The 57311-nt window shown below is 55.2% G+C and carries 54 protein-coding genes and 1 other annotated feature (2 of these 55 running past the window's edge); of the genes, 38 read left to right on the top strand and 16 right to left on the bottom strand.

Annotated elements, in window-relative coordinates; translation table 11 throughout:
• The 3 genes from rbsA to kup all read right to left on the bottom strand — a co-directional run.
• On the bottom strand, window positions 1-1038 hold the 5' portion of the coding sequence (gene rbsA, locus ACOTXC_RS17015; RefSeq protein ID WP_022649867.1) for a ribose ABC transporter ATP-binding protein RbsA. The gene continues 468 nt to the left of window position 1, outside the view; 1038 of the gene's 1506 nt are visible here — the first part of the coding sequence; it begins with the start codon at window positions 1036-1038; its stop codon lies beyond the left edge, outside the window.
• A gap of 7 nt (window positions 1039-1045) precedes the next feature.
• A complete protein-coding gene (rbsD, locus tag ACOTXC_RS17010) occupies window positions 1046-1465 on the bottom strand; it encodes a D-ribose pyranase (RefSeq protein WP_003862392.1) in 420 nt (139 codons plus the stop codon).
• 663 nt (window positions 1466-2128) lie between these two features.
• Complete coding sequence (gene kup, locus ACOTXC_RS17005) at window positions 2129-3997, bottom strand: low affinity potassium transporter Kup (protein ID WP_006808744.1); 1869 nt, start codon at window positions 3995-3997, stop codon at window positions 2129-2131.
• Window positions 3998-4219: 222 nt separating this feature from the next.
• Here kup and ravA point away from each other — a divergent pair, with 222 nt between their 5' ends.
• The gene (gene ravA / locus ACOTXC_RS17000; protein WP_022649869.1) at window positions 4220-5716 is read left to right on the top strand and encodes an ATPase RavA; all 1497 of its coding nucleotides are present in this window, start codon (window positions 4220-4222) and stop codon (window positions 5714-5716) included.
• A complete protein-coding gene (gene viaA / locus ACOTXC_RS16995; protein WP_022649870.1) occupies window positions 5710-7161 on the top strand; it encodes an ATPase RavA stimulator ViaA in 1452 nt (483 codons plus the stop codon). Before ravA ends, viaA begins: the two co-directional genes overlap by 7 nt.
• Here viaA and asnA read toward each other — a convergent pair whose 3' ends face one another.
• Window positions 7162-8154 (bottom strand): aspartate--ammonia ligase, encoded by a 993-nt coding sequence (asnA, locus tag ACOTXC_RS16990; RefSeq protein WP_003862385.1) that lies wholly within the window; start codon window positions 8152-8154, stop codon window positions 7162-7164. It abuts the gene before it with no gap.
• 151 nt (window positions 8155-8305) lie between these two features.
• Between asnA and asnC the strand changes: the two genes are divergently transcribed.
• From asnC to phoU, 20 genes are all read left to right on the top strand, one after another.
• The gene (gene asnC / locus ACOTXC_RS16985) at window positions 8306-8764 is read left to right on the top strand and encodes a transcriptional regulator AsnC (RefSeq protein WP_023298941.1); all 459 of its coding nucleotides are present in this window, start codon (window positions 8306-8308) and stop codon (window positions 8762-8764) included.
• 90 nt (window positions 8765-8854) lie between these two features.
• Window positions 8855-9304, top strand: coding sequence for an FMN-binding protein MioC (gene mioC, locus ACOTXC_RS16980; protein WP_003862381.1), 450 nt, complete (start codon window positions 8855-8857; stop codon window positions 9302-9304).
• 374 nt (window positions 9305-9678) lie between these two features.
• Complete coding sequence (gene mnmG, locus ACOTXC_RS16975; protein ID WP_003862379.1) at window positions 9679-11568, top strand: tRNA uridine-5-carboxymethylaminomethyl(34) synthesis enzyme MnmG; 1890 nt, start codon at window positions 9679-9681, stop codon at window positions 11566-11568.
• A gap of 107 nt (window positions 11569-11675) precedes the next feature.
• Window positions 11676-12299, top strand: a complete 624-nt coding sequence (gene rsmG / locus ACOTXC_RS16970; protein WP_022649872.1) for a 16S rRNA (guanine(527)-N(7))-methyltransferase RsmG — start codon at window positions 11676-11678, stop codon at window positions 12297-12299.
• Window positions 12300-12915: 616 nt separating this feature from the next.
• Window positions 12916-13296 carry a F0F1 ATP synthase subunit I gene (gene atpI / locus ACOTXC_RS16965; protein ID WP_003862375.1) on the top strand — a complete coding sequence of 127 codons (381 nt, stop codon included), beginning with the start codon at window positions 12916-12918 and terminating at the stop codon, window positions 13294-13296.
• An 8-nt stretch (window positions 13297-13304) separates the two neighbouring features.
• The gene (gene atpB / locus ACOTXC_RS16960; RefSeq protein ID WP_022649873.1) at window positions 13305-14120 is read left to right on the top strand and encodes a F0F1 ATP synthase subunit A; all 816 of its coding nucleotides are present in this window, start codon (window positions 13305-13307) and stop codon (window positions 14118-14120) included.
• Between the two features lie 49 nt (window positions 14121-14169).
• Window positions 14170-14409, top strand: a complete 240-nt coding sequence (atpE, locus tag ACOTXC_RS16955; protein WP_000429386.1) for a F0F1 ATP synthase subunit C — start codon at window positions 14170-14172, stop codon at window positions 14407-14409.
• A 48-nt stretch (window positions 14410-14457) separates the two neighbouring features.
• Window positions 14458-14928 (top strand): F0F1 ATP synthase subunit B, encoded by a 471-nt coding sequence (gene atpF, locus ACOTXC_RS16950; protein ID WP_003862370.1) that lies wholly within the window; start codon window positions 14458-14460, stop codon window positions 14926-14928.
• A gap of 14 nt (window positions 14929-14942) precedes the next feature.
• Entirely contained in the window at window positions 14943-15476 is a 534-nt protein-coding gene (atpH, locus tag ACOTXC_RS16945) for a F0F1 ATP synthase subunit delta (protein ID WP_003862369.1), read from the top strand.
• Window positions 15477-15488: 12 nt separating this feature from the next.
• Complete coding sequence (gene atpA, locus ACOTXC_RS16940) at window positions 15489-17030, top strand: F0F1 ATP synthase subunit alpha (RefSeq protein WP_006808751.1); 1542 nt, start codon at window positions 15489-15491, stop codon at window positions 17028-17030.
• A 51-nt stretch (window positions 17031-17081) separates the two neighbouring features.
• Window positions 17082-17945, top strand: coding sequence for a F0F1 ATP synthase subunit gamma (gene atpG / locus ACOTXC_RS16935; protein ID WP_003862364.1), 864 nt, complete (start codon window positions 17082-17084; stop codon window positions 17943-17945).
• A gap of 31 nt (window positions 17946-17976) precedes the next feature.
• A complete protein-coding gene (atpD, locus tag ACOTXC_RS16930; RefSeq protein ID WP_003862362.1) occupies window positions 17977-19359 on the top strand; it encodes a F0F1 ATP synthase subunit beta in 1383 nt (460 codons plus the stop codon).
• 20 nt (window positions 19360-19379) lie between these two features.
• Window positions 19380-19799 carry a F0F1 ATP synthase subunit epsilon gene (locus ACOTXC_RS16925; RefSeq protein WP_006177560.1) on the top strand — a complete coding sequence of 140 codons (420 nt, stop codon included), beginning with the start codon at window positions 19380-19382 and terminating at the stop codon, window positions 19797-19799.
• Window positions 19800-19937: 138 nt separating this feature from the next.
• The gene (gene glmU / locus ACOTXC_RS16920; protein ID WP_022649874.1) at window positions 19938-21308 is read left to right on the top strand and encodes a bifunctional UDP-N-acetylglucosamine diphosphorylase/glucosamine-1-phosphate N-acetyltransferase GlmU; all 1371 of its coding nucleotides are present in this window, start codon (window positions 19938-19940) and stop codon (window positions 21306-21308) included.
• A 240-nt stretch (window positions 21309-21548) separates the two neighbouring features.
• On the top strand, window positions 21549-23378 hold the full coding sequence (gene glmS, locus ACOTXC_RS16915; RefSeq protein WP_032626716.1) for a glutamine--fructose-6-phosphate transaminase (isomerizing): 1830 nt from the start codon (window positions 21549-21551) through the stop codon (window positions 23376-23378).
• A gap of 278 nt (window positions 23379-23656) precedes the next feature.
• Window positions 23657-24697 (top strand): phosphate ABC transporter substrate-binding protein PstS, encoded by a 1041-nt coding sequence (gene pstS, locus ACOTXC_RS16910; protein WP_022649876.1) that lies wholly within the window; start codon window positions 23657-23659, stop codon window positions 24695-24697.
• Between the two features lie 127 nt (window positions 24698-24824).
• Entirely contained in the window at window positions 24825-25784 is a 960-nt protein-coding gene (pstC, locus tag ACOTXC_RS16905) for a phosphate ABC transporter permease PstC (protein ID WP_022649877.1), read from the top strand.
• Window positions 25784-26674, top strand: coding sequence for a phosphate ABC transporter permease PstA (gene pstA / locus ACOTXC_RS16900; RefSeq protein WP_022649878.1), 891 nt, complete (start codon window positions 25784-25786; stop codon window positions 26672-26674). The genes pstC and pstA overlap by 1 nt, the downstream gene beginning before the upstream one ends.
• A 47-nt stretch (window positions 26675-26721) precedes the next feature.
• A complete protein-coding gene (pstB, locus tag ACOTXC_RS16895) occupies window positions 26722-27495 on the top strand; it encodes a phosphate ABC transporter ATP-binding protein PstB (RefSeq protein WP_003861154.1) in 774 nt (257 codons plus the stop codon).
• A gap of 26 nt (window positions 27496-27521) precedes the next feature.
• Window positions 27522-28247 carry a phosphate signaling complex protein PhoU gene (gene phoU / locus ACOTXC_RS16890; RefSeq protein ID WP_003861153.1) on the top strand — a complete coding sequence of 242 codons (726 nt, stop codon included), beginning with the start codon at window positions 27522-27524 and terminating at the stop codon, window positions 28245-28247.
• Window positions 28248-28332: 85 nt separating this feature from the next.
• Here phoU and yieH read toward each other — a convergent pair whose 3' ends face one another.
• Window positions 28333-28998: a 6-phosphogluconate phosphatase gene (gene yieH, locus ACOTXC_RS16885; RefSeq protein WP_022649879.1), complete on the bottom strand. Its 666-nt coding sequence runs from the start codon at window positions 28996-28998 to the stop codon at window positions 28333-28335.
• A 165-nt stretch (window positions 28999-29163) separates the two neighbouring features.
• Between yieH and adeP the strand changes: the two genes are divergently transcribed.
• Complete coding sequence (gene adeP / locus ACOTXC_RS16880) at window positions 29164-30501, top strand: adenine permease AdeP (RefSeq protein ID WP_139152660.1); 1338 nt, start codon at window positions 29164-29166, stop codon at window positions 30499-30501.
• 91 nt (window positions 30502-30592) lie between these two features.
• Here adeP and ACOTXC_RS16875 read toward each other — a convergent pair whose 3' ends face one another.
• The 9 genes from ACOTXC_RS16875 to rpmH all read right to left on the bottom strand — a co-directional run bounded on the left by ACOTXC_RS16875 (window position 30593) and on the right by rpmH (window position 38112).
• Window positions 30593-31159: an NADPH-dependent FMN reductase gene (locus ACOTXC_RS16875; protein WP_022649881.1), complete on the bottom strand. Its 567-nt coding sequence runs from the start codon at window positions 31157-31159 to the stop codon at window positions 30593-30595.
• 36 nt (window positions 31160-31195) lie between these two features.
• Entirely contained in the window at window positions 31196-31942 is a 747-nt protein-coding gene (locus tag ACOTXC_RS16870) for a 4'-phosphopantetheinyl transferase family protein (protein ID WP_063150665.1), read from the bottom strand.
• 122 nt (window positions 31943-32064) lie between these two features.
• Window positions 32065-33036, bottom strand: a complete 972-nt coding sequence (yidZ, locus tag ACOTXC_RS16865; RefSeq protein WP_022649883.1) for an HTH-type transcriptional regulator YidZ — start codon at window positions 33034-33036, stop codon at window positions 32065-32067.
• Window positions 33005-34180, bottom strand: a complete 1176-nt coding sequence (locus tag ACOTXC_RS16860) for an MFS transporter (protein ID WP_032677160.1) — start codon at window positions 34178-34180, stop codon at window positions 33005-33007. The genes yidZ and ACOTXC_RS16860 overlap by 32 nt, the downstream gene beginning before the upstream one ends.
• A gap of 111 nt (window positions 34181-34291) precedes the next feature.
• Complete coding sequence (gene mnmE / locus ACOTXC_RS16855) at window positions 34292-35656, bottom strand: tRNA uridine-5-carboxymethylaminomethyl(34) synthesis GTPase MnmE (RefSeq protein ID WP_421767851.1); 1365 nt, start codon at window positions 35654-35656, stop codon at window positions 34292-34294.
• 72 nt (window positions 35657-35728) lie between these two features.
• Window positions 35729-37372 (bottom strand): membrane protein insertase YidC, encoded by a 1644-nt coding sequence (gene yidC, locus ACOTXC_RS16850; protein ID WP_023298949.1) that lies wholly within the window; start codon window positions 37370-37372, stop codon window positions 35729-35731.
• 2 nt (window positions 37373-37374) lie between these two features.
• Complete coding sequence (gene yidD, locus ACOTXC_RS16845; RefSeq protein ID WP_001307474.1) at window positions 37375-37632, bottom strand: membrane protein insertion efficiency factor YidD; 258 nt, start codon at window positions 37630-37632, stop codon at window positions 37375-37377.
• Window positions 37596-37955 (bottom strand): ribonuclease P protein component, encoded by a 360-nt coding sequence (gene rnpA, locus ACOTXC_RS16840; RefSeq protein WP_006808764.1) that lies wholly within the window; start codon window positions 37953-37955, stop codon window positions 37596-37598. The genes yidD and rnpA overlap by 37 nt, the downstream gene beginning before the upstream one ends.
• A 16-nt stretch (window positions 37956-37971) precedes the next feature.
• The gene (rpmH, locus tag ACOTXC_RS16835; protein WP_000831330.1) at window positions 37972-38112 is read right to left on the bottom strand and encodes a 50S ribosomal protein L34; all 141 of its coding nucleotides are present in this window, start codon (window positions 38110-38112) and stop codon (window positions 37972-37974) included.
• 638 nt (window positions 38113-38750) lie between these two features.
• On the opposite strand from rpmH, the gene dnaA reads away from it, so the two are divergent.
• Genes dnaA through gyrB form a run of 4 tightly spaced genes read left to right on the top strand, consistent with a single transcriptional unit; the run spans window position 38751 to window position 44763 of the window.
• Window positions 38751-40145: a chromosomal replication initiator protein DnaA gene (gene dnaA, locus ACOTXC_RS16830; RefSeq protein WP_003861124.1), complete on the top strand. Its 1395-nt coding sequence runs from the start codon at window positions 38751-38753 to the stop codon at window positions 40143-40145.
• A gap of 4 nt (window positions 40146-40149) precedes the next feature.
• Window positions 40150-41250, top strand: coding sequence for a DNA polymerase III subunit beta (gene dnaN, locus ACOTXC_RS16825; RefSeq protein ID WP_003861122.1), 1101 nt, complete (start codon window positions 40150-40152; stop codon window positions 41248-41250).
• Complete coding sequence (recF, locus tag ACOTXC_RS16820) at window positions 41250-42323, top strand: DNA replication/repair protein RecF (RefSeq protein ID WP_022646527.1); 1074 nt, start codon at window positions 41250-41252, stop codon at window positions 42321-42323. The genes dnaN and recF overlap by 1 nt, the downstream gene beginning before the upstream one ends.
• Before the next feature lie 28 nt (window positions 42324-42351).
• The gene (gene gyrB, locus ACOTXC_RS16815; RefSeq protein WP_063137909.1) at window positions 42352-44763 is read left to right on the top strand and encodes a DNA topoisomerase (ATP-hydrolyzing) subunit B; all 2412 of its coding nucleotides are present in this window, start codon (window positions 42352-42354) and stop codon (window positions 44761-44763) included.
• A gap of 34 nt (window positions 44764-44797) precedes the next feature.
• Here gyrB and ACOTXC_RS16810 read toward each other — a convergent pair whose 3' ends face one another.
• On the bottom strand, window positions 44798-45733 hold the full coding sequence (locus ACOTXC_RS16810; RefSeq protein ID WP_126490085.1) for a LysR family transcriptional regulator: 936 nt from the start codon (window positions 45731-45733) through the stop codon (window positions 44798-44800).
• Between the two features lie 110 nt (window positions 45734-45843).
• On the opposite strand from ACOTXC_RS16810, the gene ACOTXC_RS16805 reads away from it, so the two are divergent.
• The 8 genes from ACOTXC_RS16805 to ACOTXC_RS16770 all read left to right on the top strand — a co-directional run bounded on the left by ACOTXC_RS16805 (window position 45844) and on the right by ACOTXC_RS16770 (window position 54068).
• A complete protein-coding gene (locus tag ACOTXC_RS16805; RefSeq protein ID WP_023298953.1) occupies window positions 45844-46869 on the top strand; it encodes a zinc-dependent alcohol dehydrogenase family protein in 1026 nt (341 codons plus the stop codon).
• A gap of 113 nt (window positions 46870-46982) precedes the next feature.
• Window positions 46983-47795 (top strand): sugar-phosphatase, encoded by an 813-nt coding sequence (yidA, locus tag ACOTXC_RS16800; RefSeq protein ID WP_023305134.1) that lies wholly within the window; start codon window positions 46983-46985, stop codon window positions 47793-47795.
• A 226-nt stretch (window positions 47796-48021) separates the two neighbouring features.
• The gene (gene dgoR, locus ACOTXC_RS16795) at window positions 48022-48711 is read left to right on the top strand and encodes a D-galactonate utilization transcriptional regulator DgoR (RefSeq protein WP_003861109.1); all 690 of its coding nucleotides are present in this window, start codon (window positions 48022-48024) and stop codon (window positions 48709-48711) included.
• Window positions 48708-49586: a 2-dehydro-3-deoxygalactonokinase gene (locus ACOTXC_RS16790; RefSeq protein WP_250116054.1), complete on the top strand. Its 879-nt coding sequence runs from the start codon at window positions 48708-48710 to the stop codon at window positions 49584-49586. The genes dgoR and ACOTXC_RS16790 overlap by 4 nt, the downstream gene beginning before the upstream one ends.
• The gene (locus tag ACOTXC_RS16785) at window positions 49570-50187 is read left to right on the top strand and encodes a 2-dehydro-3-deoxy-6-phosphogalactonate aldolase (protein WP_063152590.1); all 618 of its coding nucleotides are present in this window, start codon (window positions 49570-49572) and stop codon (window positions 50185-50187) included. Before ACOTXC_RS16790 ends, ACOTXC_RS16785 begins: the two co-directional genes overlap by 17 nt.
• Window positions 50184-51332, top strand: coding sequence for a galactonate dehydratase (gene dgoD, locus ACOTXC_RS16780; protein WP_003861103.1), 1149 nt, complete (start codon window positions 50184-50186; stop codon window positions 51330-51332). The genes ACOTXC_RS16785 and dgoD overlap by 4 nt, the downstream gene beginning before the upstream one ends.
• A 117-nt stretch (window positions 51333-51449) precedes the next feature.
• Entirely contained in the window at window positions 51450-52787 is a 1338-nt protein-coding gene (locus ACOTXC_RS16775) for an MFS transporter (protein ID WP_161496779.1), read from the top strand.
• Window positions 52788-52838: 51 nt separating this feature from the next.
• A complete protein-coding gene (locus ACOTXC_RS16770) occupies window positions 52839-54068 on the top strand; it encodes a DUF3748 domain-containing protein (protein WP_074172191.1) in 1230 nt (409 codons plus the stop codon).
• On the opposite strand, the gene ACOTXC_RS16765 is transcribed toward ACOTXC_RS16770, so the two are convergent.
• Window positions 54065-54397, bottom strand: coding sequence for a YceK/YidQ family lipoprotein (locus ACOTXC_RS16765; RefSeq protein WP_032622035.1), 333 nt, complete (start codon window positions 54395-54397; stop codon window positions 54065-54067). The two genes, ACOTXC_RS16770 and ACOTXC_RS16765, sit on opposite strands and share 4 nt — an antisense overlap.
• A gap of 247 nt (window positions 54398-54644) precedes the next feature.
• Window positions 54645-54719: a sequence feature (ROSE (Repression Of Heat Shock gene Expression) occurs in the 5'-region of heat shock genes and acts as an RNA thermometer to modulate expression.), on the top strand.
• Here ACOTXC_RS16765 and ibpA point away from each other — a divergent pair.
• The 3 genes from ibpA to ACOTXC_RS16750 all read left to right on the top strand — a co-directional run.
• Entirely contained in the window at window positions 54713-55123 is a 411-nt protein-coding gene (gene ibpA, locus ACOTXC_RS16760; RefSeq protein WP_003861094.1) for a small heat shock chaperone IbpA, read from the top strand. It overlaps the preceding feature by 7 nt.
• Window positions 55124-55259: 136 nt before the next feature.
• The gene (gene ibpB / locus ACOTXC_RS16755) at window positions 55260-55688 is read left to right on the top strand and encodes a small heat shock chaperone IbpB (RefSeq protein ID WP_022646539.1); all 429 of its coding nucleotides are present in this window, start codon (window positions 55260-55262) and stop codon (window positions 55686-55688) included.
• A gap of 172 nt (window positions 55689-55860) precedes the next feature.
• A protein-coding gene (locus ACOTXC_RS16750) for a putative transporter (protein WP_022646540.1) crosses the window boundary here: on the top strand, window positions 55861-57311 show its 5' portion. 211 nt of this gene lie beyond the right edge of the window; only the first 1451 of its 1662 coding nucleotides appear in the window; the start codon lies at window positions 55861-55863; its stop codon lies off the right edge, out of view.

Genomic DNA, 57311 nt, shown 5'->3' with positions numbered 1-57311 from the left:
CGACATGCCCAACACTAAGCCGTCACGCTTACGGTCTTCGGAGATATAGACAATGCCGTTCGCCAGGCCATCCTGCGGCGAGCGGGTGACCACCTCATGGCCGTCAAGGGTAACGTAGCCGCTGGTGCGCGGCAGTGCGCCATAGAGCACTTTCATCAGTTCGGTACGTCCCGCGCCCATCAGGCCCGCGACGCCAAGGATCTCGCCCTTGCGCAGGGTAAAGGAGACGTCATCCACACCCGGCCCGCAGAGGTTATCCACCTTCAGGCGGATCTCTCCTGGCGCTTTGTCCAGACGCGGATACTGGTCTTCGAGCTTACGTCCCACCATCATTTCAATCAGCGAATCTTCGGTCAGCGTGGCCACTTCACGCTCGGCAATGAACTGCCCGTCGCGGAAGACGGTGACGTCGTCGCAGATCTCGAAAATTTCTTTCATGCGGTGAGAGATATAGACAATGCCGCGCCCCTGGGATTTCAACTCACGGATCACGCGGAACAGGGATTCGGTTTCGGTATCGGTCAGGGCGTCGGTCGGTTCATCCATAATGATGACCTTCGACTCGAAGCTCAGCACCTTCGCGATCTCCACCATCTGCTGATCGCCGATGGAAAGGTCGCCCACCAGTCGGTCGCTCTTAAAGCGCAGATTCAGCTTCGCCAGCAGTTTGTCCGCTTCGGCATACATGGTTTTCCAGTCGATTTTGCCAAACCGGTTCACGAACTCACGGCCGAGGAAGATGTTCTCCGCAATGGTGAGCTGCGGGATCAGGTTCAGCTCCTGGTGGATGATGCCAATGCCCGCTTCCTGAGAGGATTTCGGGCCGTTGAAGGTGGTCTCTTTACCCAGCCACAGCAGCGAACCGGCATCGCGTTGATAGATCCCGGTCAGCACTTTCATCATGGTGGATTTGCCCGCGCCGTTTTCGCCCACCAGCGCCATTACGCGCCCGGAATAGACGTTCAGCGCCGCGCCAGAGAGGGCTTTAACGCCCGGGAACGACTTATCGATCCCTTTGAGTTGCAGTAATGCGTCCATGATGGCCTCAGAAGGTGACGCCAGCACAGAGAATGATATTCGCATACGGGGAACACTCCCCGCTGCGAATCACCGCCTGACTGTCTGCGGTTTGTTGTTTGAACTGCTCGTGCGTTGTGTAACGAATTTCTATGGTGTTTCCCTGGTGCTGTTGCAGTTGCTCAATGTGGCTGAGCAACGTTTCGTGGAGTTGCGGATTATGTTGTTTGATTTCCGCCGCGAGAATGGCCGCCTCAACCTGCATCTCCGCCGTCACGACTTCCAGTACCTGCATGAACGAGGGTACGCCCTGCGTTAACGCCATATCGATACGGGTTGTGCTGCGCGGAACCGGTAAGCCTGCATCGCAAACCACCAGCGTATCGGTATGCCCAAGACGGGAAATTACCGATGATATTTCTGAGTTGAGTACTGTGCCTTTCTTCATTTTTTGCTCCACTAGCGAAACGTTTCGCTAAAAACAGTGTAGCCGCAGAAGTGTTCAGAAAACCATCATGACGTAACGGATTTGTGATCGGCGTCGAAACGTTTCGCTAAGTGAAATGCAAAGGAGGTAAATGCAAAACGGTAACCGTCAGGTTACCGTTTTTTATGTTTGCGCCCTCTCCCTGTGGGCTGAGGGTTCCCCACAAATTAATGCGAGCACTGAGCAATCCCCTCGCCCCTCCGGGGAGAGGGTTAGGGTGAGGGGAACATACGGCGGTGGTGGTCATTCCGTTCACTTTATGTTCCTTGCTACTCTGTAACGACATGACCGGTGAACGTGCCAGGGTGGCTCAGTCGCCACCACCCTGGCGACCCGGGCTCCCGGCGGTAAATCGCCGCTTCGCGGTGCCCTCGGCTTATTCCTTCCGGCTTATCGGGTACGGGGGGAGGCAACGTCCCTGTAAAGCCGCCCTCTCGGCGCATCCCTGCGCCTCGCCCCGGCCGGAAGGCAAACGCCTCAGCGATTTACAGCCGGACCAGGGCATCGCTGACAGCCCTCAGTCATTTAGAAAGCAACTTTATTGCTTCTGCATAAAAAAATTACTGGGGATCCCTCAGCCCTGTGGGAGAGGGGCTGGGTGAGGGCATCAGGCCGCACTGAGAATTAAATCTCGACCTGCGTCCCCAGCTCAATCACGCGATTGGGCGGGATCTCAAACTGGTCAGGCGCACGCAGGGCGTTACGTTGCAGGATGAGATACAGCTTGCCGCGCAGGCGCAGATACCATGGGCGCTTGCCGATGATCAGCGACTCGTGGGACATAAAGAACGATGTCTCCATCATGCGGCAACTCAGCCCTTCCAGACCGCAGCGGTGGAATACCTCTTCCACGTTCGGCGTTTCGCGCCAGCCGTAGCTTGCCACCACGCGCCAGAAGGTTGGCGACAGCTGCTCAATCTGTACGCGTCGCACGTTGTGAACATACGGCGCATCTTCGGTACGCAGCGTCAGCAGGATCACGCGCTCGTGCAGCACTTTGTTGTGCTTAAGGTTATGCATCAGCGCAAACGGGATCACGTTCAGCGCACGAGACATATACACCGCCGTACCCGGCACACGCACCGGCGGGGATTTCTCCAGCGAGGCGATCATCGCCTCCAGAGAATTACCGTGCTCATGCATACGACGCAGCAGGCGGAAACGTTCGCTCTTCCACGTCGTCATCACGATGAACATCACCAGACCCAGCGTCAGCGGCAGCCAGCCACCGGAGACAATCTTATCGAGGTTCGCAGAGAACAGCGGTACGTCGATGCAGAGGAAGCCAACCAGGATCAGCCCCACGAGGAACTTATTCCAGTGCCAGTTACGGTACGCCACGGTGGTAGAGAGAATAGAGGTCAACACCATCGTTCCGGTCACCGCGATACCGTACGCCGCCGCCAGGTTACTGGAGTGCTCGAAGCTGACGATAACAATCACCACCGCGAAATAGAGCAGCCAGTTGACGAACGGAATGTAGATCTGACCTGACTCCATCTCAGAGGTATGGATAATGCGCATCGGCGAGAGATACCCCAGACGCACGGCCTGACGCGTCAGGGAGAATACGCCGGAAATGACAGCCTGAGAGGCAATGACCGTCGCCAGCGTCGCCAGGATCAGCATCGGAACCAGCGCCCAGTCCGGCGCCAGCAGGAAGAACGGGTTTTTAATCGCTTCAGGATGGGCAAGCAGCAGCGCGCCCTGGCCGAAGTAATTCAGCACCAGTGAAGGCAGAACAACGCTAAACCAGGCGACGCGAATTGGGAGTTTCCCGAAGTGGCCCATATCTGCATACAGCGCTTCAACACCGGTAATGGAAAGCACTACCGCGCCCAGCGCCACAAACGACACCACTTTATATTCCAGGAAGAAATGCACCGCCCACATTGGGTTCAGCGCGTGCAGGACATCCGGGTTGGCGATAATACTGCGTAAGCCCAGCGCCGCCAGGATCAGGAACCAGGCCAGCATAATAGGCGCGAACAGCTTACCCACCAGCCCGGTACCGTGTTTTTGTATAGCAAACAGCAACGTCAGCACGATAATAGCGAGTGGCACCACCCACGTATCAAGCTGTGGCGCGACAATCTCCAGCCCCTCTATGGCCGACATCACCGAAATCGCTGGCGTAATCACGACTTCCCCATAGAAGAAGCTGCCGCCAATCAGGCCAATGATGACCAGCACGGAGGTCATTCTTGCAGATGTATTGCGCCCAGCAAGGGACATCAGGGTCAGAATACCGCCCTCGCCCGCGTTATCAGCCCGCATAACGAAAGAGAGATACTTAAGGGAGACCACCAGGATCAGCAGCCAGAAGATGAGCGAGAGGAAACCAAATACGGCGTCACGCTCTACACCAAAACCAAACTGACCGGACAAACATTCACGAAGCGTATAAAGCGGGCTGGTGCCGATATCACCGTAGACAACCCCGATCGCTGCAAGCGTTACTGCGGGTAATGATTGCTTATTATCAGTGCTCATAGACTAGTCTTTTCGTTTGAATAACAAATGTGTGCTTAGTCCCTTGGCCCACAAAAAGCGCACAGTATGCACGATTCAATGCAAAATCGTACCCCTAAATGCAGCCGCATTAATGTAGCGCAAAGAAAATAGCGCCGCACTTCAGCCTATTACCAGGCCAGACCGAAACGTCTATACTCGCTTCAATTAGCCGCCACGACGGCGAAAGGATGCAAAACTATTATGGCTCACTCACATTTATTAGCAGAAAGAATTTCCCGCCTCAGCAGTGCGCTGGAGAAAGGCCTTTACGAGCGTAGCCACGCCATTCGCCTCTGTTTACTGGCGGCGCTGAGCGGGGAAAGCGTGTTTCTGCTGGGTCCGCCGGGCATTGCCAAAAGTCTGATCGCACGCCGCCTCAAATTCGCTTTCCAGAACGCTCGTGCATTCGAGTATTTGATGACGCGTTTCTCCACGCCGGAAGAAGTTTTCGGCCCGCTCTCCATTCAGGCGTTAAAAGACGAGGGACGCTATGAACGTCTGACGGCGGGCTATCTCCCGGAAGCGGAAATCGTCTTTCTTGATGAGATCTGGAAAGCCGGCCCGGCCATTCTGAATACCCTGCTGACGGCAATCAACGAACGCCGCTTCCGCAACGGCGCGAGCGAAGAGAAGATCCCCATGCGGTTGCTGGTGGCCGCGTCTAACGAACTTCCCGAAGCCGACAGCAGCCTGGAAGCACTGTATGACCGCATGCTGATCCGCCTGTGGCTGGATAAAGTCCAGGACAAATCGAACTTCCGCTCAATGCTGGTAAGCCAGCAGGACGAAAACGAAAATCCGGTGGCACCATCATTACAGGTCACGGACGAAGAGTATGACCAGTGGCAGGAAGAGATAGGCAAAATTAAGCTGCCCGATGCCGTCTTTGAGCTGATCTTCATGCTGCGCCAGCAGCTTGATTTATTGCCCTCCGCGCCGTACGTCTCCGACCGTCGCTGGAAAAAAGCCATTCGTCTGCTTCAGGCAAGCGCCCTGTTCAGCGGCCGCGATGCTGTCGCCCCCATCGATCTGATCCTGCTGAAAGACTGTCTGTGGCACGACGCAGAAGGGATGAATCTGATGCAGCAGCAGCTGGACGTTTTGATGACCGGGCACGCGTGGGGTCAGCAATCCATGCTTAATCAACTGGGGGCGATTGCCCAACGTCGTCTTCAGCTTCAGCAGCAGCAAAGTGACAAAACCGCGCTGAAGGTGAACCGTCTTGGCGGGATGTTTGCCCGTAAACCGCACTATGAACTGCCAGCCGAGCTGACTGACGCCTCGCTCACGCTTCTTCTTCAGCAGCCGCTAAAGCTTCATGATATGCAGGTGGTGCACGTGACGATCGAACGCGTTGCGCTGGTTCAGTGGCTGGATAAGGGCGGCGAGATCCGCGGTAAACTCAACGGTATCGGCTTTGCACAGCCGCTGTCGATGGAAGTCGACAGCAGCCAGCACCTTGTGATCCGCGACGTCAGCCTTCAGGGATCGCGCCTGGCGCTGCCGGGCACGGCCTCTGACAGTCTTCCGGAGGAGATCAAACAGCAGCTCGAAGCGCTGGATAACGAATGGCATCAGCAGCACACGCGCTTCAGCGAGCAGCAGAAATGCCTCTTTATCCATAGCGACTGGTTAGGTCGCATTGAAGCCAGCTTGCAGGATGTCAGCGCGCAGATTAAACAGGCGCGTCAATGCTAACGCTGGACACGCTTAACGTCATGCTGGCGGTTAGCGAGGAAGGGTTGATCGAAGAGGTCGTCATTACCCTGCTCGCTTCACCGCAGCTGGCGGCCTTCTTTGAAAAATTTCCGAAGCTCAGAAAAGCAATGACGGACGATCTTCCCCGCTGGCGCGATAACCTGCGCCAGCGGTTTAAGGAGACGGAAGTCCCGCCGGAACTGACAGAGGAAGTGGCTGGTTACCAGCAGTGCCAGCGGCTTTCAACGCCGCAGTTTATTGCCCAGCTACAGCAAACCCTGACGCTGCTAGATAACGTTCACTCCCCGTTTGCCAGCCAGGCCAGAGCGCTGGTCACGGACAACCCCAGCTTTACTCCCGCCCTGCATACGCTGTTTTTACAGCGCTGGCGGCTCAGTCTTGTCGTTCAGGCCACCTCTCTCAACCAGCAGTTGCTGGACGAAGAGCGCGAACAGCTGTTAAGCGAAGTTCAGGAGCGGATGACGTTAAGCGGCCAGCTAGAACAGGTGCTGGTGGAGAATGAAAACGCCGCCGGTCGACTCTGGGATATGAGTGCCGGTCAGTTAAAACGTGGCGATTATCAGTTGATCGTGAAGTACGGCGACTTTCTGGCACAACAGCCGGAGCTGATGAAGCTTGCAGAACAGCTTGGTCGTTCCCGGGAGGCCAGGTCAATTCCAAAGAAAGATGCGCCGATGGAAACCTTCCGTACGCTGGTACGCGAGCCCTCCACCGTACCGGAGCAGGTGGACGGCTTACAGCAAAGCGATGATATCCTGCGCCTGTTGCCTACGGAACTCAGCACGCTGGGAATGACCGAACTGGAGTATGAGTTTTATCGTCGGCTGGTGGAAAAACAGCTTCTTACCTATCGGTTGCATGGCGAAGCCTGGCGCGAAAAAATCAGCCAGCGCCCGGTGGTGCATCAGGACTTTGATGAGCAACCGCGCGGTCCATTCATTGTTTGCGTAGATACGTCCGGATCGATGGGGGGATTTAACGAGCAGTGTGCAAAAGCGTTCTGCCTGGCTCTGATGCGCGTGGCGCTCGCCGATCGTCGTCGCTGCTACATCATGTTATTTTCCAGCGAAGTGGTGGGGTATGAACTGACCAGCCCACAGGGGCTGGAGCAGGCGATCCGCTTTTTAAGCCAGCGCTTTCGCGGCGGCACCGATCTGGCCAGCTGTTTTCGCAGCATCATTGAGCGCATGCAGGGCGGAGACTGGTACGACGCGGATGCGGTGGTGATTTCCGATTTTATTGCCCAGCGGCTGCCGGACGACGTCGTGAATAAAGTGAAGGAGATGCAGCGCGTGCACCAGCACCGTTTCCATGCCGTGGCGATGTCTGCACATGGAAAACCCGGCATCATGCGCATCTTCGATCACATCTGGCGCTTTGATACCGGGTTGCGTAGCCGCCTGCTCAGACGCTGGCGACGTTAATTAAAGAAGAGAACCGACGCTCTCACGTACCTGCTGCGGCCAGACCCCACACTGTACCTGACCGATATGGGACAGTTGCAACAGCAGCATGGTCAGACGAGACTGGCCAATACCACCGCCGATGGTCTGCGGCATTTCACCGCGCAGCAGCGCCTGGTGCCATTCCAGTTGCAGACGATCTTCATCACCGGTCACGGCCAGCTGACGCTTCAGTGCTTCAGCATCCACGCGGATCCCCATCGAAGAGAGTTCAAACGCATCTTCCAGAACCGGGTTCCAGACCAGAATATCGCCGTTCAGACCGGCATATTCGCTCTCGCCCACGGTGCTCCAGTCATCGTAATCCGGCGCACGGACGTCGTGACGTTTACCATCAGACAATTTCCCGCCAATGCCGATCAGGAATACCGCGCCCAGCTCTTTGGCGATCGCGCGTTCACGGCCTTTGGCATCCAGATCCGGGAAACGGCTCAGCAACTCCTGACTGTGAACAAAGTGGATCGTTTCCGGCAGGAACGGTGCCAGACCAAACTCTTTGCTCACGGCCGCTTCGGTCGCTTTGATCCCGGCGTAGATCGCCTCAACGGTAGATTTCAGCGTACCGACGTGACGCTCGCCGTCACCCATTACGCGCTCCCAGTCCCACTGGTCAACGTAGACAGAGTGAATGGGGGACAGGCGGTCTTCATCGGGGCGAAGGGCTTTCATATGCGTGTAAAGCCCTTCGCCCGCGCTGAAGTCGTGTTGTCCCAGGGTTTGACGCTTCCACTTCGCCAGGGAGTGAACCACTTCGAACTGGGCGTCTGGCAGTGTTTTCACTTTTACCTGTACCGCTTTTTCGCAACCAGACAAGTTATCCTGCGTCCCGTCACCCACGCGGCTCAGAATCGGCGCCTGCACTTCAATAAGGCCAAGCTTCTCTTCCAGCTGGCGAGAAAAATGGGATTTAACGAAACTGATCTGGCGTTGTTTTGCGATGTAAGCGGTTTTCATTATTTATACTCCTGCGTCCTGTTGATACTGATTAAGCAACAGAACAGGCGCTTAATTCAATAACCCATCAACAAAAAGCCACCTTCACTTTTGATTCGTTAAAATAAGACGCTAGAATAGAAGGAATCATTAATCTTCATAAGAAAAACCTATGGAAAATTATCAGATCGACAATCTGGACCGCGGCATTCTGGAAGCGCTCATGGCCAACGCACGCACCGCGTATGCCGAACTGGCGAAACAATTTAGCGTCAGCCCGGGGACCATTCACGTTCGCGTAGAGAAAATGAAGCAGGCCGGGATCATCACCGGCGCACGCATTGATGTCAGCCCGAAGCAACTCGGCTACGACGTCTGCTGCTTCATTGGCATTATTCTGAAAAGCGCCAAAGATTACCCCTCCGCGCTGGAGAAGCTGAACGCGCTGGATGAAGTCACTGAGGCGTACTACACCACCGGGCACTACAGCATCTTTATAAAGGTCATGTGCCGATCCATCGACGCCCTCCAGCAGGTACTTATCAACAAGATCCAAACAATCGATGAAATTCAGTCCACCGAAACCCTGATCTCCCTGCAAAACCCGATCATGCGTACTATCCGCCCGTGATCGGGCAATTTCATTCCCACATTTTCCACAGGTAGATCCCAGCTCGTTCACAGCGTACAATGGCCGCCTCTTTATCTGAGCGAGCGATCAATGGCGGACATTACTCTTATCAGCGGCAGCACCCTGGGCGGTGCGGAATATGTAGCGGAACATCTGGCTGAGAAGCTGGAAGACGCGGGCTTTTCTACACAAACGCTGCACGGACCGCTGCTGGAAGATCTCCCGACTGACGGGGTCTGGCTGCTGATCACCTCCACGCACGGCGCGGGCGATCTGCCGGATAACCTGCAACCTTTATATGACGAACTGCTGGAACAACAGCCCGATCTGTCAAACGTCCGGTTTGGCGCTGTAGGGATCGGCAGCCGTGAATATGACACTTTCTGTGGCGCCATAGAGAAAGTAGAAGCTGCGGTGACCGCCTGCGGAGCAAAACAGCTGGGTGAAACGCTGAAGATCAACATCCTCGATCATGATATTCCCGAAGATCCAGCCGAGATCTGGCTCGCGGAATGGAAAAATTTACTCAAAAACGATTAAAGATCGTGCGATCAGATGTGGATAACTCTGGTTAAAAGCTCGTATTAACCCGTAGTTATCCAAAGAACAACGTTAGTTTAGTTTTTGACCTGTGTATAAAGTGCCGATCTGATCCCAGCTTATACGGTCCAGGATCACCGATCATTCACAGCAAACGATCCTTCCTAACTGCATGATCTTATTTATGGGATCGGACTTATCCACAAAGGTCTGCGATCCTAATAAGAGATCACAATAGAACAGATCTCTAAATAAAAAGATCTTCTTTTTAATAGCCCAGGATCCCAATGCTTTCTCGAAAGACTAAAGTTGAGTAGAATCCACGGCCCGGGCTTCAATCCATTTTCATACCGCTTTACGCGAGGCAGACCACCATGTTTTATCAGGATCCTTTTGACGTCATCATCATTGGCGGGGGTCACGCAGGCACTGAGGCCGCAATGGCCGCAGCGCGAATGGGTCAGCAGACCCTGCTTTTGACACACAATATCGACACGCTGGGACAAATGTCCTGTAATCCGGCGATTGGCGGCATTGGGAAAGGACACCTGGTAAAAGAAGTGGATGCACTTGGCGGCCTGATGGCGAAAGCGATCGATCATGCGGGTATCCAGTTTAGGATACTAAACGCGAGTAAAGGTCCGGCTGTTCGCGCCACCCGTGCACAGGCAGACCGCGTGCTTTACCGTCAGGCTGTGCGCACCGCGCTGGAAAACCAACCGAACCTGATGATCTTCCAGCAGGCTGTAGAAGATCTTATCGTGGAAAACGATCGTGTTGTTGGCGCCGTGACCCAGATGGGTCTCAAGTTCCGCGCAAAAGCGGTGGTGCTGACGGTCGGGACATTCCTGGACGGTAAAATCCATATTGGTCTGGACAACTACAGCGGTGGCCGTGCGGGCGATCCGCCGTCGATTCCGCTGTCTCGTCGTCTGCGTGAGCTGCCGCTGCGCGTAAGCCGCCTGAAAACCGGTACGCCGCCGCGAATTGATGCGCGTACCATTGATTTCAGCGTTCTGGCACAGCAGCACGGTGATAACCCGATGCCGGTATTCTCGTTCATGGGCAATGCGGCGCAACATCCGCAGCAGGTGCCGTGCTACATCACGCACACCAATGAAAAAACCCATGACGTGATCCGCAATAACCTCGATCGCAGCCCAATGTACGCCGGCGTGATCGAAGGGATCGGCCCACGTTATTGCCCGTCGATCGAAGATAAAGTGATGCGCTTTGCCGATCGTAACCAGCATCAGATCTTCCTCGAACCTGAAGGACTGACCTCGAACGAAATTTACCCGAACGGCATCTCCACCAGCCTGCCGTTCGACGTGCAGATGCAGATTGTGCGTTCAATGCAGGGGATGGAAAACGCGAAGATCGTTCGTCCTGGCTACGCTATTGAGTACGATTTCTTCGATCCGCGTGACCTGAAGCCGACGCTGGAAAGCAAATTCATCCAGGGTCTGTTCTTCGCAGGCCAGATTAACGGCACCACCGGGTACGAAGAAGCTGCCGCACAAGGACTGCTGGCCGGTCTGAACGCCGCTCGCTTCTCTGCCGAGAAAGAGGGCTGGGCACCGGCGCGTTCTCAGGCTTACCTGGGCGTTCTGGTCGACGATCTCTGCACGCTGGGGACCAAAGAACCGTACCGCATGTTTACTTCTCGTGCGGAATATCGCCTGATGCTGCGCGAAGACAATGCCGATCTGCGTCTGACCGAGGTGGGCCGCGAATTGGGTCTGGTGGATGACGAACGCTGGGCGCGCTTCAACGAGAAGCTGGAGCGTATCGAACAGGAACGTCAGCGCCTGAAAACCACCTGGGTGAATCCGCAGGCGGAAACTGCTGCTGAAGTGAACGCTCACTTAACTGCGCCGCTTTCGCGCGAAGCCAGTGGTGAAGATCTGCTGCGCCGTCCTGAAGTCACCTACGAGAATCTGGTCAAACTGACCGCGTTCGCACCGGGCCTTGAAGACGCTGAAGCGGCTGAACAGGTCGAGATTCAGGTGAAATACGAAGGTTACATCGCGCGTCAGCAGGATGAGATCGAAAAACAGCAGCGCAACGAAAATACGCTGCTGCCGGAAATGCTGGACTATCGTCAGGTGACGGGGCTTTCCAACGAAGTGATCGCTAAGCTGAACGATCACAAACCTGTGTCGATTGGCCAGGCCTCACGTATCTCCGGTGTCACACCTGCCGCGATTTCGATTCTGCTGGTGTGGCTGAAAAAGCAGGGTATGCTGCGCCGCAGCGCGTAATTAACATTGCTTTTGGCGGGTGGCGCTTCGCTTACCCGCCCTACTTAATCGTAGGCCCGGTAAGCGGCAGTGCCACCGGGCGAAAAATCTCTCAACAGGTATCCACCGTGCTCAATAAACTCTCTCGTCTGCTGGAACAGGCAGGTATTTCGCTCACCGATCACCAGAAAAATCAGCTGGTGGCCTATGTCGATATGCTGAACAAATGGAATAAAGCGTACAACCTCACCTCCGTACGCGATCCCAACGAGATGCTGATTCGCCATATTCTCGATAGCATCGTTGTGGCGCCGTATCTTACCGGTGAACGTTTTATCGACGTGGGCACCGGTCCGGGTTTGCCGGGCGTTCCGTTGTCTATTGTTCGACCGGAGAGTCATTTCACGCTGCTGGATAGTCTGGGCAAGCGCGTACGCTTTTTACGACAGGTTCAGCATGAGCTGAAGCTGGAAAACATCACGCCCGTGCAGAGCAGGGTAGAGGAGTTCCCGGCAGAGCCACCGTTTGACGGCGTTATCAGCCGCGCGTTTGCCTCACTCAATGACATGGTGAGCTGGTGCAAACACCTGCCGGCGGATAAGGGCCGTTTTTATGCGCTGAAAGGGCAACTTCCGGGGGACGAAATAGAGCAGCTTCCGGACGGTTTTGCAGTGGAATCCATTGAAAAACTCCAGATCCCTCAGCTCGAAGGTGAGCGTCATCTGGTGATAATTAAGCCAAACACATTTTAAAAAATTAATAAAAAATGTGGAATTTGTGCTGTTCTGATGGTGTTAAAAAGCAGCACATCCAGTCGGATTTGGCCGTAGTTAATTTAACCTTGTTGTCACCATGGATTTTCTTATGGTTAACCTGAAGTGATTCGTTCACCCTGAAGATAGTCAACCATGAAAATATCAGCCTGCTAAAAGTGGGTAAAGGCAACAAGAATGAAATGTTAAATATTTATTAAGAATGTCAATAAAAGGTTTTTGTTGTATACGGCTCTGTTTTAAAAATAGTTGCGATTTTTTTGCTTTAATTTCAATCGGATGAAATAAATCGTTTTACGTCTTTGATAAATACCACTTTATCGCAAATGTGTATTTTGTGATCTCGTGCACGCTTTATCACCAACGTTTCCGCGCTGTTTGCAGTTTTGCCTGAAGGTTGGCACTGAGTTCAAAAGTTGAAAAATAGGACTGGGGAAAAATATTTAAACATTTATTCACCTTTTCGCTACTTAATGTTTGAAATCACGGGTACGCACCGTATAATTTGACCGCTTTTTGATGCTTGACTCTGAGCCTTAAAGGACGTTTTATACGACACGCGGCATACCTCGAAGGGAGCAGGAGTAAAAACGTGATGTCTGTGTCGCTCTTGAGTAGAAACGTTGCTCGTAAGCTTCTGTTCATTCAGTTTCTGGCTGTGATAGCAAGTGGACTGCTGTTTAGCCTCAAAGACCCCTTCTGGGGCATCTCCGCCGCGTGCGGAGGTTTGGCGGTGGTTCTGCCAAACGTGTTGTTTATGATTTTTGCCTGGCGTCATCAGGCGCATACACCCGCCAAAGGCCGCGTGGCCTGGTCCTTCGCTCTCGGCGAAGTGTGTAAGGTGTTGCTGACCTTTGCTCTACTGGTGATGGCGCTGGCGGTTTTGAAAGTGGTATTCATGCCGCTGATAGCAACGTGGGTTTTGGTGCTGGTGGTACAAGTTCTGGCTCCAGCTGTAATCAATAACAAAGGGTAAAAGGCATCATGGCTTCAGAAAATATGACGCCGCAGGATTACATAGGTCACCATCTGAATAACCTTCAGCTGGACCTGCGTACATTCTCGCTGGTGGATCCACATAACCCCCCGGCCACCTTCTGGACGATCAACATCGACTCCATGTTCTTCTCGGTGGTTTTGGGTCTTCTGTTCCTGGCCATGTTCCGCGGTGTTGCTAAACGAGCGACCAGCGGTGTTCCAGGGAAATTCCAGACGTTCATCGAGATGATCATCGGCTTCGTCCATGGCAGCGTCAAAGACATGTACCATGGTAAGAGCAAGCTGATTGCTCCGCTGGCCCTGACCGTGTTCGTTTGGGTCTTCCTGATGAACCTGATGGACCTTCTGCCTATCGATTTCCTGCCGTGGATCGGCGAACATGTCTTCGGTCTGCCTGCCCTGCGCGTGGTTCCGTCTGCCGACGTGAACATCACCCTGTCGATGGCGCTGGGCGTATTTATCCTGATTCTTTTCTACAGCATCAAAATGAAAGGCGTAAGCGGCTTTGTGAAAGAGCTTACCTTGCAGCCGTTCAACCACTGGGCGTTTATTCCGGTCAACCTGATCCTGGAAGGCGTTAGCCTGCTGTCCAAACCTGTTTCACTGGGTCTGCGACTGTTCGGCAACATGTATGCGGGTGAGCTGATTTTCATTCTGATCGCGGGTCTTCTGCCGTGGTGGTCACAGTGGATTCTGAATGTGCCATGGGCCATTTTCCACATCCTGATCATTACGCTGCAAGCCTTTATCTTCATGGTTCTGACGATCGTCTATCTGTCGATGGCGTCTGAAGAGCACTGATTTTTTACCAACACTACTACGTTTTAATTGAAACAAACTGGAGACTGTCATGGAAAACCTGAATATGGATCTGCTGTACATGGCTGCCGCTGTGATGATGGGTCTGGCGGCTATCGGTGCTGCGATCGGTATCGGCATCCTCGGGGGCAAATTCCTGGAAGGCGCAGCGCGTCAACCTGATCTGATTCCTCTGCTGCGTACTCAGTTCTTTATCGTTATGGGTCTGGTGGATGCAATCCCAATGATCGCTGTAGGTCTGGGTCTGTACGTGATGTTTGCTGTCGCGTAGTAGTTGTTTTAAAACCCCAAGCCACAGAAATTTAAGAGGTATTGTGCTGTGAACATGAACGCAACAATCCTCGGCCAGGCCATCGCGTTTATTCTCTTTGTCTGGTTCTGCATGAAGTATGTATGGCCGCCTTTAATGGCTGCCATCGAAAAACGTCAGAAAGAAATTGCTGACGGTCTGGCTTCCGCAGAACGCGCTAAGAAAGATTTGGACCTTGCACAGGCCAACGCGACAGACCAGCTGAAAAAAGCGAAAGCTGAAGCTCAGGTAATCATTGAACAGGCTAACAAACGCCGTTCTCAGATCCTGGACGAAGCCAAAGCTGAAGCAGAACAGGAACGTACTAAGATCGTGACACAGGCTCAGGCTGAAATTGAAGCTGAGCGTAAACGTGCTCGTGAAGAACTGCGTAAGCAGGTTGCGATTCTGGCTGTTGCTGGCGCCGAGAAGATCATCGAACGTTCCGTGGATGAAGCTGCTAACAGCGACATCGTGGACAAACTTGTCGCTGAACTGTAAGGAGGGAGGGGCTGATGTCTGAATTTGTTACGGTAGCTCGCCCCTACGCCAAAGCAGCTTTTGACTTTGCTGTCGAACACCAAAATGTCGATCGCTGGCAGAATATGCTGGCGTTTGCCGCTGAGGTGACGAAAAACGAACAAATGGCCGAGTTGCTTTCTGGTGCGTTAGCGCCTGAAACCCTCGCCGCGTCGTTTATCGCCGTGTGCGGAGAGCAACTGGATGCCAACGGCCAGAACCTGATTAAGGTGATGGCGGAAAATGGTCGTCTCCGTGTGCTCCCGGATGTTCTCGAGCAGTTTGAGCACTTACGTGCCCTTAGTGAAGCTACCGCTGAAGTTGAAGTAACTTCCGCGACTGAACTGAGTGATGAACAGCTTGCGAAAATCACCGCCGCGATGGAAAAACGTCTGTCACGCAAAGTTAAGCTGAATTGCAAAATCGATAAGTCTGTAATGGCAGGCGTAATCATCCGTTCGGGTGATATGGTCATTGATGGCAGCGTACGCGGCCGTCTTGAGCGCCTTGCAGACGTCTTGCAGTCTTAAGGGGACTGGAGCATGCAACTGAATTCCACCGAAATCAGCGAACTGATCAAGCAGCGCATTGCTCAGTTCAGTGTTGTGAGTGAAGCTCACAACGAAGGTACTATTGTTTCTGTAAGTGACGGTGTTATCCGCATCCACGGCCTGGCCGATTGTATGCAGGGTGAGATGATTTCCCTGCCGGGTAACCGTTACGCTATCGCACTGAACCTGGAGCGCGACTCCGTAGGTGCCGTTGTGATGGGTCCATACGCTGACCTTGCCGAAGGCATGAAGGTTAAGTGTACTGGCCGTATTCTGGAAGTGCCGGTTGGCCGTGGCCTGCTGGGTCGCGTTGTTAACACCCTGGGTGCGCCAATCGACGGTAAAGGTCCGGTTGAGCACGATGGCTTCTCTCCAATCGAAGTTATCGCACCAGGCGTTATCGACCGTCAGTCCGTTGATCAGCCAGTGCAGACGGGTTATAAGTCCGTTGATGCCATGATCCCAATCGGTCGTGGTCAGCGTGAACTGATCATCGGTGACCGTCAGACCGGTAAAACCGCGATGGCAATCGACGCCATCATCAACCAGCGTGATTCCGGCATCAAATGTGTGTACGTGGCTATCGGCCAGAAAGCGTCCACCATTTCCAACGTGGTTCGTAAACTGGAAGAGCACGGCGCACTGTCTAACACCATCGTTGTGGTAGCTACCGCGTCTGAATCTGCTGCACTGCAATACCTGGCACCATACGCTGGTTGCGCAATGGGCGAATACTTCCGTGACCGCGGTGAAGATGCGCTGATCGTATACGATGATCTGTCTAAACAGGCTGTTGCTTATCGTCAGGTTTCCCTGCTGCTTCGTCGTCCACCAGGACGTGAAGCATTCCCGGGCGACGTATTCTACCTCCACTCTCGTCTGCTGGAGCGTGCTTCCCGCGTTAACGCGGAATACGTCGAGAACTTCACCAAAGGTGAAGTGAAGGGTAAAACAGGTTCTCTGACCGCTCTGCCGATCATTGAAACCCAGGCGGGTGACGTTTCTGCGTTCGTTCCGACCAACGTAATCTCCATTACCGATGGTCAGATCTTCCTGGAAACCAACCTGTTTAACTCCGGTATTCGTCCGGCGGTTAACCCGGGTATCTCCGTATCCCGTGTGGGTGGTGCTGCTCAGACCAAGATCATCAAGAAGCTGTCCGGTGGTATCCGTACCGCGTTGGCACAGTATCGTGAACTGGCTGCGTTCTCTCAGTTCGCATCCGATCTGGACGAAGCAACCCGTAAACAGCTGAGCCACGGTCAGAAAGTGACCGAGCTGCTGAAGCAGAAACAGTACGCGCCAATGTCTGTTGCTCAGCAGGGCCTGGTACTGTTCGCGGCTGAACGCGGTTACCTCGAAGATGTGGAACTGGCGAAAATCGGTAGCTTCGAAGCCGCTCTGCTGGCTTACGTCGACCGTGATCACGCTCCGCTGATGCAAGAGATCAACCAGACCGGTGGCTATAACGACGAAATCGAAGGCAAGCTGAAAGCTATCCTCGATTCCTTCAAAGCAACCCAATCCTGGTAATCGTCCGGCGGCTTGTCTCAGGACAAGCCGTCTGGCATTGAGGAGAAGCTCATGGCCGGCGCAAAAGAGATACGTAGTAAGATCGCAAGCGTCCAGAACACGCAAAAGATCACTAAAGCGATGGAGATGGTCGCCGCTTCCAAAATGCGTAAATCGCAGGATCGCATGGCGGCCAGCCGTCCTTATGCAGAGACCATGCGCAAAGTGATTGGTCACCTTGCAAACGGTAATCTGGAATATAAGCACCCTTACCTGGAAGAACGCGACGTTAAGCGCGTGGGCTACCTGGTGGTGTCGACTGACCGTGGTCTGTGTGGCGGCTTGAACATTAACCTGTTCAAAAAACTGCTGGCGGATATGAAAGGCTGGTCCGATAAAGGCGTTCAGTGCGATCTGGCACTGATTGGCTCTAAAGGCGTCTCTTTCTTTAACTCCGTTGGTGGCAACATTGTCGCTCAGGTGACCGGTATGGGTGATAACCCGTCCCTGTCCGAACTGATCGGCCCGGTTAAAGTGATGTTGCAGGCCTACGATGAAGGCCGTCTGGACAGACTGTACGTTGTCAGCAACAAATTTATTAACACCATGTCTCAGGTGCCTACGCTCACTCAGATGCTGCCGTTACCGGCATCAGAAGATGACGAGCTGAAACAGAAAGCCTGGGATTACCTGTATGAACCCGATCCGAAACCGCTGCTGGATACCCTGCTGCGTCGTTACGTTGAATCTCAGGTTTATCAGGGCGTTGTAGAAAACCTGGCCAGCGAGCAGGCCGCACGAATGGTGGCGATGAAAGCCGCGACCGATAATGGCGGCAGCCTGATTAAAGAGCTGCAGTTGGTTTACAACAAAGCTCGTCAGGCCAGCATTACTCAGGAACTCACCGAGATCGTCTCGGGGGCCGCCGCGGTTTAACCAGGTTTACGAATTACGTAGAGGATTCAAGATGGCTACTGGAAAGATTGTCCAGGTAATCGGCGCCGTGGTGGACGTCGAGTTCCCTCAGGACGCCGTACCACGCGTGTACGACGCGCTTGAGGTACAAAATGGTAACGAGAGCCTGGTGCTGGAAGTTCAGCAGCAGCTCGGCGGCGGTATCGTGCGTACCATCGCCATGGGTTCTTCCGACGGTCTGCGTCGTGGTCTGGAAGTGAAAGACCTTGAGCACCCGATCGAAGTCCCGGTAGGTAAAGCAACACTGGGTCGTATCATGAACGTATTGGGTCAACCAATCGACATGAAAGGCGACATCGGTGAAGAAGAGCGTTGGGCTATCCACCGCGCGGCACCTTCCTACGAAGAGCTGTCCAGCTCTCAGGAACTGCTGGAAACCGGCATCAAAGTTATCGACCTGATGTGCCCGTTCGCGAAGGGCGGTAAAGTTGGTCTGTTCGGTGGTGCGGGTGTAGGTAAAACCGTAAACATGATGGAGCTGATCCGTAACATCGCGATCGAGCACTCCGGTTACTCCGTGTTTGCGGGTGTTGGTGAACGTACTCGTGAGGGTAACGACTTCTACCACGAAATGACCGACTCCAACGTTCTGGATAAAGTATCCCTGGTTTACGGCCAGATGAACGAGCCACCAGGAAACCGTCTGCGCGTTGCGCTGACTGGCCTGACGATGGCTGAGAAGTTCCGTGACGAAGGCCGTGACGTTCTGCTGTTCGTTGATAACATCTACCGTTACACCCTGGCCGGTACTGAAGTATCTGCACTGCTGGGTCGTATGCCTTCAGCGGTAGGTTATCAGCCTACGCTTGCGGAAGAGATGGGTGTTCTTCAGGAACGTATCACCTCTACCAAAACTGGTTCTATCACCTCCGTTCAGGCGGTATACGTACCTGCGGATGACTTGACTGACCCATCTCCAGCCACCACCTTTGCTCACTTAGATGCAACCGTGGTACTGAGCCGTCAGATCGCGTCTCTGGGTATCTACCCGGCCGTTGACCCGCTGGACTCTACCAGCCGTCAGCTGGATCCACTGGTTGTTGGCCAGGAACACTACGACACCGCGCGTGGCGTACAGTCCCTGCTGCAACGTTACCAGGAGCTGAAAGACATCATCGCCATCCTGGGTATGGATGAACTGTCTGAAGAAGACAAACTGGTGGTAGCACGTGCACGTAAGATCCAGCGCTTCCTGTCCCAGCCGTTCTTCGTTGCGGAAGTATTCACCGGTTCTCCAGGTAAATACGTTTCCCTGAAAGACACCATCCGTGGCTTTAAAGGCATCATGGAAGGCGAATACGATCACCTGCCAGAGCAGGCGTTCTACATGGTTGGTTCCATCGAAGAAGCCGTGGAAAAAGCCAAAAAACTTTAATGCCTTAATCGGAGGGTGATATGGCAATGACTTACCACCTGGACGTCGTCAGCGCAGAGCAACAAATGTTCTCTGGTCTGGTCGAGAAAATCCAGGTAACGGGTAGTGAAGGTGAACTGGGTATTTTCCCGGGTCACGCACCGCTGCTCACCGCCATTAAGCCTGGTATGATCCGCATCGTTAAACAGTTCGGTCATGAAGAGTTTATCTATCTGTCCGGCGGCATTCTTGAAGTGCAGCCAGGCAGTGTGACCGTTCTGGCCGATACCGCTATTCGTGGCCAGGATCTCGACGAAGCGCGAGCCCTGGAATCGAAGCGTAAGGCTGAAGAGCACATTAGCAGCTCTCATGGTGACGTGGATTACGCTCAGGCGTCTGCGGAGCTGGCCAAAGCGATCGCGAAACTGCGCGTTATCGAGTTGACCAAAAAAGCGATGTAACACCGGCTTGAAAAGCACAAAAGCCAGTCTGGATCCCAGGCTGGCTTTTTTTTTCGGCCTTAATTCATGATGAAAAAGATGTAGAATTTTAAGCATCAAACGTTTTTACTTCTCACACAAACTACCGTCAGGATGCGTATGTTAAACAGTGCGATGAGCGTGGTGATCCTTGCCGCAGGCAAAGGTACCCGCATGTATTCCGATCTGCCTAAAGTGCTCCACACGCTGGCAGGAAAGCCAATGGTGCAGCATGTTATTGATGCAGCTAATGAATTAGGCGCCAGCCAGGTGCATCTGGTTTATGGACATGGCGGCGATCTGCTGAAAAAAACGCTGCGTGACGACAATCTCAACTGGGTGCTACAGGCAGAACAGCTGGGTACGGGTCATGCAATGCAGCAGGCTGCACCCTTCTTCGCTGATGATGAAGACATCCTGATGCTCTACGGCGACGTCCCGCTGATCTCCGTTGAAACCCTCACTCGCCTGCGTGAAGCCAAACCGCAGGGTGGCATTGGGTTGTTAACCGTCGTGCTGGACGATCCAACCGGCTATGGCCGCATTACGCGTGAAAACGGCAAGGTAACCGGGATTGTTGAGCATAAAGATGCCACTGACGAACAGCGTCAGATTCAGGAGATCAACACCGGCATCCTGATTGCGAACGGTGCGGATATGAAGCGCTGGCTGTCCAAACTCAATAATAACAACGCGCAGGGTGAATACTACATCACCGACATCATTGCGATGGCGTACCAGGAAGGGCGTGAGATTGCTGCCGTTCATCCGGCGCGTATCAGCGAAACGGACGGGGTAAACAACCGTCTACAGCTGTCACGCCTGGAGCGTATTTACCAGTCCGAGCAGGCAGAAAAACTGTTGCTGGCGGGCGTTATGCTGCGCGATCCGGCGCGTTTCGATCTGCGTGGCACGCTGACCCACGGGCGCGACGTTGAAATAGATACTAACGTTATCCTGGAAGGTAACGTCACGCTGGGCAACCGCGTCAAAATCGGCACCGGCTGTGTGATTAAAAACAGCGTGATCGGTGACGACTGCGAAATCAGCCCGTACAGCGTGGTAGAAGATGCGCGTCTGGATCCCGCCTGTACCATCGGCCCGTTTGCGCGTCTGCGCCCGGGCGCTGAGCTGCTGGAAGGCGCTCATGTAGGTAACTTCGTGGAAATGAAAAAAGCACGTCTCGGTAAAGGCTCGAAAGCCGGTCATCTGACCTATCTGGGCGATGCGGAAATTGGCGACAACGTAAACATCGGTGCAGGGACGATTACCTGTAACTATGACGGTGCCAATAAGTTTAAAACCATCATCGGTGATGACGTGTTTGTAGGTTCCGATACCCAGCTGGTGGCGCCTGTTACCGTGGGCAAAGGCGTGACCATTGCCGCCGGGACAACCGTTACGCGCGATGTGGCCGAGAACGAGCTGGTGTTAAGCCGCGTTCCGCAGGTCAGTAAGCAGGGCTGGAAACGCCCGGTGAAGAAAAAGTAACGACAATATACACCCCTCACCCTGACCCTCTCCCCATAGGGGAGAGGGGAACTGAATGGTGCGGTTTTCATCCTCTCCCCTTTGGGGAGAGGGCCGGGGTGAGGGGATAACATAATCCTCCCCCCACCAGCAGTACCCATAAAAATAACCCCACTCTCTACAAGGCTCGGGGTGCCCGGAAAGGGCAAATACAGGTCAGCGACAACGCATGGCATAACGCCATAATCAGGAAATCTAACTATGTGTGGAATTGTTGGCGCAGTTGCGCAGCGTGATATTGCTGAAATCCTTCTCGAAGGTTTACGTCGTCTGGAATACCGTGGTTATGACTCAGCCGGTCTGGCTGTCGTCGATGCAGAAGGTCATATGACCCGTCTGCGTCGTCTCGGTAAAGTGCAGATGCTGGCCCAGGCGGCGGAGGAACATCCGCTGCACGGTGGCACCGGTATTGCGCATACCCGCTGGGCGACTCACGGTGAGCCATCTGAAGGCAACGCACACCCGCATGTGTCTGAACACATTGTGGTGGTGCATAACGGCATTATCGAAAACCACGAACCGCTGCGTGAAGAACTGAAAGCGCGCGGCTATACCTTCGTCTCTGAAACCGACACCGAAGTGATTGCTCACCTGGTGCACTGGGAGCTGGCACAGGGCGGTACACTGCGTGATGCGGTGCTGCGCGCTATCCCTCAGCTGCGTGGTGCTTACGGTACGGTGATCATGGATTCCCGTGACCCGTCCACGCTGCTGGCCGCGCGTTCCGGTAGCCCGATGGTGATTGGTCTGGGCATGGGTGAAAACTTTATCGCTTCCGACCAGCTGGCGCTGCTGCCGGTTACCCGTCGCTTTATCTTCCTGGAAGAGGGCGACATTGCCGAGGTGACACGTCGCAGCGTGACCGTATTCGACACGAAAGGCGAGCAGGTTAAGCGCCAGGAAATCGAATCAAACCTGCAATACGACGCGGGCGACAAAGGTGCTTATCGTCACTACATGCAGAAAGAGATCTACGAACAGCCAAACGCCATTAAAAACACCCTGACCGGGCGCATCAGCCATGGTGAAGTGGATCTGAGCGAGCTGGGCGCCAATGCCAACGAAATGCTGAGCAAAGTCGAGCACATTCAGATCGTGGCCTGCGGTACCTCTTACAACTCCGGTATGGTCTCTCGCTACTGGTTTGAATCCCTGGCGGGCGTGCCGTGCGACGTCGAAATCGCATCTGAGTTCCGCTATCGTAAATCCGCTGTGCGCCGTAACAGCCTGATGATCACTCTTTCCCAGTCTGGCGAAACGGCCGATACCCTGGCGGCGCTGCGTCTGTCTAAAGAGTTGGGTTACCTGGGTTCGCTGGCCATCTGTAACGTACCGGGCTCCTCGCTGGTGCGTGAATCCGATCTGGCGCTGATGACTAAAGCGGGCACCGAAATCGGCGTCGCTTCCACCAAAGCGTTTACCACTCAGCTGACCGTTCTGCTGATGCTGGTGGCGAAGCTGGCGCGTCTGAAAGGCGAAGATGCTTCCGTTGAGCATGACATCGTTCACGGTCTCCAGGCGCTGCCGAGCCGTATCGAGCAGATGCTGTCTCAGGACAAGCGCATTGAGGCGCTGGCTGAAGATTTCTCTGATAAGCACCACGCTCTGTTCCTGGGCCGTGGCGATCAGTACCCTATCGCGCTGGAAGGCGCGCTGAAGCTGAAAGAGATCTCCTACATCCACGCGGAAGCCTACGCGGCAGGCGAGCTGAAACACGGTCCGCTGGCGCTGATCGACGCGGATATGCCGGTTATCGTGGTGGCACCGAACAACGAACTGCTGGAAAAACTGAAATCTAACATCGAAGAGGTGCGCGCCCGTGGTGGTGTACTGTACGTCTTTGCGGATAAAGATGCCGGTTTCGCCAGCAGCGACAACATGCACATCATCGAGATGCCGCATGTGGAAGAGGTGATTGCGCCGATCTTCTACACCGTACCGCTGCAACTGCTGGCTTACCACGTCGCGCTGATCAAAGGCACCGACGTTGACCAGCCGCGAAATCTGGCGAAGTCCGTTACCGTAGAATAATCCTTCCAGGCTCCGCCATCCGGTGGAGCCTTTTTTTATGACAATCCGTCATTTTCAGCTATTTTATCAGTGTCACATAAAGAAAATATTACTGAAAACAAGCTGTCATAATAATCATTAAGTTTATGATTTATTTATGGATTTTTGCTTAATTTTAAGTGAAATTTTCTTTGTCATAAAACTGTCATATTTCGTACATTTATCTGTCACCTGTTTGTCCTATTTTGCTCATCGTAGCCACTTAAACAATGATTTACGAAATCCTTGCAGGAGACATTATGAAAGTTATGCGTACCACTGTCGCAACTGTTGTCGCCGCGACCTTATCTCTGAGCGCTTTCTCTGCTTTCGCAGCAGCAAGCCTGACTGGCGCTGGTGCAACCTTCCCTGCGCCGGTGTATGCCAAATGGGCGGATACCTACCAGAAAGAGACCGGTAACAAGGTCAACTATCAGGGTATCGGCTCCTCCGGTGGCGTAAAACAAATTACCGCGAATACCGTTGATTTCGGCGCATCCGACGCTCCGCTGTCTGATGAGAAACTGAATCAGGAAGGCCTGTTCCAGTTCCCGACCGTGATCGGCGGCGTTGTGCTGGCTGTTAACATTCCTGGCCTGAAATCAGGCGAGCTGGTGCTGGACGGCAAAACCCTGGGTGATATCTATCTGGGCAAAATCAAAAAATGGGATGACGAAGCCATCACGAAACTGAACCCGGGCGTTAAGCTGCCTTCGCAGAATATCGCGGTGGTTCGTCGTGCTGACGGCTCTGGTACCTCTTTCGTGTTCACCAGCTACCTGGCGAAAGTGAACGAAGAGTGGAAATCTAAAGTCGGTTCCGGCTCTACCGTTAACTGGCCAACCGGTCTGGGCGGTAAAGGCAACGACGGTATCGCTGCCTTCGTACAGCGTCTGCCTGGCTCTATCGGCTATGTAGAGTACGCTTACGCGAAGCAGAACAACCTGGCTTACACCAAACTGGTTTCTGCTGACGGCAAACCGGTTAGCCCGACCGAAGAGAACTTCGCTAACGCCGCAAAAGGCGCTGACTGGAGCAAATCCTTCGCGCAGGACCTGACCAACCAGAAAGGCGACGATGCATGGCCTATCACGTCTACCACCTTCATTCTGGTCCACAAAGAGCAGAAGAAGCCTGAGCAGGGTGCTGAAGTGCTGAAGTTCTTCGACTGGGCATACAAAAACGGCGGCAAACAGGCGAATGACCTGGATTACGCCAGCCTGCCAGACAGCGTGGTTGAGCAGATCCGTGCTGCATGGAAAACCAACGTGAAAGACAGCAGCGGTAAAGCGCTGTACTAACAGGATATTTTTGACGAAGATGGCGGGTGGCGCGCAGCGATCCCGCCCTACGGTTCATCCTGTAGGCCCGGTAAGCGCCAGCGCCACCGGGCATATTCGTAAGACGTCTCATAAAGAAGAGTAATTTATGGCTGCAACCAAGCCTGCATTTAACCCTCCGGGTAAAAAAGGTGACATGATTTTCAGCGCGCTGGTGAAACTGGCTGCGCTGATTGTGCTATTGCTGCTGGGCGGCATTATCGTGTCCCTCATTTTCTCCTCCTGGCCGAGCATTCAAAAATTTGGTTTCGCCTTCCTGTGGACCAAAGAGTGGGATGCGCCGAACGATATTTACGGTGCGCTGGTGCCGATTTACGGCACGCTGGTGACCTCTTTTATCGCTCTGCTGATTGCGGTGCCGGTAAGCTTCGGTATTGCCCTGTTCCTGACGGAGCTGGCACCAGGCTGGCTGCGACGTCCGCTGGGTATCGCCATTGAACTGCTGGCGGCCATCCCAAGTATCGTTTACGGCATGTGGGGCCTGTTTATCTTTGCTCCGCTGTTTGCGACGTACTTCCAGGAGCCGGTGGGTAATGTTCTCTCCGCCGTTCCGTTTGTGGGCGCCCTGTTCTCTGGCCCGGCATTCGGTATCGGTATTCTGGCGGCTGGCGTGATCCTCGCCATCATGATTATTCCGTACATTGCGGCGGTCATGCGCGATGTCTTCGAACAAACCCCGGTGATGATGAAAGAGTCGGCCTACGGCATCGGCTGCACCACCTGGGAGGTTATCTGGCGCATCGTCCTTCCGTTCACCAAAAATGGGGTGATCGGCGGCATCATGCTGGGCTTAGGCCGCGCGCTGGGTGAAACCATGGCGGTGACCTTTATCATCGGCAACACCTACCAGCTCGACAGCGTGTCGCTCTACATGCCGGGGAACAGTATTACCTCTGCGCTGGCGAACGAATTTGCCGAAGCGGAATCCGGGCTGCACGTCGCAGCGCTGATGGAACTGGGTCTGATCCTGTTTGTTATTACCTTTATTGTGCTGGCTATCTCCAAGCTGATGATTATGCGTCTGGCTAAAAACGAGGGGGCACGCTAATGGCGACTCTCGACATGCAAAACACCGCTCAGCTTGCGGAATCTCGTCGCAAAATGCAGTCAAAGCGCCGGATTAAAAACCGCATTGCGCTGACGCTTTCCATGGCCACGATGGCGTTCGGCCTGTTCTGGCTGATCTGGATCCTGATGTCCACCATCACCCGTGGTATTGATGGAATGTCCCTGGCGCTGTTCACCGAGATGACGCCGCCGCCAAACACGGCGGGTGGTGGCCTGGCAAACGCCCTGGCGGGCAGCGGCCTGCTGATCCTGTGGGCGACCGTTTTCGGTACGCCGTTGGGCATCATGGCGGGTATCTATCTGGCGGAGTATGGCCGCAAGTCCTGGATCGCTGAAGTCATCCGCTTTATTAACGACATTCTGCTTTCTGCCCCGTCGATAGTGGTAGGTCTGTTTGTTTACACCATCGTGGTGGCGCAAATGGAACACTTCTCCGGCTGGGCGGGTGTGATTGCGCTGGCGCTGTTGCAGGTGCCTATCGTTATTCGTACCACTGAAAACATGCTGAAACTGGTGCCGGACAGCCTGCGTGAAGCGGCTTACGCGCTGGGCACGCCGAAATGGAAAATGATTTCGGCGATCACCCTGAAAGCGTCCGTCTCGGGGATCATGACCGGTATCCTGCTGGCTATCGCCCGTATCGCTGGTGAAACCGCACCGCTGCTGTTTACCGCCCTCTCCAACCAGTTCTGGAGTACGGACATGATGCAGCCGATCGCCAACCTGCCGGTGACGATCTTTAAATTTGCGATGAGCCCATTCGCGGAATGGCAGCAGCTGGCCTGGGCCGGGGTGCTGATCATCACCCTTTGCGTACTGTTGCTGAACATTCTGGCGCGCGTCATTTTCGCGAAGCAGAAACACGGTTAAATTTTTACGGCGCGGCACATCGCGGCGCCGAATGAGGAAATGAGTCAATGAGTATGGTTGATACTGCCCCGGGTAAGATTCAGGTTCGTGATTTGAACTTCTACTACGGCAAATTCCATGCCCTGAAGAATATCAACCTGGATATCGCGAAGAACCAGGTCACGGCATTTATCGGTCCGTCTGGCTGTGGTAAATCCACGCTGCTGCGCACCTTTAACAAAATGTATTCGCTCTATCCGGAGCAGCGCGCAGAAGGTGAAATTCTGCTGGACGGTGACAACATCCTGACCAATACCCAGGATATCGCCCTGCTGCGTGCGAAAGTGGGGATGGTGTTCCAGAAACCCACTCCGTTCCCGATGTCGATCTATGACAACATCGCCTTTGGTGTGCGTCTGTTTGAGAAGCTCTCCCGTGCGGATATGGACGAGCGCGTGCAGTGGGCATTGACCAAGGCCGCATTATGGAACGAAACCAAAGATAAACTTCACCAGAGCGGGTACTCTCTCTCCGGTGGTCAGCAGCAGCGTCTGTGCATTGCGCGCGGTATCGCCATTCGCCCGGAAGTCTTGCTGCTGGATGAGCCGTGCTCAGCCCTGGACCCGATCTCAACCGGGCGTATCGAAGAGCTGATCACCGAGCTGAAGCAGGATTACACCGTGGTGATCGTCACTCACAACATGCAGCAGGCTGCCCGTTGTTCTGACCACACGGCGTTTATGTACCTGGGCGAGTTGATTGAGTTCAGCGATACGGACGCGCTGTTCACCCGTCCTGCGAAGAAACAAACCGAAGATTATATTACTGGCCGCTACGGTTGATTTGCCTTAGTGCATGTGGAGAAACCATGGACAACCTCAATCTTAATAAACACATTTCCGGCCAGTTTAACGCAGAGCTGGAAAGCATTCGCACCCAGGTGATGACCATGGGCGGCATGGTCGAGCAGCAGCTTTCTGATGCGATTACGGCAATGCACAACCAGGACAGCGAGCTGGCGAAGCGCGTTATCGAAGGCGATCACAACGTCAATATGATGGAAGTCGCCATCGACGAAGCGTGCGTGCGCATCATTGCCAAGCGTCAGCCAACCGCGAGCGACCTGCGTCTGGTAATGGCGATCATCAAAACTATCGCCGAGCTGGAGCGTATTGGTGACGTGGCGGATAAAATCTGCCGCACCGCGCTGGAGAAATTCTCCCAGCAGCACCAGCCGCTGCTGGTGAGCCTGGAGTCTCTCGGTCGCCACACCGTGCAGATGCTGCACGATGTGCTGGACGCTTTCGCGCGCATGGATCTGGACGAAGCGGTCCGTATCTACCGTGAAGATAAGAAAGTTGACCAGGAATACGAAGGCATAGTGCGTCAGCTAATGACCTACATGATGGAAGATTCCCGTACCATTCCAAGCGTGCTGACCGCGCTGTTCTGCGCGCGCTCAATTGAGCGTATTGGCGACCGCTGCCAGAACATTTGCGAATACATCTTCTACTTCGTGAAGGGACAAGATTTCCGTCACGTGGGCGGCGACGAGCTGGACAAGCTGCTGGCGGGTAAAGATCCGAAAGAGTGATGTGTGTGGCGGGTGGCGCTATCGCTTACCCGCCCTACGATCCTTGTAGGCCGGATAAGCGTTAGCGCCATCCGGCTTTGTTTTTTCAGCGAGTAATATCCCACCCGCGCGCCTTCCACAATTCCGGCAGCTGCGCCAGGTCTGTAAAGGTCGTCACTTTTGGATGATCGATCGGCTTGTTGTGCGGATCGGCGCAGAAGTAAAACACCTCCATCCCCGCATCAATCCCCGACTGCGCGCCCGCAGACGAGTCATCCACCAGGATGCAGTTCTCCACGTTGACGTTCATCGCCTTCGCCGCGTGGAACATCAATGCCGGATCCGGCTTCCAGCGCTGGATATCGTAGCCGCTGAACAGTTTTTCCGGGAAGTGGTGCAACATGTCCAGCTTGCCGAGTGAGTGCTGCATTTTGCTGACCGGGCCGTTAGAGACCACGCAGATCGGCACCGTCATCGCATCCAGCAGCGCGTTAGCGCCGGCGATAACTTCCAGCTCGGCGTCGAAGAGGCGTGCGACCTCGGCGCGGTACACCGGTTCCAGATCCGCTTTCGCCAGATCCACCCCGTGCTCTTCGTTAATGATGTCGATGATCTCGTACAGCTTCACGCCCTTAAAGCGTTTAAACACCTCTTCGAGATCGAGCGTAATGCCAAATTCCTGGAACATGGCGACATACGCGCGGGAACAAATGACCTCACTGTCGACCAGCGTACCGTCACAGTCGAAAAATACCGCTTCAATTCCGGACATGCCTTTCCCTTTTAACAAGTTTAACGTTTACGTACGACAGTTTAACGAGACGCAATCGTTGCCGTATAAGCAAAATCAATGAAAAAAGTATCCCGTAACCGCCACTATTGTCGCATTTTGGTATAGGATAGCGACGAATTTTCCCTCCTTGTTCGGAAATTGATGATGAGTCAACAACACACTACCCAGACATCTGGTCAGGGGCTGCTTGAGCGCGTGTTCAAACTGCGCGAGCACGGCACAACGGCACGCACCGAAGTGATCGCCGGTTTTACTACCTTCCTGACGATGGTCTATATCGTTTTCGTTAACCCGCAAATTCTGGGCGTGGCTGGCATGGACACCAGCGCCGTCTTTGTTACCACCTGTCTGATCGCGGCGCTTGGCAGCATCCTGATGGGCGTTTTCGCTAATCTGCCCGTGGCGTTGGCCCCGGCAATGGGTCTGAATGCGTTCTTTGCGTTCGTGGTGGTTCAGGCGATGGGCCTGCCGTGGCAGGTCGGGATGGGCGCTATTTTCTGGGGCGCGGTCGGCCTGCTGCTGCTGACCATCTTCCGTGTGCGCTACTGGATGATTGCGAACATTCCCGTGAGCCTGCGCGTGGGTATCACCAGCGGTATCGGTCTGTTTATCGGCATGATGGGGCTGAAAAACGCTGGCGTAATCGTGGCGAACCCGGAAACGCTGGTGAGCATTGGTAACCTGACCTCTCACAGCGTGCTGCTGGGCGTGCTGGGCTTCTTTATTATCGCGATCCTGGCGTCGCGTAACATCCACGCTGCGGTGCTGGTCTCTATCATCGTGACCACGCTGCTGGGCTGGATGCTGGGTGACGTGCATTACAGCGGTATTGTCTCTGCGCCACCGAGCGTTTCTACCGTGATTGGTCACGTTGATCTGGCGGGCTCGCTGAACCTGGGTCTGGCCGGAGTGATTTTCTCCTTCATGCTGGTCAACCTGTTTGACTCCTCCGGTACGCTGATTGGCGTGACGGACAAAGCGGGTCTGGCGGACGAGAAAGGCAAATTCCCGCGCATGAAGCAGGCGCTGTATGTGGATAGCATCTCGTCCGTTGCGGGTTCTTTCATCGGCACCTCGTCTGTTACCGCTTACATTGAATCCTCTTCCGGCGTGTCCGTGGGCGGCCGTACTGGCCTGACGGCGGTAGTCGTGGGTCTGCTGTTCCTGCTGGTGATCTTCCTCTCTCCGCTGGCGGGGATGGTGCCACCGTACGCGGCAGCTGGCGCGCTGATCTACGTCGGCGTGCTGATGACCTCGAGCCTGGCGCGCGTGAAGTGGGAAGATCTGACGGAAGCCGTTCCGGCGTTTATTACCGCGGTGATGATGCCGTTCAGCTTCTCGATCACCGAAGGTATCGCGCTGGGCTTTATCTCGTACTGTGTGATGAAGATCGGTACCGGCCGTTTCCGCGAACTCAGCCCGTGCGTGATGATTGTGGCGCTGCTGTTTGTGCTCAAGATTGTGTTTATTGACGCGCACTAAGGTGCGGTTTGTGGTGTCAGGTGGCGCTTCGCTTACCTGACCTACTGACGAGTGTAGGCCCGGTAAGCGCTAGCGCCACCGGGCTTTTTTATCAGGTTTTAACCCGCTTAATATAATCCCCAAACGCAGTCAGCTGACCAGAGAGATGGTCACGCGTACTCTGATCCACCACTTCACCCGTCTGCGGGTCGACTTTGTTCTGAATCACGCCGCCCATAAATTCCGGCTTGTTCATCACCATCGCATCCAGGAACACCAGGATCTGTCGCAGGTGATACTGGCAGCGCGCACCGCCGATGGCGCCCATTGAGCTGGTCTGGATCAGCACCGGTTTGCCTGACAGCGGCTGCTCCGGTAAACGGGATAACCAGTCAATCGCGTTCTTCAGACCCCCCGGAACCGAGTAGTTATATTCTGGCGTTACAATCACTACACCATCAGCCTGACGGATCTGCTCGGCTATCGCCTCCACGCTGTGCGGGAACCCTTCTTCCTGCTGAACGTCAGCATCATAAAGCGGGATGTCGCCAATAGACGGCAGGGCGCTGATCTCCATTCCCGCAGGCGCCAGCTGCGGCAGCGTGCGCGCTACCATCCCGTTAAACGAACCTTTGCGCAGGCTTCCCAGTAACGTAACAACTTTCAACGTATCAGACATGATTACTCCTGTTTCATCATGATGACCCTGGACGGATCAGCTATGGGTGTATGCTTTTTCTGCCGGTAAACTGGTTAATCGCATCAGGCGCGCGGCGGGCTCGTTGGCGCGCTCAGGTACATCCGGAAGACTACGCCAACCGCGAATACTGTCAAACTCCCAGATTTTCAACCGTTCGATGGCGGGGCTCACCGCAACGGACCAGATCAGTACGTCCTCAGCGTCGCTGAGCGCCTCTACCAGCGAGGCTTTTGTCGCGCGCAGGCGTCCGGAGCCGGGAAGCAGCTGCAACAGGCTGGCGTCGTCTGAAGCCGCGCCGCTCAGTTTACGGATGCTCTGGCGAAGGGTGATGAGCTGCGCTCTGGCTTCAACGGGATCGTTCTGGTTACGTATCCACAGCTTTTCATTGCTGGAGAGCGGGTATTCATCGAGCGCGTTAGCACCATGGAAGCTGCGCGTGACGCGTTGCAGCTCCATATCCAGGCCGCAATCACCTTCAGTCGTCAGCGCGACGCCAACAATGTTGCCAGTGTACGCAATGGAAAAATGGGGGAGTGCCGGGTCCGCAAAAACCGGGCGACCTTCTGGCTGGGTGAGTATGTCCGGTAGTTCGCTGGTGCCGTACAGCATAAAAAGCAGTTCTGCGAGGAGCGCTCTGGAGGCTAAAAACCGCGTCCTGCGGTGTTCAGGTAGTTTGAGCGCCTCACTGTGACAGGCTGAAGAAATTCTGGCCGATACGAGATGCCCTTCCGTTAATGTTCCTCGTGCAAAGTGCGTAGCCATTTTTCGCTCCCTGATAATGGTCGTAGTCGGTTAAACGGTTACATGATTATCGCTTAACTCAGCTTCTGTTTTAATCAGTAAATAGAAATAAGAGAAGCCTGAGGACCGAACTTTACATTATCTTAGGCAAAAACCTGACCTGGCGCGGTATACAGGGCTTTTATAGTTTCGCGCAGCCAGATAATTTTCGGATTATGGCTGTTCCGCTTATGCCAGATTAGCGTGAAGGGTACGGTCAGCTTTTCTGCCTGCGCCTCATCGATGGGAATGGGAAGGCAGACCAGATTACGCTGGTGGAGTTGATTGTAGTGATGGCAGTAGTAGGGCGCAGTGGCAATGTAGTTGTGGTCCGGCTGAGCCGCCATAAACATCGACTGTTCAAAGCCGGGCAGGCTCATGGCGACGTTGCGCTCCCGGCCCATCTCTTTTAGCACTTCATCAAGCGCCCAGGTATCGCTGCGCTCCCAGAAGATGCTGATATGCGGGTAGCGCAGAAACGTCTCAAGGTTCCACGCTTCGTGAAGTGCCGGATGATCTTCTCGCAGATAGACGCACGGACGGTCGCTGAACAGGATTTCGTAGTCAATAAACCACGGCATCAGCTTTAGCAGCTCGCGGGAGCGCGGGTGCGTTTCGCGGCCGGTAAAACCGAGATCGACCTCCCCGCGCGTAATGGCGTCCAGCGAATCATAATCCCACTGGCGCAACTTCACCGTCGCCTGTGGGTAGCGCTCATTCACCTGCTCCAGCAGGGTGTTGAAGCGAATCAGCATCAGCGGCGTTTCGGCGGCGAGCACAAACTTGAGCCCGCCTGGAGAGCTATGGTGGAATTTATCGACGATCTGATTGCCAATCTGCATCCAGTCGGCCAGATCCTGTTCCAGACTCACCGTTAGCGGTGTGGGCAGTAGCCCTAAAGGCGTTTTCACAAACAGCGGATCGTCGAACCAGTCGCGCAGCTTCGCCAGCGATTTACTCACCGCGGACGGCGTCACGTTCATTCGCTTCGCGGCTTTGGTGACGCTGCGCTCCTGCAACAACAACTGCAGGCAAAGTAAAAGATTAAGATCGAGACTGCTGATGGGCTTCTTCATAGTGCGCCGCGGGCTGGATGACCATAAGTAAGGTAATGCAGAGTATGCTACAGCCAATCAGAACCCCGATCAGCATATTCAGCGCGTTAAGGCCGATCACCGCCGCCAGCCAAATCCACAGCGACGAACCGCAGACCTGCGCAATGCCCAGCACCGAGCTTGCCACGCCTGCCCGCAGTGAGAACGGGCCAAGCGCCTGACTCATCGCCACGCCGAAGCCGCCGGAGAATCCGGCGCAGATCAGGGTCATACCCACCAGCATCAGCGCATGTGAGGTGGCGGTCGCCAGAATCACGCCTGCGGCGAGAAACAGCGTCTGTGAAGTGAGCATCAGCGTGCGCTGGCGGAAGATATTGAGCGCAAAGGGCATCGAGAATGAAACTGCCATGCTGACCATCGCATTGAGCGCCATCACCGTCGAATACTCACCGCGATCGAAGCCTATCGTCTCCATCAGTAACACCGGGGAAACGTTTACATAGGTGAGGATCACCGCCACGCTGAGCGTGATGATGGCCAGGCGGCTCAGGAAAAAGCGATTCAGAAGCTTTTCAGCCGGATGAATGGTAGCAGCGTGGTGCGTCTGCTGCGAACCGGGATGGGTCTCTTTCAACACCGTCACGGACAGTATAAAGACGATGGCGCCCATTGTGGCCATGGTCCAGAAAAGGCTCTGCCATGGAAATTTCAGCATGATCAGGTAGCCTACAACCGGTGCCAGCACCGGGATGATGCAGGTAATGCCGTTCAGCATCGACAGCACCCTGGCGCGGCGCTGGGCGCTCAAGGTATCGCGCAGAATGGCAAACGCCACCACGTAACAGCCGCCCGCGCCAATGCCCTGGATAAAGCGCCCTGACAGGAACATTGTGCTTTCCTGAGCCATTGAACACAGTACCGATGCCAGCGTAAAGATAACCGCCCCCGTAATGGCGACGGGTTGACGGCCGGCTCTGTCCGCGATTTTCCCGGCAAATACCATCGACGACGCCATTCCCGCGAGGTAGGCCGAAAACGCGATGTGCAGTTGCGCCTCGCTGGCACCCAGATCGCGGGCAATATGCGGTAGCCCCACGAGATACATATCAATACCGGACGGATACAGCAGAACTAATGCGAAACTACAAAACAGAAAACGAGCCATAAATCCCCCATAGATGCAGGCAAGCAGGATAGGGGGCATGGGGGGATTAAGCGAGTTGCCATTGGGACAATGGTGATTTCCCTGGAGGAAATCACCATGTTCTATCGGGAATTACTTACCAATACAGAAGCTTGAGAAAATTCGTCCAAGCAGATCGTCCGACGTAAACTCCCCGGTGATCTCGCTCAGGTTCTGCTGCGCCAGACGCAGTTCCTCCGCCAGCAGCTCGCCGGCCCAAGCGCCGATCAGCTGGGCTTTGCCCTGCTCAAGGTGGCGAGCCGCCTCTTCCAGCGCCTGCAAGTGACGACGACGCGCCAGGAAGCCGCCTTCCATGCTGGTGTCAAAACCCATGCTCTGTTTGAGGTGGTTACGCAGGGCTTCCACGCCTTCCCCGGTACGGGCCGACAGACGAATAAGTGAGTGACCATTCACGTCGCTGATGCCCAGCGTTTCGCCGGTAACGTCGGCCTTATTGCGCACCACGGTCATCGGCAGTTTGGCCGGGAGACGGGCGATAAAGTCTGGCCAGATTTCTGCCGGGTCAACGGCGTCGGTTGTGGTTCCGTCCACCATAAACAGCACGCGGTCGGCCTGCTCGATCTCCTGCCAGGCGCGTTCGATACCGATACGCTCGACTTCATCGCTCGCATCGCGCAGGCCAGCGGTATCGATGATGTGCAGCGGCATGCCGTCGATATGGATATGCTCGCGCAGGACGTCGCGGGTGGTGCCGGCTATGTCGGTCACGATCGCCGCTTCACGGCCCGCCAGAGCGTTCAGCAGGCTTGATTTCCCGGCGTTGGGGCGACCAGCAATGACCACCTTCATGCCCTCACGCAGCAGGCTGCCCTGGCGCGCTTCGGCGCGAACGGCATCCAGATCGTTCATCACCTGGTTGAGCTGGGCTTCGATTTTGCCGTCAGAAAGGAAGTCAATCTCCTCGTCCGGGAAGTCGATAGCCGCTTCAACATAGATTCGCAGGTGAGTAAGTGCTTCCACAAGGTGATTCACGCGTGCGGAAAATGCCCCCTGCAACGAGTTCAGCGCGGAGCGGGCTGCCTGTTCGGAACTGGCGTCGATCAGGTCGGCAATCGCTTCGGCCTGAGCCAGGTCGAGCTTATCGTTCAGGAAGGCACGCTCGGAGAACTCACCCGGCTTCGCAATGCGCAGGCCAGGCAGGGTCAGAATACGTTTCAACAGCAGGTCGAGGATCACCGGGCCGCCGTGACCCTGAAGCTCCAGCACGTCTTCGCCAGTAAAGGAGTTTGGGCCGGGGAACCACAGCGCAATGCCCTGGTCCAGCGAGGTGCCGTCGGCATCTTTAAATGGCAGATAATCAGCGTAGCGCGGCTTTGGCAGTTTACCCAGCACCGCTTCGGCCACCTCACGCGCCTTCAGGCCGGAGATGCGCAGAATGCCTACACCACCGCGTCCCGGTGGGGTTGCCTGGGCGACGATAGTGTCGTTATGGCTCATGGTTGCTCTCGTTCAATACAAATAAAAAAGGCGGTCAATCGACCGCCCTTATTTTAGCGTTAAGTTACCGAATCAGGACTTTTTCTTTTCGCGGCTATGCAGGCCACGTTTTTCCAGACCACGGTAAATCAGCTGCTGCTGGATGATGGTCACCAGGTTGCTGACGATATAGTACAGCACCAGACCTGACGGGAACCACAGGAAGAACACGGTGAAGATGACCGGCATAAAGGTCATGATCTTCTGCTGCATCGGGTCAGTCACGGTGGTTGGAGACATCTTCTGGATGAAGAACATCGTCACGCCCATCAGGATCGGCAGGATGTAGTACGGGTCCTGTGCGGACAGGTCATGGATCCACAGGGCGAACGGCGCGTGGCGCAGCTCAACGGAACCCATCAGCATGTAGTACAGCGCAAGGAAGATTGGCATCTGAATCAGCAGCGGGAAGCAACCACCCAGTGGGTTCACTTTCTCTGCTTTATACAGGGCCATCATCTCCTGGCTCTGACGCTGTTTGTCATCGCCCAGACGCTCACGCATAGCCTGAATCTTCGGCTGTAGCATGCGCATCTTCGCCATGGAGGTGTACTGCGCTTTAGTCAGCGGGTACATGATGCCACGAACGATAAAGGTGATAACGATGATGGAGAAGCCCCAGTTACCCAGGAAGCTGTGGATGAACTTCAGCAGCTTAAACAGCGGCTGAGAGATGAACCACAACCAACCGTAATCAACGGTCAGATCCAGGTGCGGCGCAACGGCAGCCATTTTGTCCTGGATTTCCGGGCCGACCCACAGGGTGCTTGCCAGCTTACCGGTTTGACCCGGCTGCACCAGAACCGGCTGAGATTTGTAGCCGATGGCTGCAATACCGTTGCCGAGGTTCGCGGTGTAGAAGTTGTTCGTACCGTCGTTATTCGGTACCCACGCCGTCGCGAAATACTGTTGCAGCATTGCGACCCAACCGCCTTTAGAGCTGACGTTCAGGTTTTCGTTATCGGCAATGGTGTCGAATTTGTATTTCTCGTACTTGGTATCTGGCGTGGAGTAAGCCGCGCCACGGAAGGTATGCAGCGCAAAGTTGCTGCTTCCGGTGTCACGGTGAGACGGCAGATTGATGGACTGCTTCAGCTGACCAAAGGTAGAGATTTCCAGCGGTTTCGCACCGGTGTTCTGTACGCTGTAGCCCACGTTCACCGCATATTCACCGCGTTTCAGGGTGAAGGTTTTGGTGAAGGTGTTGCCTGCCGCGTCGGTGTAGGTCATCGGAATAACCAGTTCGTTCTGGCCATCAGCCAGCACAAAGGTGTCATTCTCGACGTTATACAGTGGACGCGCACCGTTCGCCGGGTTATCCGGGCCATCACGACCGGTCAGGCCGCTCTGTGCCTGGTAGATAAACTCAGGCGTGGTTTCCAGTAACTGGAACGGTTCGGTAGACTTCAGCTCTTTCGGGTAGGTCAACAGCAGCGCCTGCTCAACATCACCACCACGGGTGTTGATAGTCAGCTCAAGCACATCGGTCTTAACCGTAATCTGTTTCCCCTGGCCACTGGCCGGTACGCCCTGGTCGGCGGCGCTACCCGCTGCGGTGGTCGTGGTCTGCGTGGTCTGCTGCTGGGGTTGAGGATTTTTATCCTGCTCCCATGCCTGCCAGATCATGAAAGACACGAACAACAAAGCGATGATAAGAAGATTGCGTTGCGAATCCATCGTTAGTGTTCTCTGGTATCAAAAGGTCCTGGAGGGACGGGGTCGTCTCCACCTGGGTGTAAAGGGTGGCATTTTAATACGCGTTTCACCGTCAACCAACTGCCTTTTATCACTCCAAACCTGCGCAATGCCTCAATTCCGTAGCTTGAGCATGTTGGCGTGAAACGGCAATGTGGCCCGAGTAGCGGACTAATCAGGCGTTGATAGACCCGAATGAGGGCTATCAGGACCCGCGAGCCAGGCGACAGTGGCGGCGCCATAATTTTTCCAACGCTTCCGAGAGAGCACGGTTATCGAGGTCGGCAACCCCTTTTTTAGCCACCACCACGAAATCCATTGAAGGCAGTTCGTGCTGACGTAAACGGAAGCTTTCACGCGTCAGACGTTTAATCCGGTTGCGTTCATGCGCACGCTTAACGTTTTTCTTGGCGACTGTGAGACCGATGCGGGGATGCCCCAGCGAATTTTGGCGGCCGAGGATGGTGATTTGCGGCGTGCCAGCCCGTAGTGGCTGCTGGAAGACGAAAGTGAAATGAGTGGGAGTTAACAAACGTAACTCCCTGGGAAATGCGAGCTTAACCACTCAGGGGTTAGCTTTATTACTTGGAAACGGTCAGACGAGCGCGGCCTTTAGCACGACGACGTGCCAGAACCTGACGACCATTTTTAGTAGCCATACGAGCACGGAAGCCGTGAGAACGGTTGCGCTTCAGTACAGACGGTTGAAAAGTGCGTTTCATGGCGATTTCTACCTAAACTTGAATAAATTCACTGACTTTTGCGTATACCCGAACGAGATTCGAACGACTAACGCCTCAGCGTGGGTGATTAAAGAGGCCGGATTGTAATAATTGTACACTCCGGAGTCAATTCTCTTTCCTTAAATCCCTGCGTATTTCCGCACGATTTCGCGTGGAAAATGAGCAACGAACGACGCAGGAAGATGAGCATCACGCGCCGGGTCGAGGATTATACGGGCTCGCCAACAAAGCGCAAGGATCCTCCTGGATCTTCGTTAGATCATTTAAGCCCAAAATTGTCTGTGCTCATTAAATTTTCCAATATGCGGCCTAAATCGCGAGGCACTCGCGTCAGGATCGTTTACACTTACCCGATTCTGGATCTTCCTGTGGATAAATCGGGAAGAATCTGTGAGAAACAGAAGATCTCTGGCTCAGTTTAGGCTATGATCCGCGGTCCTGATCGGGATCCAGCGATCCTGGCCGGACATAAACACAACATCGTTCAGGCTGTATCAACGATAGCGTGTATAACCGCAGATAGCGGTTCGCACATCACCCTGATGGGGTCATGTCGATGTGCGCCAACAATCATGAATATTCAATAGTTTTCTTTTATTGTTCGAGTGGAGTCCGCCGTGTCACTTTCGCTTTGGCAGCAGTGTCTTGCCCGATTGCAGGATGAGTTACCAGCCACAGAATTCAGTATGTGGATCCGCCCATTGCAGGCGGAACTGAGCGATAACACGCTGGCTTTGTACGCGCCAAACCGTTTCGTGCTCGATTGGGTAAGGGATAAATACCTTAATAACATCAATGGACTGCTGAACGATTTCTGCGGGTCAGATGCCCCACAGCTGCGTTTTGAAGTGGGCACAAAGCCGGTCACCCAAACCGTTCGTGAAGTTGTCAATGTGGCAGCCCCTGCACAGGCGGCGCCCGCTCCAGCGCCTCGCGTTGCACCGGCTCGTCAAGGCTGGGATAACGTTCCGGCCCCCGCTGAGCCTACCTACCGCTCTAATGTTAACGTGAAACACACGTTCGATAACTTCGTTGAAGGTAAGTCGAACCAGCTGGCGCGCGCGGCGGCCCGCCAGGTTGCCGATAATCCCGGTGGTGCTTACAACCCGCTGTTCCTTTATGGCGGCACGGGTCTCGGTAAAACGCACCTGCTGCATGCGGTGGGCAACGGCATTATGGCGCGTAAGCCCAATGCCAAAGTAGTGTATATGCACTCCGAACGCTTCGTTCAGGACATGGTAAAAGCCCTGCAAAACAATGCGATCGAAGAGTTTAAACGCTACTACCGTTCCGTTGATGCGCTGCTGATCGATGACATCCAGTTCTTTGCCAATAAAGAACGATCGCAGGAAGAGTTTTTCCACACCTTTAACGCCCTGCTGGAAGGCAATCAGCAGATCATTTTGACCTCGGATCGTTATCCAAAAGAGATCAACGGCGTTGAAGATCGTCTCAAATCCCGCTTCGGCTGGGGCCTGACCGTGGCGATCGAGCCGCCGGAGCTGGAAACCCGCGTCGCGATCCTGATGAAAAAAGCCGACGAGAACGACATTCGCCTGCCGGGTGAAGTGGCGTTCTTTATTGCCAAGCGCCTGCGTTCCAACGTTCGTGAGCTGGAAGGGGCACTGAACCGCGTTATCGCCAACGCCAATTTTACCGGTCGTGCGATCACCATCGATTTTGTGCGTGAAGCGCTGCGCGATTTGTTGGCATTGCAGGAAAAACTGGTCACCATCGACAATATTCAGAAGACGGTGGCTGAGTACTACAAGATCAAAGTGGCAGATTTACTGTCTAAACGTCGTTCCCGCTCGGTGGCGCGTCCGCGTCAGATGGCGATGGCGCTGGCAAAAGAGCTCACCAACCACAGCCTGCCGGAAATCGGTGATGCGTTTGGTGGACGTGACCATACGACCGTGCTGCACGCCTGTCGAAAGATTGAGCAGTTACGCGAAGAAAGCCACGACATAAAAGAAGATTTTTCCAATTTAATCAGAACATTATCATCGTGACGCTATGAAATTTACCGTTGAACGTGAACATTTATTAAAACCGCTGCAACAGGTGAGTGGCCCATTAGGCGGCCGCCCTACGCTGCCTATTCTTGGAAACCTGCTGCTTCAGGTCGCTGACGGTACGCTGTCGCTGACCGGCACAGATCTGGAAATGGAAATGATCGCGCGCGTTACGCTGACTCAGCCGCACGACGCGGGCGCGACCACGGTTCCGGCACGTAAATTCTTTGATATTTGCCGTGGGCTGCCGGAAGGCGCTGAAATCGCCGTGCAGCTGGAGGGCGACCGCATGCTGGTGCGCTCTGGCCGCAGCCGTTTCTCCCTCTCCACGCTGCCCGCTGCGGACTTCCCGAACCTGGATGACTGGCAGAGCGAAGTTGAATTTACCCTGCCGCAGGCGACGATGAAGCGTCTGATTGAAGCCACGCAGTTCTCTATGGCGCATCAGGACGTTCGTTACTACTTAAACGGCATGCTGTTCGAAACCGAAGGTGAAGAGCTGCGTACCGTGGCTACAGACGGTCACCGTCTGGCGGTCTGTTCTATGCCGATTGGCGATTCACTGCCAAACCATTCGGTGATCGTACCGCGTAAAGGCGTAATTGAACTGATGCGTATGCTCGACGGCGGCGACACCCCGCTGCGCGTGCAGATCGGTAGCAACAATATTCGTGCCCACGTGGGCGATTTTGTCTTCACATCGAAGCTGGTAGACGGACGTTTCCCGGATTATCGCCGCGTATTGCCGAAGAACCCGGACAAAACGCTGGAGGCAGGTTGCGACATCCTCAAGCAGGCGTTCGCGCGCGCCGCTATTCTCTCCAACGAGAAATTCCGCGGCGTACGTCTGTACGTGAGTGAAAACCAGATCAAAATCACCGCCAACAACCCGGAGCAGGAAGAGGCAGAAGAGATTCTGGACGTCACCTACGCCGGGGCTGAGATGGAAATCGGCTTCAACGTCAGCTATGTGCTGGATGTGCTGAATGCACTGAAATGCGAGAACGTTCGCATCCTGCTGACTGACTCCGTTTCGAGCGTACAGATTGAAGATGCCGCATCACAGTCGGCTGCTTATGTTGTCATGCCAATGAGACTGTAATGTCGCTCACCCGTCTGTTGATCCGCGACTTTCGCAACATCGAGAGCGCGGATCTCGCTTTATCCCCTGGCTTTAATTTCCTGGTTGGCGCGAACGGCAGCGGCAAAACCAGCGTGCTCGAAGCCATCTATACGCTCGGTCATGGCCGGGCGTTTCGCAGTTTGCAGATTGGTCGCGTGATTCGCCACGAGCAGGATGCGTTTGTGCTGCATGGGCGCTTGCAGGGTGCCGAGCGGGAAACCGCCATCGGCCTGACCAAAGACAAGCAGGGCGACAGCAAGGTGCGCATCGACGGCACCGACGGCCACAAGGTGGCGGAGCTGGCACTGCTGATGCCGATGCAGCTGATTACGCCGGAGGGGTTTACTTTACTCAACGGCGGCCCCAAATACAGAAGAGCGTTCCTCGACTGGGGATGCTTTCACAATGAAGCCGGTTTCTTTAACGCCTGGAGCAATCTGAAGCGTCTGCTTAAACAGCGTAACGCCGCATTGCGCCAGGTCACGCGCTACGCCCAGCTGCGTCCGTGGGACATGGAATTAATTCCTCTTGCGGAACAAATCAGCCGCTGGCGTGCCGAATACAGCGCAGGTATCGCCGAAGACATGGCCGATACCTGCAAACAGTTTTTACCCGAGTTCTCTCTCACCTTCTCTTTCCAGCGTGGCTGGGAAAAAGAGACGGATTATGCCGAGGTGTTAGAGAGAAGCTTCGAGCGCGATCGCATGTTGACCTACACCGCGCACGGCCCGCACAAGGCGGATTTCCGCATTCGTGCCGACGGTGCGCCGGTGGAAGACACGCTGTCGCGCGGGCAGCTGAAGCTCCTGATGTGCGCGCTGCGCCTGGCGCAGGGGGAATTCCTCACCCGCGAAAGTGGGCGACGCTGCCTGTACCTGATAGATGATTTTGCCTCGGAACTTGACGACGCGCGGCGCGGGCTACTTGCCAGCCGCTTAAAAGCCACGCAGTCGCAGGTTTTCGTCAGCGCCATTAGCGCTGAACACGTTATGGACATGTCGGACGAAAATTCGAAGATGTTTACCGTGGAAAAGGGTAAAATAACGGATTAACCCAAGTTGAAATGAGCGAGAAACGTTGATGTCGAATTCTTATGACTCCTCCAGTATCAAAGTCCTGAAAGGACTGGATGCGGTGCGTAAGCGCCCGGGTATGTATATCGGCGACACGGATGACGGCACCGGTCTGCACCACATGGTATTCGAGGTGGTAGATAACGCTATCGACGAAGCGCTCGCGGGTCACTGTAAAGACATCGTGGTCACGATCCATGCGGACAACTCCGTGTCCGTTACCGATGACGGTCGTGGCATCCCAACCGGTATTCACCCGGAAGAGGGCGTATCTGCTGCGGAAGTGATCATGACCGTTCTGCACGCAGGTGGTAAGTTCGATGATAACTCCTATAAAGTTTCCGGCGGTCTGCACGGCGTAGGCGTATCCGTGGTAAACGCCCTGTCGCAGAAGCTGGAGCTGGTTATCCAGCGCGAAGGCAAAATTCACCGCCAGATTTACACCCATGGTGTGCCGCAGGCACCGCTGGCCGTTACCGGCGATACCGACAAAACCGGAACCATGGTGCGTTTCTGGCCGAGCCTTGAAACCTTCACCAACGTCACCGAATTCGAGTACGAGATCCTGGCGAAACGCCTGCGTGAACTGTCGTTCCTGAACTCCGGCGTGTCGATTCGACTGCGCGACAAACGCGACAACAAAGAAGACCACTTCCACTACGAAGGCGGTATCAAGGCGTTCGTTGAGTATCTGAACAAGAACAAAACGCCAATTCACCCGAATATCTTCTACTTCTCTACTGAAAAAGACGGTATCGGCGTGGAAGTGGCACTGCAGTGGAACGATGGTTTCCAGGAAAACATCTACTGCTTTACCAACAACATTCCACAGCGCGACGGCGGTACTCACCTTGCGGGCTTCCGCGCGGCGATGACCCGTACCCTGAACGCCTACATGGACAAAGAAGGCTACAGCAAAAAAGCGAAAGTCAGCGCCACCGGCGACGATGCCCGTGAAGGCCTGATTGCCGTGGTCTCCGTGAAGGTGCCGGATCCGAAATTCTCCTCACAGACCAAAGACAAGCTGGTCTCTTCTGAGGTGAAATCGGCGGTTGAACAGCAGATGAACGAACTGCTGAGCGAATACCTGCTGGAAAACCCGTCCGACGCGAAAATCGTGGTGGGTAAAATTATCGATGCGGCGCGTGCCCGTGAAGCGGCGCGTAAAGCCCGTGAAATGACCCGCCGTAAAGGCGCGCTGGACCTGGCAGGCCTGCCGGGCAAACTGGCTGACTGCCAGGAACGCGATCCGGCGCTTTCTGAACTGTACCTTGTGGAAGGGGACTCCGCGGGCGGTTCTGCAAAGCAGGGCCGTAACCGCAAGAACCAGGCGATTCTGCCGCTGAAGGGTAAAATCCTTAACGTTGAGAAAGCGCGCTTCGACAAGATGCTCTCTTCTCAGGAAGTGGCGACGCTCATCACCGCGCTCGGCTGCGGCATCGGTCGCGACGAGTACAACCCGGACAAACTGCGCTATCACAGCATCATCATCATGACCGATGCGGACGTCGACGGCTCGCACATTCGTACGCTGCTGTTGACCTTCTTCTATCGTCAGATGCCGGAAATCGTTGAGCGCGGCCACGTCTACATTGCCCAGCCGCCGCTGTATAAAGTGAAGAAAGGCAAGCAGGAACAGTACATTAAAGATGACGAGGCGATGGATCAGTACCAAATCGCGATCGCCCTTGATGGTGCGACCCTGCACGCAAACTCCAGCGCGCCAGCGCTGGCCGGTGAACCGCTGGAGCGTCTGGTCTCCGAGTTCAACGCGACGCAGAAAATGATTGGCCGTATGGAGCGTCGCTATCCGAAAGCGCTGCTGAAAGAGCTGATTTATCAGCCGACCCTGACCGAAGCCGAGCTGAGCAACGAGCAGACCGTCACCCGCTGGGTCAACACCCTGGTGAGCGAGCTGAACGAGAAAGAGCAGCACGGCAGCCAGTGGAAGTTCGACGTTCAGCAGAACGCTGAGCAACAGTTCGAGCCGATCGTCCGCGTGCGTACCCACGGCGTCGATACCGACTACCCGCTGGAGCACGAGTTTGTTACCGGTCCGGAATACCGCCGTATCTGCACCCTCGGCGAGAAGCTGCGTGGTCTGATCGAAGACGACGCGTTCATCGAACGTGGCGAGCGTCGTCAGCCGGTAGCCAGCTTCGAACAGGCGCTGGAGTGGCTGGTGAAAGAGTCCCGTCGTGGCCTCTCTATTCAGCGTTATAAAGGCCTGGGCGAAATGAACCCGGATCAGCTGTGGGAAACCACCATGGATCCGGAAAGCCGTCGCATGCTGCGCGTCACCGTTAAAGACGCAATCGCAGCGGATCAGCTGTTCACGACCCTGATGGGTGATGCGGTTGAACCACGTCGCGCCTTCATCGAAGAGAACGCCCTGAAAGCGGCGAATATCGATATTTAATCGTCGTAATACCGCACGATAACAGGCCGCGCTTTTAGCGCGGCTTTTTTATGGGCGCAGGCATATCCAGCGACATCACGGACGGTAAACGGCTCGCCAGCGTATCTATCGCTATTCTAACCCTCAGCGGCAGATGCGGCGTCTGCTGCCAGACCGCATGAACGTTGAAATGCACATCCGGTGCCTGCTTTAAGAGCGGGACGAGTTTGCCCTGGTGAATATCTTTGACGACCATCCAGCAGGGCAGCCATGCAATGCCGTGTCCGGCCAGCGCAGCGTCGCAGATTGCCTGTAAATCATCCATATTGAGTGATGAGCGGGGAGTAAAGGTGTGCGATCTCCCTTCGCTATCCATTAGCTGCCAGGGCAGCACTCTGCCTGATCGCAGATAGTTAATGGCAGTGTGGTGGGGTAAAGCAGCAACGTTTTCTGGCTGGCCGTTCTTCATCAGGTAATCCGGGGCGGCACACAGCACCATGCGATGCTCGCCCAGCCTTCTGGCGACCAGCAGGCTGCTGTCCTGCAGCGTGCCGTTACGTACCGCCATATCAAAGCCTTCCTCTACCAGATCCACCACGCGGTCGCTGAATGACATTTCAAGCTCAAGCCCAGGATGTTCCTGCGTCAGTTCTATCAGCAGTGGCGCGACGCACTGGCGACCAAACAGAACCGGCATGGCGACGCGCAGGCGGCCGCTGACCTGCTGCTTCCCTGTTTCAAGCAGCGACTCCGCGCCCCGAATCTCCTCCAGCGCGCGAAGGCAGCGTTCATAAAACAGAGCGCCGTTGTCGGTCAGCCTCTGGCTGCGGGTGGTACGCTGGAAAAGACGTACCCCCAGCCGCTCTTCAAGACGAGCAATGCTTTTTCCTACCGCCGAGCGCGACAAATGCAGACGGACGGCGGCCTGCGCAAAACTTCCCGCCTCAACGGCGGCCACAAATACAGGTATATCCTTCAGCGTATCGGTCATGAATTGTATCCACTGCGTCATCAATTATGGGAAAACTTATCGCCACTGGCGACCAGGCGTCAACGGTAGACTGTCAGTCCTAAAGCTTATTTGATGGCAGGAGAGAAAAAATGACAGAAACAATGCAGCGCTGGTCAATGAACGCCCTTGGGCGCGAGAGCCTTCAGCTTGTTCAGGTGCCTGTGTCACAGCCAGGCCCGGGGGAGGTTCGTGTAAGGGTTAATGCCGTTGCGCTCAACTACCGGGATAAAATGGTGATTGAAGGCACGATGCCGATTCCGCTTTCCTTCCCGTTTACCCCAGCATCTGACATGGCAGGCGTGGTGGACAGCATCGGCGACGGCGTTACGCGCTTCAAACCCGGCGCGCGGGTCATCTCAACCTTCTTCCCTGAGTGGATCGACGGTAAGCCGCAGGCGGACGCGCGCAATCTGCCCTATAAAACGTCCGGCGGATACTTCCAGGGCATGCTGGCCGAATATGTGATTGTAAGTGAAAACGCGCTGGTGGCATCCCCGGAAAGCCTGGATGACGCTGAGGCCAGCACGCTTCCTTGCGCGGGGCTTACCGCATGGTTCGCGCTGGTGGAGCGCGGTCATTTACGCGCCGGGCAATCGGTGCTGGTACAAGGCACGGGCGGTGTGGCGCTATTCGCTTTGCAGATAGCAAAAGCGCACGGCGCAGAAGTTATTGTTACGTCGGGGAGTGATGAAAAACTGGCTCTGGCCAAAAAGCTGGGAGCCAGCCAGGGCATCAACCGACTGAAAGGCGACTGGGCTGAAAATACGCTGGCACTGACGCAGGATCGCGGCATCGACCATATTATCGAAACCGTGGGTGGGGAGAACCTGAGACATTCCCTTCGCGCGGTAGCCGTTCACGGGCGTATCTCCGTTATTGGCGTGCTGGCCGGAACGGACATTTCCCTGCCTGCTGGCGAGCTGCTGCTGAAATCCCCCGTCATTCAGGGGATTGGGGTTGGACACCGCCGGGCGCTGGAAGATTTCGTCCGTGCTGTTGATGTCACGGAGTTAAAACCGGTGATTGAACATCGCTATCGTTTTGACGAACTGGAACAGGCGCTTGAGCATCTGGATCGCGGTGCGTTTGGCAAAATCGTTCTCACCCGCGAGTGAGTTCTTGTTCCCGGGATAAATATAAAAGGGGCTTTTTGTTACGCAAGGTAGCTCTATTTTTGTGTGCTTAATCGCGTTAGCATGAAATAGCACTCATTTATCCCGGGGACCTCATGGCTATCAAACTCATTGCAATCGATATGGACGGCACGCTGCTGCTGCCAGACCACACTATCTCTCCTGCCGTTAAAAATGCGATCGCCGCCGCACGCGAAAAAGGCGTGAACGTGGTGCTCACCACCGGACGCCCGTATGCCGGGGTGCACAGCTACCTGAAAGAGCTGCACATGAATCAGCCTGGCGATTACTGCATCACCTATAACGGCGCTCTGGTGCAAAAGGCAGCCGATGGCAGCACGGTGGCGCAAACTGCACTGAGCTATGATGACTACCGTTTCCTGGAAAAGCTCTCCCGCGAAGTGGGCTCTCACTTCCACGCGCTCGATCGTAATACGCTTTACACCGCCAACCGCGATATCAGCTACTACACGGTGCACGAGTCCTACGTTGCAACCATTCCACTGGTGTTCTGCGAAGCGGAAAACATGGACCCGGCAACCCAGTTCCTGAAAGTGATGATGATTGATGAACCTGCGGTTCTCGACAAAGCCATCTCACGCATTCCGGCTGAGGTAAAAGAGAAATACACCGTGCTGAAAAGTGCGCCGTACTTCCTCGAAATCCTCGATAAACGTGTCAATAAAGGCACGGGTGTCAAATCGCTTGCCGATGCGCTGGGCATCAAGCCTGAGGAGATTATGGCGCTGGGCGACCAGGAAAACGATATTGCGATGATCGAATATGCAGGCATGGGCGTGGCGATGGATAACGCGATCCCGTCGGTGAAAGAAGTGGCGAACTTCGTCACCAAATCTAACCTGGAAGACGGCGTGGCTTATGCGATTGAGAAATTTGTCCTGTCCTAACAGCTGTCTGTAATCATCAGCCTCGGTTATCAACCGGGGCTTTTTTTGGCGCTGAATTTATCGAATTGTTCTTTTTGTGATCTGGATTGTAGTACAACATTAACTGATTGTACTACATTGTCACCACGGCAATGGCGAAAGGACTCACGTTTGTACTGCAAAAGTGAGGCGAAATTCAGCGGTCGCGGTAAAGTAGTGATGGACTTACAGAGCACAAGGACTCTCCATGACACTCAATAAAACCGATCGCATTGTCATCACGCTGGGCACTCAGATTGTGGGTGGCAAATACGTTCCCGGTTCGCCGCTGCCAGCAGAGGCTGAACTGTGCGAGGAGTTTGAAACCTCGCGCAATATCATCCGGGAAGTGTTCCGCTCGCTGATGGCGAAGCGGCTGATTGAAATGAAGCGCTATCGCGGCGCGTTTGTTGCGCCGCGTAACCAGTGGAACTACCTCGATACCGATGTTCTGCAATGGGTACTGGAAAACGACTACGACCCACGGCTTATCGGCGCGATGAGCGAAGTCCGAAATCTGGTGGAACCGGCCATCGCCCGCTGGGCGGCAGAGCGCGCAACGTCAGGTGACCTGGCACAGATTGAGTCGGCGTTAAACGACATGATCGCCAATAACCAGAATCGGGAGGCGTTCAACGAGGCGGACATTCGCTACCACGAGGCGGTACTGCAGTCGGTGCATAACCCGGTGTTACAGCAGCTTAGCGTGGCGATCAGCTCGCTACAGCGAGCAGTATTTGAACGTACCTGGATGGGCGATGAGGCCAACATGCCGAAAACGCTTCAGGAACATAAAGCGCTGTTCGATGCGATACGGCATCAGGACGGCGATGCGGCAGAGCAGGCGGCGCTGACCATGATCGCCAGCTCGACACGAAGGTTGAAGGAAATCACATGACATCACGCTACATCGCAATTGACTGGGGATCGACCAATCTGCGCGCCTGGCTCTACCAGGGGGAGCAGTGTCTGGAAAGCAGGCAATCAGAAGCAGGTGTGACGCGCCTGAACGGTAAATCCCCCGAAGCGGTGTTAGCAGAGGTGACACAAAACTGGCGCGACGGTACTACGCCAGTGGTGATGGCCGGAATGGTCGGCAGTAACGTGGGCTGGAAGGTTGCGCCTTACCTGTCGGTTCCGGTGCATTTCACCGCCGTTGGCGAGCAGTTAACGTCTGTTGGCGACAATGTCTGGATTATTCCCGGTTTATGCGTCTCTCGCGTCGATAACCATAACGTGATGCGCGGCGAAGAGACGCAGCTGCTCGGGGCTCGCACCCTTTCTCCTTCTTCTGTCTACGTCATGCCCGGGACGCACTGCAAATGGGTCCAGGCGGATGCTGAGCAAATTCATGATTTCCGCACGGTGATGACCGGCGAACTGCACCACTTGCTGCTTAAGCATTCGCTGGTGGGGGCCGGTTTGCCGGAGCAAACCCCTTCGCCGGAAGCGTTTGCCGCCGGGCTTGAGCGCGGGATCGCATCCCCTGCCGTTTTGCCGCAACTTTTTGAGGTTCGCGCCTCGCACGTGCTGGGAAATCTTCCGCGCGAGCAGGTCAGCGAATTTCTGTCCGGCCTGCTGATTGGCGCAGAAGTCGCCGCCCTGAGCGACGGGTTCGCCGGGCAGCAGGCCATCACGCTCGTCGCGGGTTCATCGCTGACGTCTCGTTACCGCCAGGCGTTCCACGCTATCGGACGGGATGTTGCTGCGGTGGAAGGCGACACGGCATTTCAGGCAGGCATAAGGAGCATCGCTCATGCAGTGGCAAACTGATCTTCCCCTGATAGCGATTTTGCGCGGTATCACGCCCGGTGAGGCCTTAGCGCACGTTGGCGCGGTGATCGACGCCGGGTTCGACGCGGTGGAAATCCCGCTCAACTCCCCGGAATGGGAAAAAAGCATTCCGGCAGTTGTTAAGGCGTTCGGTGATAAGGCGCTGATTGGCGCTGGTACCGTATTACAGCCGGAGCAGGTGGATGAGCTGGCGAAGATGGGCTGCAAGCTTATCGTCACACCGAATATCAACCCCGAGGTGATCCGCCGGGCGGTGGATTACGGCATGACCGTATGCCCGGGTTGCGCCACGGCCACAGAAGCCTTTTCCGCCCTCGATGCGGGCGCACAGTCTCTCAAAATTTTCCCGTCGTCGGCCTTTGGTCCGGATTACATCAAAGCGCTGAAAGCGGTCTTACCCGCCAGCGTGCCGGTCTTTGCCGTGGGCGGCGTCACGCCGGAAAACCTGGTGCAGTGGATAAAAGCAGGTTGTGCGGGCGCGGGGCTGGGCAGCGATCTCTATCGCGCCGGACAGCCCGTTGAGCGTACCGCACAGCAGGCGGCAGCATTTGTGAAAGCGTATCGAGAGGCAGTGCAATGAAAATAACCAAACTTACCACGTACCGTTTACCCCCGCGTTGGATGTTCCTGAAAATCGAAACCGACGAAGGCGTGGTTGGCTGGGGCGAGCCGGTGATTGAAGGCCGTGCGCGCACCGTTGAAGCCGCGGTTCACGAGCTGGGTGAATACCTGATTGGCCAGGATCCGGCGCGCATCAACGACCTGTGGCAGGTCATGTACCGGGCGGGATTTTACCGTGGCGGTCCGATCCTGATGAGCGCCATCGCCGGTATCGATCAGGCGCTGTGGGATATCAAAGGCAAAGTGCTGAATGCCCCGGTCTGGCAATTAATGGGCGGCCTGGTGCGAGACAAAATCAAAGCCTACAGCTGGGTGGGCGGTGACCGCCCTGCGGAAGTGATCGACGGTATCCGGCAGCTGCGCAACATCGGTTTTGACACCTTCAAACTCAACGGCTGCGAAGAGATGGGCGTTATCGACAACTCGCGCGCGGTAGACCGGGCGGTGAACACCGTGGCGCAAATCCGCGAGGCTTTCGGCAACGAGATTGAGTTTGGCCTGGATTTCCACGGCCGCGTCAGCGCGCCAATGGCCAAAGTGCTGATTAAAGAGCTGGAGCCGTATCGCCCGCTGTTTATTGAAGAGCCTGTTCTGGCCGAGCAGGCGGAATACTATCCAAAACTGGCTGAACAGACGCACATTCCCATCGCGGCGGGGGAGCGTATGTTCTCGCGCTTCGAGTTTAAGCGCGTGCTGGAAGCGGGCGGCATTGCGATCCTGCAACCGGACCTCTCCCACGCGGGTGGCATCACTGAATGCTACAAAATTGCCGGCATGGCAGAAGCCTACGATGTGGCGCTGGCGCCGCACTGTCCGCTTGGGCCGATTGCGCTGGCAGCCTGTCTGCATGTGGACTTCGTCTCCCGCAATGCGGTGTTCCAGGAACAAAGCATGGGCATTCACTATAACAAGGGCGCGGAGCTGCTCGACTTTGTGAAAAACAAGGAAGACTTCAGCATGGAAGGCGGTTTCTTTAAACCGTTAACGAAGCCGGGCCTTGGCGTGGAGATCGACGAAGCCAAAGTCATTGAGCTGAGTAAAAGTGCGCCGGACTGGCGTAACCCACTGTGGCGTCATGAAGACGGTTCCGTAGCCGAGTGGTAAATCGCCGGATGGCGCTACGCTTATCCGGCCTACTCTCTCGTAGGCCCGGTAAGCGAAGCGCCACCGGGCAAAAAAAACGTACATAGAAAAAATATAACCCTCTGTAAATTACAGGGCATGGTGAGCGGCTTCGCTATGCCCAAAATCTGGAGACAGATTGCGATGGATATTCCAGTTACTGCTGCAAAAACCGGGCGTCGTCGTTACCTGACGCTGATCATGATCTTTATTACCGTGGTCATTTGCTATGTAGACCGCGCCAACCTCGCCGTGGCCTCGGCCCATATTCAGGAAGAGTTTGGCATCACCAAAGCGGAAATGGGCTACGTCTTCTCGGCGTTTGCCTGGCTGTATACGCTCTGCCAGATCCCCGGCGGCTGGTTCCTTGACCGCGTGGGGTCACGTCTGACCTACTTTATCGCTATTTTGGGCTGGTCCGTGGCGACCCTGTTCCAGGGCTTCGCCACCGGGCTGATGTCGCTGATAGGCCTGCGCGCCATCACCGGGGTGTTTGAAGCGCCCGCGTTCCCGACCAACAACCGCATGGTGACCAGCTGGTTCCCTGAACACGAACGTGCTTCCGCTGTTGGTTTTTACACCTCCGGGCAGTTTGTTGGTCTGGCGTTTCTGACGCCGCTGTTAATCTGGATCCAGGAGCTGCTGAGCTGGCACTGGGTGTTCATCGTCACCGGCGGGATCGGCATTATCTGGTCGTTAATCTGGTTCAAGGTCTATCAGCCGCCGCGTCTGACCAAAAGCATCACCAAAGCCGAACTGGACTACATCCGCGACGGCGGCGGTCTGGTGGACGGCGATGCGCCAGTGAAAAAAGAGGCGCGCCAGCCGCTGACCAGAGCGGACTGGAAGCTGGTCTTCCACCGTAAGCTGGTGGGCGTATATCTGGGCCAGTTCGCGGTGACCTCCACGCTGTGGTTCTTCCTCACCTGGTTCCCGAACTATCTGACCCAGGAAAAAGGGATAACCGCGCTGAAGGCGGGCTTTATGACCACCGTACCCTTCCTTGCGGCGTTTTTCGGCGTCCTGCTCTCGGGCTGGCTGGCGGATAAGCTGGTGAAAAAAGGCTTCTCACTGGGCGTTGCGCGTAAAACGCCGATTATCTGCGGACTGCTGATCTCTACCTGCATCATGGGAGCGAACTACACCAACGATCCAGTGTGGATCATGACCCTGATGGCGGTAGCGTTCTTCGGGAACGGTTTTGCCTCCATCACCTGGTCGCTGGTGTCGTCCCTGGCACCGATGCGGCTGATTGGCCTGACTGGTGGCGTATTCAACTTCGTTGGCGGCCTGGGCGGGATCACCGTGCCGCTGGTCATCGGTTACCTGGCGCAGGACTACGGCTTTGGTCCGGCTCTGGTGTATATCTCTGCCGTGGCGCTGATCGGCGCGCTCTCCTACATCCTGCTGGTAGGTGACGTGAAACGAGTAGGCTAATCCCTTCGGATGTTTTACCCTGATGCGATAACCGCGCATCAGGGTATTTTCATGAAACAAATCACCTTCGCTTCCCGCAACCACCAGCTCACCAACATCAACATCTGGACGCCAGACAGCCAGTGGCTTGTCTATGATGTCCGCCCGTCCGGCGCGTCGTTTACCGGTAAAACCATTGAGCGGGTCAACGTCGGTACGGGCGAGGTTGAGGTGATCTACCGTGCGACTGACGGCGCGCATGTCGGCGTGGTGACCGTTCATCCTGCCGGGGAGAAATATGTTTTTATCCACGGCCCGAAAAACCCGGATGCAGACTGGCAGTATGATTTTCACCATCGTCAGGGAGTGATTGCGCACAACGGCCAGGTGAGCAATCTTGATGCGATGGATATCACCGCGCCTTACACGGCGGGGGCGCTGCGTGGCGGCAGCCACGTTCACGTTTTTAGCCCGAACGGGCAGTTCGTCAGCTTTACCTACAACGACCATGTACTGCACGCGCGCGATCCGCAGCTGGATTTGCGTAACGTCGGGGTGGCGGCGCCTTTTGGTCCGGTAAATCCACAGGGGAACCATCCGCGGGAATATGCTGGCACCTTCTGGAGCGTGCTGGTAAGCCGGACAACGCCGAACCCGCAACCGGGCAGCGATGAGATCAACCGCGCCTATGAAGAGGGCTGGGTGGACAACGACAGGCTGGCGTTTATCGGCGATACGGTGTCTGCGAAAGGCGAGAAAGTACCCGAACTGTTTATTGTGGACCTTCCCAAGGACGAGCAGGGCTGGAAACGGGCGGGCGATGCGCCGTTGCAGGGGACGCCGGATACAATGCCCGCGCCGCCTGCGGGCGTCATGCAACGCCGCCTTACCTTCACCCATCAGAAGGCGTATCCGGGGCTGGTGAACGTGCCGCGCCACTGGGTGCGCAGCAATCCACAGGGGACGCAGATTGCGTTTTTAATGCGGGACGATAACGGCATTGTGCAGCTGTGGCTTATCTCCCCTGAAGGCGGTGAGCCGCGTCAGTTGACCCACGCTGAGAGCGATATTCAGTCGGCCTTTAACTGGCATCCTTCCGGCAACGGGCTGGGATTTGTGCTTGCAGGCCGCATTGCCTGCTGCGATGCGCAGACCGGAGAGGTGACGTTTTTGACGTCCGATCATGGCAACCCGCCGTCTGCTGACGCTGTGGTGTTTTCCCCGGACGGACGTTTTGTTGCGTGGATGGAAGAGAAGGACGGTTTCCGCCAGCTGTGGCTAACGGAAACCGCACAGAATTAGCGCGGGGTCATCTCTGCGGGCGGGATGACGGAGTTAGTCGCCAGCGTCTCCTGCTCGCTTTTCTCAACGCGCGAACGCACTGAGCTGTCGGTGCGGAACATATCCCACGGCAGCAGAAGCGTATCGGCAACCGCCGTAAACGGCATATCAAGAATCGCCAGAGATTTGGTACCCCAGTTTGTCTCATCATCAGAGATCATGGCGGCACTGGCGCGCGTCCCCGGATATGTTCCTTCTTTACCGCCGGTGTGCGACATCACGCTCGAACACCCGCAAAGTAAAACAACCCCGCTGAACGTCGCCAGCTTAATCAGAACATTTCTCATCATCACTCAGTCATCATTAGTAGCACGGCATTGACCTGCAACTCAGGGTTATAGCGAGGCGCGTCCAAAATGGATAGCTCAAAACTCCCGCACTGTGGTCGCCATCGCAATTTAACCCTTTGTGCTGTGCCCCTGAGTCTATGCGACAACCAGCAAAGTGCAAAAAAATCTCACATCAACAGGCTTGAAAAGGCCGTATCCAGACCCATTTTAAGAATGTAACCCGATAACGGACACGCCTGATGGGTGTTCGGGGAAGCAGAAGCCTGTCCATGGTGGAAGGCTACATTTTCTCGCTGATTCCAGGAGTTTTTATCTATGCGTAATTTCGATCTCTCTCCGCTATACCGTTCTGCCATTGGTTTTGATCGTCTGTTCAACCACTTAGAAAACAACCAGAGCCAGAGCAACGGCTATCCTCCTTACAACGTTGAATTGGTTGACGAAAACCACTATCGCATTGCGATTGCTGTCGCCGGTTTCGCAGAGAGCGAACTGGAGATCACCGCGCAGGACAATCTGCTGGTGGTGAAAGGCTCCCATGCGGGCGAGCAGAAAGAACGAACCTACCTCTACCAGGGCATCGCAGAGCGCAACTTTGAACGCAAGTTCCAGCTGGCTGAGAACATCCACGTCAAGGGCGCGAACCTGGTGAACGGCCTGTTGTTTATCGAACTGGAACGTGTGATTCCGGAAGAGAAAAAACCGCGTCGTATCGAAATCAATTAATTAAGCGGGTCGCGGCTGCGGCCCACCTGAAATTGCTTGCCGTAAAGGGAGCATATGCGAATCCGTAAGGGTTTGCAGGTACAACTGCGCACAAAAATAAACTGTGCCGAACTCGCTTCTCAGAAGGAGATTTAGTATGCGTAACTATGATTTTTCCCCCCTGCTGCGTCAGTGGATCGGTTTTGACAAACTGGCTAACGCGCTGCAAAGCGCAACCGAACAGCAGACGTTTCCGCCGTACAACATCGAAAAAAGCGATGATAACCACTACCGCATCACGCTTGCGCTGGCCGGGTTTCGTCAGGAAGATCTCGACATCCAGCTTGAGGGTACGCGCCTGACCGTTAAAGGGTCACCGGAAAAACCAGACACCGAGACCAAATGGTTGCATCAGGGGCTTGTCACTCAGCCGTTTAGCCTGAGCTTTACCCTGGCAGACCATATGGAAGTTTCTGGCGCGACGTTCACTAACGGGCTGCTGAATATTGACCTCACCCGTAACGTGCCGGAAGCTATCGCGCCGCAGCGCATCGCCATTAGCGACAGGCCGGCGTTAAACAGTTAACAAACCCGCCGAAACTGTAGGTCGGGTTAGGCGCAGCCGCCACCCGACAACGCTCACAGACCGCACAAGGCCCTGCCCCGGCAGGGCTTTTTTGTGCGCCATCGCCCATACAACCGCCGCCAGCTCTGAGAGAATCCTTGATATAACTAAGGTTATGCACAGGATGTGGAACATGAGTGATATCGCGTTAACCGTCAGCGTGTTGGCCCTTGTCGCGGTAGTGGGGCTATGGCTGGGGAATATCAAAATCCGCGGCGTCGGGTTTGGGATTGGCGGGGTGCTTTTCGGCGGGATTTTTGTCGGCCATTTTGCCGACCAGCTTGGGTGGGTGCTCAGCGCCGATATGCTGCATTTCATCCAGGAGTTCGGCCTGATCCTCTTTGTGTATACCATCGGTATTCAGGTGGGGCCGGGCTTCTTCGCTTCCCTGCGCGTCTCCGGTTTACGCCTTAATCTCTTTGCCTTCGGCATCGTCGTGATGGGTGGGCTGGTCACCGCCATTCTGCACAAACTCTTCGCTATTCCGCTGCCCGTCGTGCTGGGCATCTTCTCCGGCGCCGTAACCAACACGCCCGCGCTCGGGGCGGGCCAGCAAATTCTGCGCGATCTGGGTATCCCTGCTGATGTCGTCGATCAGATGGGGATGAGCTACGCCATGGCCTATCCGTTTGGCATTTGCGGTATTTTGCTCTCCATGTGGCTGGTGCGCGTGCTGTTCCGCATTAACGTCGAGCAGGAGGCGAAAGAGCATGAAAGCACGCTGACCAACGGCCATGCGCTTATTAAAACCATCAACATTCGCGTCGAAAACCCCAACCTGAATAATATGGCGATACAGGATGTCCCCATTCTGAACAGCGCGACCATTATCTGTTCACGCCTGAAACGTGACGACACGCTGATGGTGCCTTCACCTGACACCCTCATTCAACACGGCGATCTCCTGCATCTGGTAGGGCAACCGGCGGATTTAAACAATGCCCGGCTGGTGATTGGTCAGGAGGTGGATACCTCGCTCTCAACCCGTGGAACGGACATGCGCGTGGAGCGCGTGGTAGTGACCAATGAGAAGGTTCTGGGCAAGAAAATACGCGATTTGCAAGTTAAAGAGCGTTATGACGTGGTGATCTCCCGGCTTAACCGCGCCGGTGTCGAGCTGGTGGCCAGCCAGGATGCCAGCCTGCAATTCGGTGATATTCTCAACCTCGTCGGGCGTCCTTCATCTATTGATGCCGTAGCGAACATGGTGGGCAACGCCCAGCAAAAACTCCAGCAGGTGCAGATGCTGCCGGTCTTTATCGGCGTCGGGCTTGGCGTCATGCTTGGCTCCATCCCCCTGTACGTGCCCGGCTTCCCGGTAGCACTGAAGCTGGGGCTGGCAGGCGGGCCGCTCATTATGGCGCTGATCCTCGGGCGTATCGGCTCCATCGGTAAGCTCTACTGGTTTATGCCGCCGAGCGCTAACCTGGCGCTGCGGGAGTTGGGCATCGTGCTGTTTCTGGCGGTGGTGGGGCTGAAATCCGGCGGCGATTTTGTCGATACCCTGGTTAACGGCGAAGGGATGAGCTGGGTAGGCTACGGCATATTCATTACCGCCATCCCGCTGATAACGGTCGGATTACT

It is taken from the genome of Enterobacter cloacae complex sp. IR5428 (assembly GCF_049238585.1).
Classification (GTDB): domain Bacteria; phylum Pseudomonadota; class Gammaproteobacteria; order Enterobacterales; family Enterobacteriaceae; genus Enterobacter; species Enterobacter intestinihominis.
This window is presented reverse-complemented; position numbering and strand designations above follow the sequence as displayed.

Excerpts from the sequence above, each read along its gene's own strand:
- adeP (WP_139152660.1), top strand. The coding sequence starts at position 29,164 with ATGAGTCAACAACACACTACCCAGACATCTGGTCAGGGGCTGCTTGAG.
- atpB (WP_022649873.1), top strand. The coding sequence starts at position 13,305 with ATGGCTTCAGAAAATATGACGCCGCAGGATTACATAGGTCACCATCTG.
- recF (WP_022646527.1), top strand. The coding sequence starts at position 41,250 with ATGTCGCTCACCCGTCTGTTGATCCGCGACTTTCGCAACATCGAGAGC.
- yidD (WP_001307474.1), bottom strand. The coding sequence starts at position 37,632 with ATGGCGCCGCCACTGTCGCCTGGCTCGCGGGTCCTGATAGCCCTCATT.
- ACOTXC_RS16810 (WP_126490085.1), bottom strand. The coding sequence starts at position 45,733 with ATGACCGATACGCTGAAGGATATACCTGTATTTGTGGCCGCCGTTGAG.
- ACOTXC_RS16770 (WP_074172191.1), top strand. The coding sequence starts at position 52,839 with ATGAAACAAATCACCTTCGCTTCCCGCAACCACCAGCTCACCAACATC.
- ACOTXC_RS16765 (WP_032622035.1), bottom strand. The coding sequence starts at position 54,397 with ATGATGAGAAATGTTCTGATTAAGCTGGCGACGTTCAGCGGGGTTGTT.
- mnmG (WP_003862379.1), top strand. The coding sequence starts at position 9,679 with ATGTTTTATCAGGATCCTTTTGACGTCATCATCATTGGCGGGGGTCAC.
- glmU (WP_022649874.1), top strand. The coding sequence starts at position 19,938 with ATGTTAAACAGTGCGATGAGCGTGGTGATCCTTGCCGCAGGCAAAGGT.
- atpI (WP_003862375.1), top strand. The coding sequence starts at position 12,916 with ATGTCTGTGTCGCTCTTGAGTAGAAACGTTGCTCGTAAGCTTCTGTTC.
- rbsD (WP_003862392.1), bottom strand. The coding sequence starts at position 1,465 with ATGAAGAAAGGCACAGTACTCAACTCAGAAATATCATCGGTAATTTCC.
- ACOTXC_RS16870 (WP_063150665.1), bottom strand. The coding sequence starts at position 31,942 with ATGGCTACGCACTTTGCACGAGGAACATTAACGGAAGGGCATCTCGTA.
- mnmE (WP_421767851.1), bottom strand. The coding sequence starts at position 35,656 with ATGAGCCATAACGACACTATCGTCGCCCAGGCAACCCCACCGGGACGC.
- ACOTXC_RS16860 (WP_032677160.1), bottom strand. The coding sequence starts at position 34,180 with ATGGCTCGTTTTCTGTTTTGTAGTTTCGCATTAGTTCTGCTGTATCCG.
- mioC (WP_003862381.1), top strand. The coding sequence starts at position 8,855 with ATGGCGGACATTACTCTTATCAGCGGCAGCACCCTGGGCGGTGCGGAA.
- yieH (WP_022649879.1), bottom strand. The coding sequence starts at position 28,998 with ATGTCCGGAATTGAAGCGGTATTTTTCGACTGTGACGGTACGCTGGTC.
- atpE (WP_000429386.1), top strand. The coding sequence starts at position 14,170 with ATGGAAAACCTGAATATGGATCTGCTGTACATGGCTGCCGCTGTGATG.
- atpH (WP_003862369.1), top strand. The coding sequence starts at position 14,943 with ATGTCTGAATTTGTTACGGTAGCTCGCCCCTACGCCAAAGCAGCTTTT.
- yidC (WP_023298949.1), bottom strand. The coding sequence starts at position 37,372 with ATGGATTCGCAACGCAATCTTCTTATCATCGCTTTGTTGTTCGTGTCT.
- pstB (WP_003861154.1), top strand. The coding sequence starts at position 26,722 with ATGAGTATGGTTGATACTGCCCCGGGTAAGATTCAGGTTCGTGATTTG.
- dgoR (WP_003861109.1), top strand. The coding sequence starts at position 48,022 with ATGACACTCAATAAAACCGATCGCATTGTCATCACGCTGGGCACTCAG.
- dnaN (WP_003861122.1), top strand. The coding sequence starts at position 40,150 with ATGAAATTTACCGTTGAACGTGAACATTTATTAAAACCGCTGCAACAG.
- ACOTXC_RS16775 (WP_161496779.1), top strand. The coding sequence starts at position 51,450 with ATGGTGAGCGGCTTCGCTATGCCCAAAATCTGGAGACAGATTGCGATG.
- asnA (WP_003862385.1), bottom strand. The coding sequence starts at position 8,154 with ATGAAAACCGCTTACATCGCAAAACAACGCCAGATCAGTTTCGTTAAA.
- ACOTXC_RS16790 (WP_250116054.1), top strand. The coding sequence starts at position 48,708 with ATGACATCACGCTACATCGCAATTGACTGGGGATCGACCAATCTGCGC.
- ravA (WP_022649869.1), top strand. The coding sequence starts at position 4,220 with ATGGCTCACTCACATTTATTAGCAGAAAGAATTTCCCGCCTCAGCAGT.
- atpG (WP_003862364.1), top strand. The coding sequence starts at position 17,082 with ATGGCCGGCGCAAAAGAGATACGTAGTAAGATCGCAAGCGTCCAGAAC.
- ibpA (WP_003861094.1), top strand. The coding sequence starts at position 54,713 with ATGCGTAATTTCGATCTCTCTCCGCTATACCGTTCTGCCATTGGTTTT.
- atpA (WP_006808751.1), top strand. The coding sequence starts at position 15,489 with ATGCAACTGAATTCCACCGAAATCAGCGAACTGATCAAGCAGCGCATT.
- pstC (WP_022649877.1), top strand. The coding sequence starts at position 24,825 with ATGGCTGCAACCAAGCCTGCATTTAACCCTCCGGGTAAAAAAGGTGAC.
- phoU (WP_003861153.1), top strand. The coding sequence starts at position 27,522 with ATGGACAACCTCAATCTTAATAAACACATTTCCGGCCAGTTTAACGCA.
- dgoD (WP_003861103.1), top strand. The coding sequence starts at position 50,184 with ATGAAAATAACCAAACTTACCACGTACCGTTTACCCCCGCGTTGGATG.
- yidA (WP_023305134.1), top strand. The coding sequence starts at position 46,983 with ATGGCTATCAAACTCATTGCAATCGATATGGACGGCACGCTGCTGCTG.
- kup (WP_006808744.1), bottom strand. The coding sequence starts at position 3,997 with ATGAGCACTGATAATAAGCAATCATTACCCGCAGTAACGCTTGCAGCG.
- rpmH (WP_000831330.1), bottom strand. The coding sequence starts at position 38,112 with ATGAAACGCACTTTTCAACCGTCTGTACTGAAGCGCAACCGTTCTCAC.
- glmS (WP_032626716.1), top strand. The coding sequence starts at position 21,549 with ATGTGTGGAATTGTTGGCGCAGTTGCGCAGCGTGATATTGCTGAAATC.
- pstA (WP_022649878.1), top strand. The coding sequence starts at position 25,784 with ATGGCGACTCTCGACATGCAAAACACCGCTCAGCTTGCGGAATCTCGT.
- ACOTXC_RS16785 (WP_063152590.1), top strand. The coding sequence starts at position 49,570 with ATGCAGTGGCAAACTGATCTTCCCCTGATAGCGATTTTGCGCGGTATC.
- gyrB (WP_063137909.1), top strand. The coding sequence starts at position 42,352 with ATGTCGAATTCTTATGACTCCTCCAGTATCAAAGTCCTGAAAGGACTG.
- ACOTXC_RS16875 (WP_022649881.1), bottom strand. The coding sequence starts at position 31,159 with ATGTCTGATACGTTGAAAGTTGTTACGTTACTGGGAAGCCTGCGCAAA.
- yidZ (WP_022649883.1), bottom strand. The coding sequence starts at position 33,036 with ATGAAGAAGCCCATCAGCAGTCTCGATCTTAATCTTTTACTTTGCCTG.
- ACOTXC_RS16925 (WP_006177560.1), top strand. The coding sequence starts at position 19,380 with ATGGCAATGACTTACCACCTGGACGTCGTCAGCGCAGAGCAACAAATG.
- ACOTXC_RS16805 (WP_023298953.1), top strand. The coding sequence starts at position 45,844 with ATGACAGAAACAATGCAGCGCTGGTCAATGAACGCCCTTGGGCGCGAG.
- pstS (WP_022649876.1), top strand. The coding sequence starts at position 23,657 with ATGAAAGTTATGCGTACCACTGTCGCAACTGTTGTCGCCGCGACCTTA.
- asnC (WP_023298941.1), top strand. The coding sequence starts at position 8,306 with ATGGAAAATTATCAGATCGACAATCTGGACCGCGGCATTCTGGAAGCG.
- ibpB (WP_022646539.1), top strand. The coding sequence starts at position 55,260 with ATGCGTAACTATGATTTTTCCCCCCTGCTGCGTCAGTGGATCGGTTTT.
- atpD (WP_003862362.1), top strand. The coding sequence starts at position 17,977 with ATGGCTACTGGAAAGATTGTCCAGGTAATCGGCGCCGTGGTGGACGTC.
- viaA (WP_022649870.1), top strand. The coding sequence starts at position 5,710 with ATGCTAACGCTGGACACGCTTAACGTCATGCTGGCGGTTAGCGAGGAA.